General features: G+C 49.8%; 65 protein-coding genes and 6 pseudogenes (2 of these 71 only partly in view). 17 read left to right on the plus strand and 54 right to left on the minus strand.

Annotation, left to right across the window (positions count from 1 at the left end; translation table 11 throughout):
* From NL510_RS12505 to pspA, 5 genes and pseudogenes are all read right to left on the minus strand, one after another.
* A protein-coding gene (locus NL510_RS12505) for a sugar phosphorylase (RefSeq protein WP_253377175.1) crosses the window boundary here: on the minus strand, positions 1–967 show its 5' portion. Its footprint begins 731 nt before the window's first position; 967 of the gene's 1,698 nt are visible here — the first part of the coding sequence; its start codon is at positions 965–967; its stop codon lies beyond the left edge, outside the window.
* Positions 968–1,163: 196 nt separating this feature from the next.
* Positions 1,164–1,385, minus strand: coding sequence for a phage shock protein PspD (pspD, locus tag NL510_RS12510; protein ID WP_253377183.1), 222 nt, complete (start codon positions 1,383–1,385; stop codon positions 1,164–1,166).
* 12 nt (positions 1,386–1,397) lie between these two features.
* On the minus strand, positions 1,398–1,757 hold the full coding sequence (pspC, locus tag NL510_RS12515) for an envelope stress response membrane protein PspC (protein WP_253377185.1): 360 nt from the start codon (positions 1,755–1,757) through the stop codon (positions 1,398–1,400).
* On the minus strand, positions 1,757–1,981 hold the full coding sequence (gene pspB, locus NL510_RS12520; protein WP_253377187.1) for an envelope stress response membrane protein PspB: 225 nt from the start codon (positions 1,979–1,981) through the stop codon (positions 1,757–1,759). The genes pspC and pspB overlap by 1 nt, the downstream gene beginning before the upstream one ends.
* A gap of 51 nt (positions 1,982–2,032) precedes the next feature.
* Positions 2,033–2,702, minus strand: a pseudogene (pspA, locus tag NL510_RS12525) (phage shock protein PspA).
* A gap of 166 nt (positions 2,703–2,868) precedes the next feature.
* Here pspA and pspF point away from each other — a divergent pair.
* The 5 genes and pseudogenes from pspF (at position 2,869) to NL510_RS12550 (ending at position 7,792) form a co-directional block, all read left to right on the plus strand.
* Complete coding sequence (gene pspF / locus NL510_RS12530) at positions 2,869–3,846, plus strand: phage shock protein operon transcriptional activator (protein ID WP_253377189.1); 978 nt, start codon at positions 2,869–2,871, stop codon at positions 3,844–3,846.
* A 232-nt stretch (positions 3,847–4,078) separates the two neighbouring features.
* Positions 4,079–4,308, plus strand: a pseudogene (locus NL510_RS12535) (hypothetical protein); the annotation flags it as partial.
* A gap of 5 nt (positions 4,309–4,313) precedes the next feature.
* Positions 4,314–5,954, plus strand: coding sequence for an ABC transporter substrate-binding protein SapA (gene sapA / locus NL510_RS12540; RefSeq protein ID WP_253377191.1), 1,641 nt, complete (start codon positions 4,314–4,316; stop codon positions 5,952–5,954).
* Complete coding sequence (gene sapB / locus NL510_RS12545; RefSeq protein WP_253377193.1) at positions 5,951–6,916, plus strand: putrescine export ABC transporter permease SapB; 966 nt, start codon at positions 5,951–5,953, stop codon at positions 6,914–6,916. The genes sapA and sapB overlap by 4 nt, the downstream gene beginning before the upstream one ends.
* 201 nt (positions 6,917–7,117) lie before the next feature.
* Entirely contained in the window at positions 7,118–7,792 is a 675-nt protein-coding gene (locus NL510_RS12550; RefSeq protein WP_196372409.1) for an SOS response-associated peptidase, read from the plus strand.
* Positions 7,793–7,842: 50 nt separating this feature from the next.
* Here NL510_RS12550 and cspF read toward each other — a convergent pair whose 3' ends face one another.
* Positions 7,843–8,055 carry a cold shock-like protein CspF gene (gene cspF, locus NL510_RS12555; protein ID WP_072058474.1) on the minus strand — a complete coding sequence of 71 codons (213 nt, stop codon included), beginning with the start codon at positions 8,053–8,055 and terminating at the stop codon, positions 7,843–7,845.
* A 283-nt stretch (positions 8,056–8,338) separates the two neighbouring features.
* Here cspF and NL510_RS12560 point away from each other — a divergent pair, with 283 nt between their 5' ends.
* Entirely contained in the window at positions 8,339–8,557 is a 219-nt protein-coding gene (locus tag NL510_RS12560; protein ID WP_047352218.1) for a cold shock domain-containing protein, read from the plus strand.
* Between the two features lie 245 nt (positions 8,558–8,802).
* Here NL510_RS12560 and NL510_RS22890 read toward each other — a convergent pair whose 3' ends face one another.
* Positions 8,803–9,081, minus strand: coding sequence for a YnfU family zinc-binding protein (locus NL510_RS22890; RefSeq protein ID WP_309487068.1), 279 nt, complete (start codon positions 9,079–9,081; stop codon positions 8,803–8,805).
* A 35-nt stretch (positions 9,082–9,116) separates the two neighbouring features.
* Here NL510_RS22890 and NL510_RS12570 point away from each other — a divergent pair, with 35 nt between their 5' ends.
* The 3 genes from NL510_RS12570 (at position 9,117) to NL510_RS22895 (ending at position 10,342) form a co-directional block, all read left to right on the plus strand.
* On the plus strand, positions 9,117–9,344 hold the full coding sequence (locus NL510_RS12570) for a hypothetical protein (RefSeq protein ID WP_071993718.1): 228 nt from the start codon (positions 9,117–9,119) through the stop codon (positions 9,342–9,344).
* Between the two features lie 193 nt (positions 9,345–9,537).
* Positions 9,538–9,888 carry a hypothetical protein gene (locus tag NL510_RS12575; RefSeq protein WP_118282397.1) on the plus strand — a complete coding sequence of 117 codons (351 nt, stop codon included), beginning with the start codon at positions 9,538–9,540 and terminating at the stop codon, positions 9,886–9,888.
* 358 nt (positions 9,889–10,246) lie between these two features.
* On the plus strand, positions 10,247–10,342 hold the full coding sequence (locus tag NL510_RS22895) for a YnaM/YnfT family protein (protein WP_366518962.1): 96 nt from the start codon (positions 10,247–10,249) through the stop codon (positions 10,340–10,342).
* Between the two features lie 13 nt (positions 10,343–10,355).
* Here NL510_RS22895 and NL510_RS12580 read toward each other — a convergent pair whose 3' ends face one another.
* Complete coding sequence (locus NL510_RS12580; protein ID WP_020689228.1) at positions 10,356–10,922, minus strand: recombinase family protein; 567 nt, start codon at positions 10,920–10,922, stop codon at positions 10,356–10,358.
* A gap of 226 nt (positions 10,923–11,148) precedes the next feature.
* Here NL510_RS12580 and NL510_RS12585 point away from each other — a divergent pair, with 226 nt between their 5' ends.
* Positions 11,149–11,838, plus strand: a complete 690-nt coding sequence (locus NL510_RS12585) for a tail fiber domain-containing protein (protein ID WP_148790983.1) — start codon at positions 11,149–11,151, stop codon at positions 11,836–11,838.
* 128 nt (positions 11,839–11,966) lie between these two features.
* Here the strand turns inward: NL510_RS12585 and arsC are convergent, their stop codons facing one another.
* From arsC to NL510_RS12600, 3 genes are read right to left on the minus strand one after another with little or no spacing between them, the layout of a single operon-like run.
* Positions 11,967–12,392 (minus strand): glutaredoxin-dependent arsenate reductase, encoded by a 426-nt coding sequence (gene arsC / locus NL510_RS12590; RefSeq protein ID WP_196372410.1) that lies wholly within the window; start codon positions 12,390–12,392, stop codon positions 11,967–11,969.
* Positions 12,393–12,404: 12 nt separating this feature from the next.
* On the minus strand, positions 12,405–13,694 hold the full coding sequence (locus tag NL510_RS12595) for an arsenic transporter (RefSeq protein WP_024193425.1): 1,290 nt from the start codon (positions 13,692–13,694) through the stop codon (positions 12,405–12,407).
* Between the two features lie 42 nt (positions 13,695–13,736).
* A complete protein-coding gene (locus tag NL510_RS12600) occupies positions 13,737–14,057 on the minus strand; it encodes a transcriptional regulator (protein ID WP_001618779.1) in 321 nt (106 codons plus the stop codon).
* Between the two features lie 85 nt (positions 14,058–14,142).
* Between NL510_RS12600 and arsH the strand changes: the two genes are divergently transcribed.
* Positions 14,143–14,841: an arsenical resistance protein ArsH gene (gene arsH, locus NL510_RS12605; protein WP_001618780.1), complete on the plus strand. Its 699-nt coding sequence runs from the start codon at positions 14,143–14,145 to the stop codon at positions 14,839–14,841.
* Positions 14,842–14,958: 117 nt separating this feature from the next.
* Here arsH and NL510_RS12610 read toward each other — a convergent pair whose 3' ends face one another.
* Positions 14,959–16,107, minus strand: coding sequence for a pyocin knob domain-containing S74 family peptidase (locus tag NL510_RS12610; protein ID WP_230863176.1), 1,149 nt, complete (start codon positions 16,105–16,107; stop codon positions 14,959–14,961).
* A 126-nt stretch (positions 16,108–16,233) separates the two neighbouring features.
* Here NL510_RS12610 and NL510_RS12615 point away from each other — a divergent pair, with 126 nt between their 5' ends.
* On the plus strand, positions 16,234–16,596 hold the full coding sequence (locus NL510_RS12615; RefSeq protein ID WP_043951644.1) for a hypothetical protein: 363 nt from the start codon (positions 16,234–16,236) through the stop codon (positions 16,594–16,596).
* Here the strand turns inward: NL510_RS12615 and NL510_RS12620 are convergent.
* The 7 genes from NL510_RS12620 to NL510_RS12650 form a co-directional block, all read right to left on the minus strand.
* Positions 16,561–17,202, minus strand: coding sequence for a DUF8377 family phage-derived protein (locus tag NL510_RS12620; protein ID WP_014832152.1), 642 nt, complete (start codon positions 17,200–17,202; stop codon positions 16,561–16,563). The genes NL510_RS12615 and NL510_RS12620 overlap by 36 nt on opposite strands.
* 293 nt (positions 17,203–17,495) lie before the next feature.
* Positions 17,496–21,032, minus strand: coding sequence for a TipJ family phage tail tip protein (locus NL510_RS12625; RefSeq protein ID WP_196372411.1), 3,537 nt, complete (start codon positions 21,030–21,032; stop codon positions 17,496–17,498).
* Positions 21,033–21,085: 53 nt separating this feature from the next.
* Entirely contained in the window at positions 21,086–21,787 is a 702-nt protein-coding gene (locus NL510_RS12630) for a YnfC family lipoprotein (RefSeq protein ID WP_436299134.1), read from the minus strand.
* A gap of 68 nt (positions 21,788–21,855) precedes the next feature.
* A complete protein-coding gene (locus tag NL510_RS12635) occupies positions 21,856–22,485 on the minus strand; it encodes a tail assembly protein (protein WP_196372413.1) in 630 nt (209 codons plus the stop codon).
* A gap of 32 nt (positions 22,486–22,517) precedes the next feature.
* Positions 22,518–23,228 (minus strand): C40 family peptidase, encoded by a 711-nt coding sequence (locus tag NL510_RS12640; RefSeq protein WP_196372414.1) that lies wholly within the window; start codon positions 23,226–23,228, stop codon positions 22,518–22,520.
* Between the two features lies 1 nt (position 23,229).
* Positions 23,230–23,985: a phage minor tail protein L gene (locus NL510_RS12645; protein WP_196372415.1), complete on the minus strand. Its 756-nt coding sequence runs from the start codon at positions 23,983–23,985 to the stop codon at positions 23,230–23,232.
* Positions 23,982–24,329: a phage tail protein gene (locus NL510_RS12650; protein WP_196372416.1), complete on the minus strand. Its 348-nt coding sequence runs from the start codon at positions 24,327–24,329 to the stop codon at positions 23,982–23,984. Before NL510_RS12650 ends, NL510_RS12645 begins: the two co-directional genes overlap by 4 nt.
* Before the next feature lie 697 nt (positions 24,330–25,026).
* On the opposite strand from NL510_RS12650, the gene NL510_RS12655 reads away from it, so the two are divergent.
* The gene (locus NL510_RS12655; protein WP_194516221.1) at positions 25,027–25,278 is read left to right on the plus strand and encodes a hypothetical protein; all 252 of its coding nucleotides are present in this window, start codon (positions 25,027–25,029) and stop codon (positions 25,276–25,278) included.
* A gap of 72 nt (positions 25,279–25,350) precedes the next feature.
* Here NL510_RS12655 and NL510_RS12660 read toward each other — a convergent pair whose 3' ends face one another.
* The 15 genes and pseudogenes from NL510_RS12660 to NL510_RS12730 form a co-directional block, all read right to left on the minus strand.
* Positions 25,351–28,278: a phage tail tape measure protein gene (locus NL510_RS12660; RefSeq protein ID WP_196372417.1), complete on the minus strand. Its 2,928-nt coding sequence runs from the start codon at positions 28,276–28,278 to the stop codon at positions 25,351–25,353.
* Positions 28,275–28,610, minus strand: a complete 336-nt coding sequence (locus tag NL510_RS12665) for a DUF1799 domain-containing protein (protein WP_253384886.1) — start codon at positions 28,608–28,610, stop codon at positions 28,275–28,277. Before NL510_RS12665 ends, NL510_RS12660 begins: the two co-directional genes overlap by 4 nt.
* Positions 28,593–28,898 (minus strand): annotated as a pseudogene (locus NL510_RS12670) (phage tail assembly chaperone); the annotation flags it as partial. The pseudogene NL510_RS12670 and the gene NL510_RS12665, both read right to left, overlap by 18 nt.
* A 64-nt stretch (positions 28,899–28,962) precedes the next feature.
* Positions 28,963–29,634, minus strand: a complete 672-nt coding sequence (locus tag NL510_RS12675) for a phage tail protein (protein WP_196372418.1) — start codon at positions 29,632–29,634, stop codon at positions 28,963–28,965.
* 69 nt (positions 29,635–29,703) lie between these two features.
* Positions 29,704–30,114, minus strand: a complete 411-nt coding sequence (locus NL510_RS12680) for a DUF4128 domain-containing protein (RefSeq protein WP_196372419.1) — start codon at positions 30,112–30,114, stop codon at positions 29,704–29,706.
* On the minus strand, positions 30,111–30,695 hold the full coding sequence (locus tag NL510_RS12685; protein WP_165746654.1) for a hypothetical protein: 585 nt from the start codon (positions 30,693–30,695) through the stop codon (positions 30,111–30,113). Before NL510_RS12685 ends, NL510_RS12680 begins: the two co-directional genes overlap by 4 nt.
* A gap of 1 nt (position 30,696) precedes the next feature.
* Positions 30,697–31,047: a hypothetical protein gene (locus NL510_RS12690; protein WP_196372420.1), complete on the minus strand. Its 351-nt coding sequence runs from the start codon at positions 31,045–31,047 to the stop codon at positions 30,697–30,699.
* A gap of 1 nt (position 31,048) precedes the next feature.
* The gene (locus tag NL510_RS12695; protein WP_196372421.1) at positions 31,049–31,531 is read right to left on the minus strand and encodes a DnaT-like ssDNA-binding protein; all 483 of its coding nucleotides are present in this window, start codon (positions 31,529–31,531) and stop codon (positions 31,049–31,051) included.
* A gap of 36 nt (positions 31,532–31,567) precedes the next feature.
* On the minus strand, positions 31,568–31,867 hold the full coding sequence (locus NL510_RS12700; RefSeq protein ID WP_196373398.1) for an Ig-like domain-containing protein: 300 nt from the start codon (positions 31,865–31,867) through the stop codon (positions 31,568–31,570).
* Complete coding sequence (locus NL510_RS12705; protein WP_029882052.1) at positions 31,849–32,802, minus strand: major capsid protein; 954 nt, start codon at positions 32,800–32,802, stop codon at positions 31,849–31,851. Before NL510_RS12705 ends, NL510_RS12700 begins: the two co-directional genes overlap by 19 nt.
* An 11-nt stretch (positions 32,803–32,813) precedes the next feature.
* Entirely contained in the window at positions 32,814–33,584 is a 771-nt protein-coding gene (locus NL510_RS12710; RefSeq protein WP_022651278.1) for a hypothetical protein, read from the minus strand.
* Positions 33,585–33,664: 80 nt separating this feature from the next.
* The gene (locus tag NL510_RS12715) at positions 33,665–34,762 is read right to left on the minus strand and encodes a phage minor head protein (RefSeq protein WP_196372422.1); all 1,098 of its coding nucleotides are present in this window, start codon (positions 34,760–34,762) and stop codon (positions 33,665–33,667) included.
* Between the two features lies 1 nt (position 34,763).
* Complete coding sequence (locus NL510_RS12720; RefSeq protein ID WP_253377205.1) at positions 34,764–36,152, minus strand: DUF4055 domain-containing protein; 1,389 nt, start codon at positions 36,150–36,152, stop codon at positions 34,764–34,766.
* Position 36,153: 1 nt separating this feature from the next.
* Complete coding sequence (locus tag NL510_RS12725) at positions 36,154–37,461, minus strand: terminase large subunit domain-containing protein (RefSeq protein ID WP_253377207.1); 1,308 nt, start codon at positions 37,459–37,461, stop codon at positions 36,154–36,156.
* Positions 37,439–38,419, minus strand: coding sequence for a terminase small subunit (locus NL510_RS12730; RefSeq protein WP_253377210.1), 981 nt, complete (start codon positions 38,417–38,419; stop codon positions 37,439–37,441). The genes NL510_RS12725 and NL510_RS12730 overlap by 23 nt, the downstream gene beginning before the upstream one ends.
* A 78-nt stretch (positions 38,420–38,497) precedes the next feature.
* On the opposite strand from NL510_RS12730, the gene NL510_RS12735 reads away from it, so the two are divergent.
* Positions 38,498–38,872: a hypothetical protein gene (locus tag NL510_RS12735; RefSeq protein ID WP_252060792.1), complete on the plus strand. Its 375-nt coding sequence runs from the start codon at positions 38,498–38,500 to the stop codon at positions 38,870–38,872.
* An 88-nt stretch (positions 38,873–38,960) separates the two neighbouring features.
* Here NL510_RS12735 and NL510_RS12740 read toward each other — a convergent pair whose 3' ends face one another.
* The 11 genes from NL510_RS12740 to NL510_RS12790 form a co-directional block, all read right to left on the minus strand.
* Complete coding sequence (locus NL510_RS12740; RefSeq protein WP_252060790.1) at positions 38,961–39,392, minus strand: hypothetical protein; 432 nt, start codon at positions 39,390–39,392, stop codon at positions 38,961–38,963.
* A gap of 582 nt (positions 39,393–39,974) precedes the next feature.
* A complete protein-coding gene (locus NL510_RS12745) occupies positions 39,975–40,178 on the minus strand; it encodes a hypothetical protein (RefSeq protein WP_252060788.1) in 204 nt (67 codons plus the stop codon).
* Between the two features lie 227 nt (positions 40,179–40,405).
* A complete protein-coding gene (locus NL510_RS12750) occupies positions 40,406–40,867 on the minus strand; it encodes a lysis protein (protein WP_252060786.1) in 462 nt (153 codons plus the stop codon).
* Positions 40,864–41,358, minus strand: coding sequence for a lysozyme (locus tag NL510_RS12755; protein ID WP_253377212.1), 495 nt, complete (start codon positions 41,356–41,358; stop codon positions 40,864–40,866). Before NL510_RS12755 ends, NL510_RS12750 begins: the two co-directional genes overlap by 4 nt.
* Positions 41,336–41,560: a class II holin family protein gene (locus NL510_RS12760; protein ID WP_050861217.1), complete on the minus strand. Its 225-nt coding sequence runs from the start codon at positions 41,558–41,560 to the stop codon at positions 41,336–41,338. The genes NL510_RS12755 and NL510_RS12760 overlap by 23 nt, the downstream gene beginning before the upstream one ends.
* A gap of 559 nt (positions 41,561–42,119) precedes the next feature.
* Positions 42,120–42,311 carry a hypothetical protein gene (locus tag NL510_RS12765; protein ID WP_095449211.1) on the minus strand — a complete coding sequence of 64 codons (192 nt, stop codon included), beginning with the start codon at positions 42,309–42,311 and terminating at the stop codon, positions 42,120–42,122.
* Positions 42,312–42,506: 195 nt separating this feature from the next.
* A complete protein-coding gene (locus tag NL510_RS12770; protein ID WP_253377214.1) occupies positions 42,507–43,322 on the minus strand; it encodes an antitermination protein in 816 nt (271 codons plus the stop codon).
* Positions 43,319–43,681 carry a crossover junction endodeoxyribonuclease RusA gene (gene rusA / locus NL510_RS12775; RefSeq protein ID WP_050861245.1) on the minus strand — a complete coding sequence of 121 codons (363 nt, stop codon included), beginning with the start codon at positions 43,679–43,681 and terminating at the stop codon, positions 43,319–43,321. Before rusA ends, NL510_RS12770 begins: the two co-directional genes overlap by 4 nt.
* A gap of 2 nt (positions 43,682–43,683) precedes the next feature.
* A complete protein-coding gene (locus tag NL510_RS12780) occupies positions 43,684–43,890 on the minus strand; it encodes a hypothetical protein (protein WP_253377216.1) in 207 nt (68 codons plus the stop codon).
* A complete protein-coding gene (locus NL510_RS12785) occupies positions 43,890–44,489 on the minus strand; it encodes a DUF1367 family protein (protein WP_253377219.1) in 600 nt (199 codons plus the stop codon). Before NL510_RS12785 ends, NL510_RS12780 begins: the two co-directional genes overlap by 1 nt.
* A 404-nt stretch (positions 44,490–44,893) precedes the next feature.
* Positions 44,894–45,127 (minus strand): DinI-like family protein, encoded by a 234-nt coding sequence (locus NL510_RS12790; protein WP_253377222.1) that lies wholly within the window; start codon positions 45,125–45,127, stop codon positions 44,894–44,896.
* 209 nt (positions 45,128–45,336) lie between these two features.
* Here NL510_RS12790 and NL510_RS12795 point away from each other — a divergent pair, with 209 nt between their 5' ends.
* The 3 genes from NL510_RS12795 to NL510_RS12805 all read left to right on the plus strand — a co-directional run bounded on the left by NL510_RS12795 (position 45,337) and on the right by NL510_RS12805 (position 48,350).
* Entirely contained in the window at positions 45,337–46,275 is a 939-nt protein-coding gene (locus NL510_RS12795) for a DNA methyltransferase (protein ID WP_253377224.1), read from the plus strand.
* 157 nt (positions 46,276–46,432) lie between these two features.
* The gene (locus NL510_RS12800) at positions 46,433–47,476 is read left to right on the plus strand and encodes a ParA family protein (protein WP_253377226.1); all 1,044 of its coding nucleotides are present in this window, start codon (positions 46,433–46,435) and stop codon (positions 47,474–47,476) included.
* A 4-nt stretch (positions 47,477–47,480) separates the two neighbouring features.
* Entirely contained in the window at positions 47,481–48,350 is an 870-nt protein-coding gene (locus NL510_RS12805) for an SIR2 family NAD-dependent protein deacylase (RefSeq protein ID WP_253377234.1), read from the plus strand.
* A gap of 227 nt (positions 48,351–48,577) precedes the next feature.
* On the opposite strand, the pseudogene NL510_RS12810 reads toward NL510_RS12805, so the two are convergent.
* From NL510_RS12810 to NL510_RS12850, 9 genes and pseudogenes are all read right to left on the minus strand, one after another.
* Positions 48,578–49,057 (minus strand): annotated as a pseudogene (locus NL510_RS12810) (DNA cytosine methyltransferase); the annotation flags it as partial.
* Between the two features lie 983 nt (positions 49,058–50,040).
* Positions 50,041–50,313, minus strand: a complete 273-nt coding sequence (locus NL510_RS12815; RefSeq protein WP_253377236.1) for a hypothetical protein — start codon at positions 50,311–50,313, stop codon at positions 50,041–50,043.
* The gene (locus tag NL510_RS12820; RefSeq protein WP_253377238.1) at positions 50,310–50,558 is read right to left on the minus strand and encodes a DNA polymerase III subunit theta; all 249 of its coding nucleotides are present in this window, start codon (positions 50,556–50,558) and stop codon (positions 50,310–50,312) included. The genes NL510_RS12815 and NL510_RS12820 overlap by 4 nt, the downstream gene beginning before the upstream one ends.
* Positions 50,555–50,953: a hypothetical protein gene (locus NL510_RS12825; protein ID WP_017693516.1), complete on the minus strand. Its 399-nt coding sequence runs from the start codon at positions 50,951–50,953 to the stop codon at positions 50,555–50,557. The genes NL510_RS12820 and NL510_RS12825 overlap by 4 nt, the downstream gene beginning before the upstream one ends.
* Before the next feature lie 199 nt (positions 50,954–51,152).
* A pseudogene (locus NL510_RS12830) lies at positions 51,153–51,612 on the minus strand (SAM-dependent methyltransferase).
* A 37-nt stretch (positions 51,613–51,649) separates the two neighbouring features.
* Positions 51,650–51,991, minus strand: a pseudogene (locus NL510_RS12835) (hypothetical protein); the annotation flags it as partial.
* A gap of 194 nt (positions 51,992–52,185) precedes the next feature.
* A complete protein-coding gene (locus NL510_RS12840) occupies positions 52,186–52,446 on the minus strand; it encodes a DUF977 family protein (RefSeq protein ID WP_253377240.1) in 261 nt (86 codons plus the stop codon).
* A gap of 3 nt (positions 52,447–52,449) precedes the next feature.
* Positions 52,450–53,124 (minus strand): DUF1627 domain-containing protein, encoded by a 675-nt coding sequence (locus tag NL510_RS12845; protein WP_253377241.1) that lies wholly within the window; start codon positions 53,122–53,124, stop codon positions 52,450–52,452.
* An 11-nt stretch (positions 53,125–53,135) separates the two neighbouring features.
* Positions 53,136–53,722, minus strand: partial view of a replication protein P gene (locus tag NL510_RS12850; protein WP_253377243.1) — the 3' portion only. The gene runs 112 nt beyond the window's last position; 587 of the gene's 699 nt are visible here — the last part of the coding sequence; the start codon falls outside the window, past its right edge; it ends in the stop codon at positions 53,136–53,138.

A 53,722-nucleotide genomic window follows, 5' to 3' on the forward strand; every position in this document is an offset into this window, starting at 1 on the left:
CCGCCCACTGACAAAGCGCGCGGACATCCTGGCGATGAACCGCATGCAGAACCAGCGGAGGCAACGAGAACTGATATACCATCTGGGCTTCGTTTTCCCCGTCACCGAAGTAGGCGATATTGTCGTTATGCGGGACATTTGTCTCGGTGATGATAACCGTGCCCGGCGCCACCGCGTCTGCAATGGCCCGAAAGAGCTGAATAAGCAGGTGCGTTTGCTTAAGGTGAATACAGCGTGTTCCCGGGATCTTCCACATAAAACCCACCGCATCGAGGCGGATATAATTTGCCCCCTCAATGAGATAGTGAAGCAGCACGTCGACCATCGCAATCAGCACCTGTGGAGAGGCAAAATTAAGGTCGACCTGGTCTTCACTGAAGGTGGTCCAAAGGTGGCGGATACTGCCATCATCAAGCGTAAAAGGCGTAAGGAGCGGTAATGCGCGGGGACGCGTAACTGCGGATAAATCAGTTTCAGGATCGACAGAAATAAAGAAATCTTCATACCCTGGCTTTTGCGCCAGATAATGCGCAAACCACTCGCTTTTTGCAGACATGTGGTTGCAAACAAAATCAAACATCAGACTGGCCGACTGCTTTAATTCGGCGACATCTTGCCACCCTCCGGTATCCGGCGCGACCTGGTGATAATCAATAACGGAAAATCCGTCATCGGATGACCACGGATAAAAAGGCAAAAGATGGACGTGAGAAAAAGAATCAGAGAGCCAGTGGTTATATACACGCGTGAAAACGGGCAGCGCCTTCTCCCCTCTTGCGATAAACTGATCGGCATAGGTTATCAGGACAATATCGTTTTCATCCCAACCCGGCTTACGTTTTTCAGTAATAAACTCGGCGGCCAGGCTCACTTTTTCTGACAGCATTTTCAGATGCTCGTCAGAAAACTTTGTTCCATAAATAAGACTGATTAATTTTTTAATTTTAGCGTTCACGTTGTTTTCCATGGTAGCGGTCCCACGAAGGGCAATCTACTCCCATGAAATATATCTGTCAACGGACCTGGAGGCAGAAAACACGATCGCCAAGCCGCTCAGCGCATTATTGTGAGCTGGTGCAAAGAAAGAATGAAAAAGAGAGAAGCGCTGAAGATGAGAGGCCAGCCTTTTTCGCAAAGAGAAAGGCTGGCGTTATAGGGGAATATCAGGAAAAGTAGCGTCGTGAAACACGTTTGGCCAGTTTTTGCAGCAGCGGCTCCAGGGCCACGGCCAGCACCATTCTAACAGGCTTGCGGGCAACAAATTTTATCGCCCAGCCTGCAACACCTGCCGGGCCGACACGTAATGCCGCCAGCAGGACCAGTTTACCTGCGATTTTCAGGCCGGGTTTTACCTTCTGACCGGCCTGTTGCCAGTTTCGATTCATGAATGTTCTCTCTTAAAGCTGACGAAAACGGCTTCGCAGCGTAAAGGTATCAGATGTGATGTAACGTTCCATCTCGCGTAACCGTTTCTCACCGGCGATGAGCTGATCGTCCACGTTATTGAGAATGTCATTGCTGGTTGGCGCGCCTTCTGCAGCCAGTTCGCCATCCGGCATGGGATCGAGCACAAATGACAATATGATGTACGCCACCAGCGTAATAAATGCCAGACCGAAGAAAATCGATAATACCGTGACCACACGCACAAGTTTCACCGGTACGTCGAGATAGTTCGCCAGCCCGGCGCATACGCCGCGAACCATCCCCTGCTGAGGGATCCGCCACAGTTTTTTGTTCAAATTGAGTCGAGCCATTAGCGGTCCCTCCAGTTTGGATGTTCCGCATCCAGGATGGCTTCCAGCGCCTGAATACGTTCGCGCATCTTATTCGCCTGATCGGACAACTGCGTCAGACGCTGCTGTTCACTCTGGGAAAGGTCGCCGCGAGACGAGCGGTTGCTGTAATGCAGCCATAGCCAAATCGGCAGAACGAACAGCACGAAAATGGTCAGGGGAATAGCCAGAAAAAGCGCGCTCATGTGTACTCCTTGTCTTCTGATGCGTGCGGCACTCAGGTGCCGCGTAAATTATTATTGATTATCCTGCTTCATTTTGGCTTTCAGCGCGGCGAGCTGCTCGCTGATTTCGTCGTCGGCTTTCAGATCGGCGAACTGCTGATCCAGCGTTTTCTGCTTACCGATGCTGTGGCTCTCTGCTTCCGCTTCCATATGATCGATGCGGCGCTCAAATGATTCGAAGCGCGCCATTGCCTCATCCAGTTTACCGCTGTCCAGTTGACGGCGTACATCCCGGGACGAGCTCGCAGCCTGATGGCGCAGGGCCAACGCCTGCTGGCGGGCACGGGTTTCGCTGAGTTTATTCTCAAGCTCGCCAATCTCTTTTTTCATGCGAGACAGCGTTTCATCAACCAGCGTGACCTCATGCTCCAGGGTGCTAATGATGTCGCTAAGCTTTTGTTTTTCAATCAGCGCGGCACGCGCCAGGTCTTCTTTATCTTTACGCAGCGCCAGCTCGGCTTTTTTCCTGCCATTCCGTCAGTTGAGCGGTCGCCTGCTCAATGCGGCGCGTTAACTGTTTTTTCTCCGCCAGCGCACGGGCGGAGGTAGAACGTACTTCAACCAGCGTATCTTCCATTTCCTGAATCATCAGGCGCACTAGCTTCTGTGGATCTTCCGCTTTCTCAAGCAGCGTGTTGATATTGGCGTTAACGATGTCGGCAAAACGAGAAAAAATACCCATAATTCAATCCTCTTGATTCTGTTATCGGGCGATGCCCTGCTAAAGAGATAATACAAATCCCGTGCCAACTTTTTATCTTATTGATTATAAAAGAAGAGGTTGATTTTTGCTCACCACATATCTATTCTTACCTGGTGAATATCGCTAAGGAGTGGTTAATTTAATCATGACGGGATACAAAGACAATTTACTTGGCGAAGCGAATAGCTTTCTGGAAGTGCTTGAACAGGTTTCTCGCCTCGCCCCGCTCGATAAACCGGTACTGATCATCGGCGAACGCGGTACGGGTAAGGAACTTATTGCCAACCGTCTGCACTACCTTTCCGGACGCTGGGACGGCCCGTTTATTTCGCTCAACTGCGCGGCGTTGAACGAAAACCTGCTCGACACCGAACTATTTGGTCATGAAGCTGGCGCCTTTACCGGGGCGCATAAACGTCACCCGGGTCGTTTCGAGCGTGCTGACGGTGGAACCCTGTTTCTGGATGAGCTGGCCACTGCCCCGATGCTGGTGCAGGAAAAGCTACTACGGGTGATCGAGTATGGCGAGCTGGAACGCGTCGGCGGCAACCAGCCTTTACAGGTTAACGTTCGTCTGGTCTGCGCCACCAATGCCAACCTGCCGGAGAGGGTAGCGGAAGACAGATTTCGTGCAGACCTGCTCGACCGTCTGGCCTTTGATGTCGTGCAGTTGCCGTCGCTTCGTGAGCGGCGCAGCGATATCATGTTGCTGGCAAACCAGTTTGCCATACAGATGTGCCGTGAACTTGGCCTGCCGTTGTTTCCCGGGTTTAGCGATTTCGCTCAGGAAACACTGCTTGCCTATTCGTGGCCGGGTAATATTCGTGAACTGAAAAACGTCGTCGAGCGTTCAGTTTATCGTCACGGCAGCAGTGAAACGCCGTTAGACAATATTATTGTCGATCCCTTTCAGCGTCATCCGCAGCGGGCCGCGCCGTTGCCAGCACCGAACGAGACGCCTTCTCTTCCCCTCGATCTGCGTCAGTTCCAGCACGATCAGGAGCATACCTTGCTTGAGAAGAGCCTGGCGCAGGCGAAATATAACCAGAAGCGCGCGGCTGAACTGCTGGGGCTGACCTACCATCAGTTAAGGGCATTGCTCAAAAAGCATCAAATGCGCTGACATTATTAGCACGTACCCGCAGAGATTTTTACGAAGCCATTAAGTTCAGGTACTGGGTTATGATGCCAAAGCGCAGTAGCGACAATAACAATATCTTCCTTAGATGCATTTTCCAATCCAGCATTACACATGCGGTAGAAAGCAGCATTTCGCGCCACGAGAGCCTGGATATTGCGCTGATCAACACAGGTCCTTACGCTGTGCGTAATAGTATCGTTCAGGCCTTTTGTTTCTGTCTACCGGAGCGAATCCTTCGTTTATAGCGAGTCAGATGGGGCATGAAAATGCTAAGATAGTTTATAAGGTATATTCAAAGTGGTTGCAGAAAGGAACGTGGATCAGGTCGTGATGCGAAATGACCTATTGCAGACGTTACTGCCCCAATATGCCCTCAGGCTTAAACGGCGCTGGATAATGTCGTTTAAAATTAGTAAGATAGCCACTTCATATACATTACCTTAAACACTATGCGTCTGGTTTTATCATCCCTTTTAGCACTCGGTTTGTTCAGCAGCATGGTCTTTGCCGCGCCCGGGCAAACTGCGCTCCCTGATATTCGCGATAGCGGCTTCGTCTATTGTGTCAGCGGCCAGGTCGACACATTTAACCCGCAAAAAGCCGGTAGCGGGCTGATAGTTGATACACTCGCCGCCCAGCTTTATGACCGTCTGCTTGATGTCGACCCCTATACCTATCGCCTGGTCCCTGAGCTGGCAGAAAGCTGGGAAGTGCTGGATAACGGCGCAACCTACCGCTTCCGCCTTCGCGATGATGTCGCATTCCAGCATACTCCGTGGTTTACCCCGACGCGTAAACTGAACGCCGATGACGTGGTCTTTACCTTCCAGCGCATCTTTAACCGCAACCACCCGTGGCATAACGTCAACGGGAGCAATTTCCCGTATTTCGACAGTCTGCAGTTTGCCGACACCGTCAAAAGCGTGCGTAAGCTCGATAGCAGAACGGTTGAGTTTAGTCTGGCGCGCCCGGACGCCTCTTTCCTCTGGCATCTTGCAACACACTACGCATCGGTAATGTCTGCGGAATATGCGGCTCAGTTAACCCAACAGGACCATCAGGAGCGGCTCGACCGCCAGCCTGTCGGTACCGGGCCGTTCCAGTTGGCCGAATACCGCTCCGGGCAATATATTCGCCTGCAGCGTCACGAGCACTTCTGGCGCGGAAGGCCGCTCATGCCGCAGGTGGTGGTTGACCTCGGTTCCGGTGGAACGGGACGGCTGTCTAAACTGCTAACGGGCGAATGCGATGTGCTCGCCTGGCCTGCGGCAAGCCAGCTCAGCATTCTGCGTGACGACCCGCGCCTGCGCCTGACGCTTCGCCCCGGTATGAACATCGCTTATCTGGCGTTTAATACCGATAAGCCGCCGTTGAATAACCCCGCGGTGCGCCATGCTCTGGCGTTGGCGATCAACAACCAGCGCCTGATGCAGTCGATCTATTACGGTACGGCTGAAACCGCCGCCTCGATTTTGCCGCGTGCCTCCTGGGCGTATGACGGTGAAGCTAAAATTACCGAATATAACCCGGCGAAAGCGCGCGAGCAGCTAAAAGCCCTGGGCGTTGAAAACCTGACGCTGCAGCTCTGGGTGCCGACCAGCTCTCAGGCGTGGAACCCCAGTCCGTTGAAAACCGCCGAGCTGTTACAGGCGGATATGGCACAGGTGGGCGTCAACGTGATCATTGTACCGGTTGAGGGCCGTTTCCAGGAGGCGCGACTGATGGATATGAATCATGATTTAACCCTGGCAGGCTGGGCAACCGACAGTAATGATCCGGACAGTTTTTTCCGTCCGCTACTCAGCTGCGCGGCTATAAACTCACAAACCAACTATGCCCACTGGTGTAACCATGAGTTTGACGCCGTGCTGCAACGCGCGCTCGCGTCTCAACAGCTTGCCTCGCGCATAGATGCCTATGATGAAGCGCAAAATATTCTCGCCCGGGAACTGCCGGTGCTGCCGCTGGCCTCTTCCCTGCGCCTTCAGGCCTATCGTTATGATATTAAAGGGCTGGTACTAAGCCCGTTTGGTAACGCCTCCTTCGCGGGCGTCTCGCGAGAAACAGAATCCGGGGTGAAAAAACCATGATTATTTTTACCTTGCGTCGCATTCTGCTCCTGCTGGTGACGCTCTTTTTCCTGGCCTTTGTCAGCTTTAGCCTGAGCTACTTTACTCCGCACGCTCCGCTGCTGGGGTCTTCACTGTGGGATGCCTGGCGTTTCTGGTTTATCGGTCTGCTGCACTGGGATTTCGGCGTGTCCAGCATTAACGGACAATTGATTTCGGAACAGTTGAAAGAGGTCTTCCCGGCGACAATGGAGCTGTGCATTCTGGCCTTTGGATTTGCCCTGCTGGTAGGGATCCCGGTCGGCATGCTGGCGGGAATTTATCGCAACAAATGGCAGGATAAACTGATCAGCGCCCTCGCCCTGCTCGGTTTCTCAATCCCGGTGTTTTGGCTGGCGCTGCTGCTGACGTTGTTCTTCTCGCTGACGCTCGGCTGGCTGCCTGTTTCCGGACGTTTCGACCTGCTCTACGCGGTGAAAACGGTCAGCGGATTTGCCATTATTGACGCATGGCTTTCGGATTCCGTCTGGCGCCACGAGATGATTGTCAGCGCCTTGCGGCATATGGTTTTACCCGTGCTGACGCTGGCGGTTGCCCCCACCACTGAAGTCATTCGCCTGATGCGGATCAGCACTATTGATGTCTTTGAACAGAACTACGTCAAGGCGGCTGCCACGCGCGGATTGTCTCGCCTTACCATTTTACGTCGTCATGTGCTGCACAATGCGCTGCCACCGGTTATTCCGCGTCTTGGCCTGCAGTTTTCCACCATGCTAACGCTGGCGATGATCACCGAGATGGTCTTTAGCTGGCCCGGTTTGGGACGCTGGATGATTAACGCCATTCGCCAACAGGATTATGCGGCTATTTCCGCCGGCGTAATGGTGATTGGTTCACTGGTCATTGCTGTTAACGTTCTTTCCGATATTTTGGGTGCTATGGCTAACCCGTTGAAGCATAAGGAATGGTATGCCTTACGATAGTGGCTATAGGACTGCATGTATTTTCATTTAAAATCAATGCGATAGTTAATAAATCCGCTATCGATTTTGAGTTTTAATACGCAAATTTGTACACATTGTTTTTTTGCTCCAACAGTCTCAATCGAAACATGGGCTGTTGGAGCTACGATTCCGCCCCTCTTCGTTTCTTCTATACTTTCAGTTTGACGACTGGAGGTAATCATGTGCGGACGTTTTGCACAAGCTCAAACCCGTGAAGAGTATCTGGCTTACCTGTCCGACAGAGCTGATCGTGACATTGCCTATGACCCTGAACCTATTGGTCGGTACAACGTGGCTCCCGGTACTAAAGTCCTGCTGTTGAGCGAACGAGACGAGCAGTTGCACCTCGATCCTGTTTTCTGGGGTTACGCGCCCGGGTGGTGGGATAAACCGCCACTGATTAATGCGCGTGTCGAAACCGCGGCAACCAGCAGGATGTTTAAGCCCCTCTGGCAGCATGGCCGTGCGATCTGCTTCGCCGATGGATGGTTCGAATGGAAAAAGGAAGGTGACAAGAAACAGCCCTACTTTATTCACCGGGCAGATGGCCAGCCCATTTTCATGGCGGCGATCGGCAGTACACCATTCGAGCGCGGCGATGATGCAGAAGGCTTTCTGATAGTAACGTCTGCAGCTGACAAAGGACTGGTCGACATTCACGACCGACGGCCACTGGTTCTGTCGCCGGAAGCGGCCCGGGAATGGACGCGCCAGGATATAGGCAGGAAAGAAGCGGAAGAGATTGCATCTGACGGCTCTGTGCCAGCTGAGATGTTTACCTGGCATGCAGTGACCCGTGAAGTGGGAAATGTAAAAAATCAGGGGAGAAAATTGATAGAACAAATAGATATATGATCTGATGTACTTTTGATGTGCACTTATATCTGATCCAGCATTATCTTATTTTAAGAAAGAAATATATTTGCAGCCATAGGACCACTAAGCCCATTTATACGATAGAATTCAACGCGAACACCAGGCTTTAACGTTTGGCTTTCGCTATTGCTTAATGCGGAAACATGTAAAAAAACATCTTTTCTGCCATCTGATGGGATGATTAACCCCTTTCCACTCTTGAAGTCAAAACTTTTGACGATTCCTGTCATTTTACGAGACAACTATTTTCCTATTTATAATAAAGATTTGACTATACAGGACCAGTTAGAAATAGCTATTCTTATTTTAACGGCCTTCTGGAAGGCTAAAATAAAATTTGCTTATTCATTCAACACGTGCCTTAATGGTTTGGCTGATTCGTTGAGATGATGAATCTAAATTTTCAAAAGCTACCCTCATAACCAGGTGTTATCTCTGATATCACCTCCTCTTGAGTCTATACGTGTACCATCATATATTTCTTTTCATGAGCTTGTTAGTTTGAAATTTTCAAACAGAGGTTATATGTCATCTAAAATAATCGGTCTTGTTAAGTGGTTTAACGACGATAAGGGATTTGGCTTTATCTCCCCACTCGATGGAAGTAAAGACGTTCTTGTTCACACTTCTTCTCTGCAGGGAGAAAAATTTAATACTCTCTTTGAAGGACAAAAAGTCAAATTCGCTATCATAGCTGGCACTAAAGGGCCAACCGCTGCCAATGTAACGCTCTGCGATAGATGATTTTTAAATGGATTACTTAAGCCAGCATGATTTTATCAGAGGCCAATGATTAGTCGGTACGCACATCATTACAACAGGCCAGCATATTTACTTACCATGAAGTTTGCTGACCGATGTGATGAAATGCAGGTCTGCTGCATGAACAGTCTAAAAGCAGAAGCTAACTGCTTATAAAACATTAAAGTGCGTAAGAGGTTAGGCAGCCTCCAAAAGCATCACTTCTTATTTATTGTATTACTGTTTTTTTAGAATCGCTGAGAAGATTTGAACAAAGCGCTGCAGTATGGGCACAACAACTGAGCCCCCTTTTGTACACGATTGTAACTATGTTCGGAATCTTTTGAGCAGATTGGACAAGGGCATTTTACTAAATAATTTCGGCGGGATTGAGTGTTTTTACGTGCAGTCATAGACTTCTCCAGTTCAAATGGACCGCTACAGTACACGTAAAGGCGGCATAATGCTTGTTTTAATTTCGAGAGAGGTGACATAACGTGAATAAGCCAAACCCTTTCGAACAGCATCGAATCTCAAAAAGCTCTCAAATACAGTTGGATATATGAAAAAAGTAATCATTTTCTTTAATGGTAAACCAAGTAAAGTTATCACTGTACTAAAAGGCGTGACGTCAATACGCGAAGAATATCCTAATGGAGAAGAGGTAAACCTTCAGATCATGTCAGCCGGTTTTCCCTCTTTAACAGGTGACCATGAAGTTGTCTATGTTGCATCAGATCGAGAACTTACTTCTCAGGAAATACTAGATGCAGCCCAGAAGTATCTTTAATATCCCAGATACACAGGCAATACCAGTGTAAAAATCATAATTACAATAGCATTGTTCATTATTACCGCCTGCTAAACGCAGGCTTTTTTTTAAGATTGCATACGATAGAATCCGTTAAATCAAAAAAACAAGTAATATTGTATATTTAACCAACACACCGCTTCATTCGGCTAATCATGCACACGAGACCCTTATGCAAATCATAAGTTACAAGGTATTAATAATTATTGAAACGAATGAGTTTGATCAAAAACCCCCTGTTCTAATTTTAAAATTCTTACATGACCGCGAATACTCAGATAAGTCTGAAAGAGGAGTTAAATTTCCAGTAAACACATACATTGGGTTGGAAAACCAAGCAGTCTTAGAGTGGGAGTCTGAAAAAGATGGTGCAGACAAGTTAAAACAAAGACTTTATGGTAAACTTAATAGAATCAGGAAATTAGAGAAAAAACCCACTACGGTTTTTTTAATGATTTCCCCTAAAGAAAAGACGCTTTCCTTTGTATCCAGATTCAAAGAGAAAAAATCACATCTACAGTGATTTAGCATAAAAAAACAGACAAGATATTGAATATGTGATGTTTTTATAGCTTATGTATTTGTCATAACTTTCTCTTGCTTCTAATTATATCTTTATGTCAATCTCTTGATAAGAGCAGCCTGCCAGTATACTTAAACTCGTTCGCAAGAATAGTTTTTTAGCGTTCATTCAGTCACTTCGCAGATGATTGGTTCTGATTTATCACATTAGGGTTACCAACCATAACTCGCATTGCATTCGATGGATTTCGGAACTGAATCCCCTTCCATCTCCTTTCCGTCACATTTTTTAATGTTCGGAACGTTCGAAGATTCCTGCTGTCCAAAATATACTCTAATCAGAAAAGGTACTCATGGAAATGCTTATCACCTTTACTATCGTAGCTTTAGCTCTGGCTTTAATGACATTCAGTTTGGTAAAAATAGGAATCAGTGTATCTAACAATCCTGATTAACTGTAATATGTAGTCAAGTCTCAGTAACAGCCTTATTCACTGGGAATTTCTTATAAAGAGTGCATAATGCTACATCATAAATGATCGCCACCTTCTTTCTGTCGACGCCTTTCTCAATCAGTCGCCCTGCCTGTGCCCATTGCTCTTCTGTCAGCTTCGGGCGCCTGCCACCAATTCGCCCTTTCTCACGAGCTGCGGCTAACCCAGCGCGGGTGCGCTCCACAATTAACTCCCTCTCCATCTCGGCCAGAGCTGACATGATATGAAAGATAAACCGCCCCATTGGGCTGGAAGTGTCGATGCTGTCCGTAAGACTTTTGAAGTGGATGCCACGCTGCCGTAGTTCGTCGACCAGCAATACCAGGTTCCTCATGCTTCGCCCAAGGCGATCAAGCTTCCACACAACCAGCGTATCTCCCTCTTTCAGCGTCTTAAGAAGCTTTTTCAGCGCTGGCCTGTTAGCCACTGTTCCGCTCATTTTTTCTTCGAAAATTTGTTCACATCCTGCGCGTTCGAGCGCTTGCCGCTGAAGATCCGTATTTTGGTCATTTGTTGACACCCTTACATAGCCAATTTGCATATTTTTCACCCAATTATTTCTGCAAAAAAATCAGGTGAAGTTATCGGCCAGGCCGCTCAAGAGCAATCTATAAAACGTCGGTTTAGGAGACAGCGTCACAGCCAACTTCGGAAGCCTCGAAATTGGAGCGAAAAATGCCTCTTCTGCAAGCTTCGTTGATTTCCATTTTCTTGGCACTAATGACTATGACGCGCGCATCCTGTGTGGTGGTAATTCGAATGGAGGGATGGGGAAAGGTGATTTCACTTTCTATGCTGGAAAATACACTTTTATCGGTGACAGTTTTGAGTTTCGAAATCCTATCACCTGCCAGAACAGCATAACTGCTTCAGGGAGCATTAGCGCAGGCGGCTCACTAAGAGCCGTAACGTCATCAAACGTATGGGCCTCCAGCGATACACAGAACGCTCACGTGTGGTTTTACGGTGCGGGAGGTATTGAATCACGAGGGGTAATCTATGCGCCCAGGGAAGGTACCATCCGGCTCAGGCCTGATAATAATGATAATGGTGGAGCAAATGGCTATAGCTTCTCTTTCGGAGCTGATGGCAGGTTTACCTGTATTTCTGTGAACCAGACTTCGGATGAGCGAGTGAAGTTCGACAAAGAGCCCGTCAGTAACGCTCTGGAGAAGATTTGTTCCCTGACGGGTTATACATTCGGCATCCAACTGACTGAATCGGAATCGGTGCACAGCGCAGGCATCATAGCTCAGGATTTGGAAAAAGTGTTGCCCGTTGCTGTAAGTTCTGGCGGGACCGGCACTACACCGACCGGAGAAGAGATTAACGATCTAAAAACCGTGGACTACAGTGCGATGAGCGCCTTGTATGTTGAGGCCATGAAGGAGCTGGCCAACCGGGTAAAAAGTATAGAGAGTGAGTTTGCCGAACTCAAAGCCCGATCCGCGATATAGTGTATTAGCTCAGACTTGACCTGACAGATTTATCTGGCAGCACACTATCAAATCTGACAGTCTGTTTTGAGCGAAAAGCAGACGCCCGCATAGCTTACACAGGCGTCCGATATTTTGAAGTGGGTAGATTAATTAACCCTCTTCCCCGTTTCGTCAATGACCTTCTCGCCATCCTCTTTGGTAAACGCTCCTTTCTGGCCTTCCGGTAGAATATTGAGCACTATTTCTGAAGGACGGCAAAGACGAGTGCCAAGCGGCGTAACTACAATCGGCCGATTAATCAGGATCGGATGTTGAAGCATGAAATCAATCAACTGCTCATCACTAAATTTCTCTTCACCAAGACCCAGATGTTCATAAGGCTCAACATTCTTACGCAGTAATGCACGCACCGTAATTTCCATATCTGAAATAAGTTTAATCAGCTCATCACGGGTCGGGGGAGTATCGAGATAATAAATTATTGTCGGTTCGTTGCCGCTGTTGCGGATCATCTCCAGTGTGTTGCGTGAGGTGCCACAGGCCGGGTTGTGATAGATGGTTATGTTGCTCATATCAGTTTCTCATTACAAAGTGACAGAGAGTCGCCACGCCAGCGCGGCTAGTGTGACAAACAGCACCGGTACAGTCATGACAACGCCGGTACGGAAGTAATATCCCCAGGTGATAGTAATATTTTTCTGGGCAAGCACATGCAGCCACAGCAGTGTTGCCAGACTGCCAATCGGGGTGATTTTCGGGCCTAAATCGCAGCCAATCACATTGGCATAAATCATTGCCTCTTTGACGACGCCGGTCGCCGTAGTCCCGTCAATCGACAGCGCGCCAATCAGTACCGTCGGCATATTGTTCATCACCGATGAGAGAAATGCCGTCAGGAAGCCAGTGCCGAACGTCGCTGCCCATAACCCCTTGTCTGCCAGCAGATTCAGAATGCCAGACAGGTACTCCGTGAGCCCTGCATTGCGCAGGCCATAGACCACGAGGTACATGCCCAGCGAGAAAATAACTATCTGCCATGGCGCACCGCGCAGGACTTTCCCGGTGTTGATGGAATGGCCTCTTTTCGCCACCACAAACAGCACTGCTGCGCCAGCCGCCGCTATCGCACTGACCGGGATCCCCTGCGGCTCCAGAACAAAGAAACCCACAAGCAGCAATAACAGGACAATCCAGCCCGCCCTGAAGGTTGCCGGATCCTTGATCGCACTTACAGGCGTCTTCAGCAGCGAAACGTCATACGTTGCCGGAATATCCCTGCGGAAGAAGAGATGCAGCATGATCAGCGTGGCCGCAATCGCTGCCGCATCCACGGGGATCATAACGGAGGCGTACTGCGTAAAGCCCAGACCGAAGAAGTCCGCCGAGACGATATTAACCAGGTTAGAAACAATGAGCGGCAGGCTGGCCGTATCTGCAATAAACCCTGCAGCCATGACAAAGGCCAGTGTCGTGCCCTGGCTGAACCCCAGTGCGAGCAGCATCGCAATCACAATCGGCGTCAGGATCAGCGCGGCACCGTCATTGGCAAACAACGCAGCAACAGCGGCACCGAGCAAGACTATCCAGGTGAAAAGCAGGCGGCCACGTCCGTTACCCCAGCGGGAGACGTGCAGTGCGGCCCATTCAAAGAAGCCGGACTCATCGAGCAGCAGGCTGATGATGATGACCGCAATAAATGCCGCTGTCGCGTTCCAGACGATATTCCAGACAACGGGAATATCAGCGATATGGATGACACCGGTTCCAAGCGCCAGCACTGCCCCGATACTCGCGCTCCAGCCAATACTCAGGCCTCTGGGTTGCCAGATCACCAGTACCAGCGTCAGTAAAAATATACTCCCTGCCAAAAGCATCTCAGACCCCATATATATGATTATGTAAATATGTTTACTGTCTCAGCAGGAGGTACAGGCTGATTTGTTCAGCCATTCACGTACATCCTCGCGCAGACACTGCCAGGTCGTCGTGATTGTCTCTGCTGCCCACGCCGGTATATGGGGTGACAGACGATAGTGGATCCATTTGCCTTCCCGACGGTCAAGAACCAGTTCAGCCTCGCGAAGGATAGCCATATGTCGCGAAATTTTGGGCTGTGATTGGGAGGTGGTCGCGCAGATATCGCAGACGCATAGTTCACCGGATTCCCGGAGAAGCATGACGATGGCGAGCCGTGTTTCATCCGACAGGATTTTGAAAAGCTGAACAGGTTGTAGCATTTATCACTCCATTCCCTTTAGAATATACATATGGTAAACCATATGTATTGACTTTGAAATCATCTGTTCTCTCTGGAGGAGAAAAATGGAACAATTTCCTGCCCTGAACACCGAATGCTTTGATCTACACATCGCTGAACGCCTGCACCTGCAGGAGCCGCCACGGATTCTAATCCTGTATGGCTCAGTAAGAGAGCGTTCGTACAGCCGCTTTGCCGCGGAAGAAGCTGGTCGCCTGCTGACGGCGATGGGCGCGGAGGTAAAACTCTTTAACCCCTCCGGTTTACCCCTGCCGGATGATGCTCCGGACACGCATCCTAAAGTCACCGAGCTACGCGGTCTGGTCAGATGGTGTGACGGGATGGTGTGGAGTTCTCCGGAACGGCACGGGGCTATGAGCGCAGTTATGAAGGCACAGATCGACTGGATACCCTTAAGTGAAGGTGCGGTTCGCCCTTCGCAGGGCAAAACTCTTGCGGTAATGCAGGTATGTGGCGGCTCGCAGTCTTTTAATGCCGTGAACCAGATGCGTATTCTTGGACGCTGGATGAGGATGTTCACTATCCCTAATCAGTCATCAGTAGCCAAAGCCTGGCAGGAATTCGATGAGAACGGGCGAATGAAACCTTCGTCCTGGTATGACCGTATCGTCGATGTCGCTGAGGAACTGTTTAAAATTACGCTGTTGCTCAAGGGGCAAGCCGGTTACCTTGCCGATCGCTACAGTGAACGAAAAGAGAGCCATCAAGAGCTTTCATCCCGCGTCAATCAGGACAAAATTTAACGTCCTTTCTTATTGAGCACAAAAACGTCCGCTTTTGGCACAGAGCGGACTGTCAGCTTAGGTTAAGCCCTGTGCAGCAACAGTACCAGATCAAGTTCGTACTAATACAGATACAGCTTACTGAACTGAAACCTTAGTGGCGCCCTGTTCTTCCAATACCCTGACACGGATTGTCAGGGCCTTGATTGCAGCCAGCGCATCGAGCAACATTGGCGTCTGATCAAGATGCAGTATGCCGCCTATTTCTTTAACGTATTCGGGATCAATCGTTTCAATCTGCTGGGATATCACCCCGCGTCGTGGGGTCTGCGTTTCATCATCCTTAAAAGTGAAGTGCTTGAACTCCATCCGGCAGATGTTCAGCAGCGCCTCTTCCAGATCGAGGTCATCGCCGATGTTTTTCATAGCTCTGTCAGATATCGCTGAAGTCGTGATCTCCTTCCAGGGACTCCATACATCGGTGTTATACCCCCTGAAAAAAAATCTACCCGCATCGGTTTTGCTGGCGTATGGCAAGCAAAATTGTGTCATGGCAACACCAGCAATACGGACGTAATTTTGGACATAACCATACCAACTTGATATCGGCCCAGAGGTAGATTTAGCCATGTCTATGAGCAAACGAAAGGTTCCTGGCTCTGTCAGACTGTCGAAGTTTGTTCCATCAGGGGCAACAGCCGTGTCTGTTTTAAAGGCTCTGGCATCACCAGTTGGCAATCCAAAAGCCCCTACCTGTAAGACGTTCCCTGAGCTCATTCCGACGTCCTTTGTTGCTGATGTTCCTAAACCGAGGTTTGTGCGAACATCTGCAGCGTTCGTTGCACCAGTCCCGCCCTGGTCAATCGGGAGAGCACCGTTGGTCCCTTTCTGTGCCAGCTTACCGATGCCGGGGATAGTCACGGGGGTGCCATTGATGGTAACTGTGATGCTCTGGTTTGCTGAGGTGGTGGCGAACGTCTCCCACGCGCCAATGTTCTCGTCGTACTCTTTGATGAGCTGCGACATGGCCTGTGCCAGGCCGTCGACTGAGATAATGTCCGACACAAGAATTCCATACTTCTGACCGCTCAGCGCCGGGGAAGCAGCTGGCGTAACTGTCATTGACGTGGCGCTGTTAACGGATGAAATCTGGAACAGCTGCACCGGGTTAGACATCACGATAATCGTCTGGCCAGCGCGAACCTGGCTGGCGGGTGCAGTCCAGTTTGTGCCGGTGCCGGTTGCGGTATTTCCGTTAATGGCGATGGTGCCGGTGTTATAAAGCATGAACTACCTCACGATAATAACGATCGTTTGAAACGATCAATAATGTAAAATTGATCGTTTATAGCAATCTGACTATTTTTTTAACTTAAATAAAATGGATATTCCCGCTCTTACAGGAATGTAGAAATGAAACGATTATTTGCTGCAGCTCTTTTGCTGCTGGCTGGCTGTGCCGATAAACACACAGATTATACATTTAAAATGGATTATCCTGTGGAGGCTGCGCGTCTTTCTCTCGGTGGCGATATTCATGTAAGTATCGACTGTGCCACGAGGGAAATGAAGGTTATTTCAGACAGCAGCAATGGAATATTCAGCCGCCATGTTAATAAACGTCTGAGTAATATTTGCTATAAAAAAACCGATAAACTCGATGTCATTTATCGCTTCAATGCTGCGAAGGGAGTCAGGCAAGATATGATTGCCACGCAATATCCACGTGTCCCGCCTGTTTCAAATACCGACAAACTGAGCGACAGGGATTCTTAATCCTCGCCCCTGCATCGTCTGGCTCCAGCTGCGCTGATTTTTAGAAATATACCTCCCCTGCAGCTGTGAGCCCGTCCACTTCAGCACTATCCCTGAATAACCGACCACCTCCCCGTCATCGCTGAGATTTCCAGGGCAGTTGTTTACCAGAATCCACGGGTTAAAACTGAGGCTCACCGATAGTGTGTTGTTCTGCAGGTCATAGTTCGTCGGCACATCAAAGAACCCGACAACGCGGGGCATTTTTGAGGCTGAAGCCGCGCTCCAGATGAGATATCCGGCACTGTCGAAGACATCCAGATACCCGCTTTGTATTCCAATGTTACGCGCAGTGCGGATCATGCTCCCCGCATTATCTTCAAGCAGGTCTGCACCAGGCATCCCGTATCTGTTTGCGCCAAGCTGCAGCCACCTTAATCTCCCGTCATTCCAGAATGACTGCGGAGTGAATCCCAGGGTACTGCCATTCCCAAATGGGCTGTCTATCTGGTAAAAACCTTTGTTGTTCACTGCGCCGAGCATACGCTGATCATAAAAAAGGGTGGACCTGTTTTGCGAGTCCACCAGTAATTTTCCATCGCTGTTGTAAACTTCGAATCCGCTCATTGAAAGTTATACACCTCCACATTGAGAGTGATCGCAGGACTACCGGTAGACGGCAAATAGTAAGCAGTAAAGCCGCCATTATATGCGCGGCAGTGATATTCATTGACCGTGACACCAGTCGATACAATTGAAATAAATGAACCATCCTGGGTTATCCCGGCGAAGGAAACATTTTTCGACGTTTCCCCCCGCAGCGAATGTTACCGAGGTGCTTCCGATATATCGGATGGCATAATCACTTAAATCAACCGCTATCCGCCCTGCACTGTCCCAGCATTGCAACCCCTGTGGCATTACCATAACCCCATTCTGACACGCAGCACATTATTGCTGTCATAGATACGAATGAGAGTGCTGGTTATCAGCATCCTCCCGCCCCCGGCCACGCCGTTAATTTCGAACGTCCCTCCCTTATCAAGCTTCCAGCCTGCAGAACCAGCCACATAGTTATTCGACTGGATATAGTTGCCGATTTTGGCGTTCTCAATGGTGCCGTCCTGGATGAAGCTGGCCCGGATGAATGTCTGCCCGTTCTGGATCACGAACGGCAAAGCCACGCTATTTCCGGCTGCCGTGGTGACGGCGAAGCGGTCAGCCAGGAAGATAACCTGCGACTGCATGCCGGATGGCGTATTCTCCACGCCGATACCCATCCCCGCGGCGTAATACTGCCCGTTGCTGGAGACACCAACCTTGATGTTGTACATCGCGCTGAGGTCGCCATTAACGTTGGCTATCGCCTGAGCGTTAGTGGTGATGGCGGAGGTATGCCCGTTCACGGTCGCCGTAATGCCGTTTATCTGCGTGGCCGTAGCCTGCTGATAGTCGGAGAACGTCTGATTCAGGCTGTTGATGGATGCCTTGTTGCCGTTAACGTCCGTCTGCAGGCTCAGCAGCGAGCGCGCCGTTGCCTCCCTGTCGTTGACAATCACTTCATCAATGCGGTCCAGATTCGCGCTGTTGCCGGCGACCGATGCAGAAAGGGTTTTACGCGTGGCCACCCGAGCGAGGTTGGCCTGGATTATCGCAATTGCAGAGTTCTTCACCCCGCCCGTCATGCCGTCCATAGACACGCTGATGCTGTCGATTCGCTGGCCCAGCGCGGTATCAGCCGTCGCCACGGTCTGCTCAAGCTCTAAAAGAGAGGACGACACATCACCGACTGTGCTCGAAAGCTCATTAACGCTGGTCTGAACCTGCCCGATTTCCTGCGCGTTTTTGGCGATTTCCTGCGCCTGCAGCTCAAGTTCATCGTTGGCCTGTTTGATGTCGTCAGCCATACCAGCAATTTTTTCGTTGGTATCAACGGCATTCTCGATCAGGTCCTTGAAGGTATCCGAGTCTTTAATTTCCTCCAGGATCACATCGGTGATGTCGGACACGTCGATGCTGGCCTGACCGCGCACCCATTCTGTGTAACCTGATTCGTTGCCGCTGCGGTCCACCAGTTGCGCCCGATACCAGAAAATCTGCCCAGCCTTAAGGCCCATCTGCTGATATTTGCGCTGTGGGTAAGGTACATCGGCCAGCAGCATCGCATCGTCTTCGGTACCGGTCAGGCTGTAATGAATTTCCGTCTTCAGCGTGTCGTCGGTATTCGCCGGGAATCCCCAGTTCAGCTCGATACCGAACACCACATTTTCAGAAGCGATGAAGCCAACCGGCTTCGGTGGATTGCCCACTTTACCGGTCAGCGTTTTCTCTTCTGAATAGCCCCATCCGGACGAGATTTCTGCGGCATTGATTGCGCGTACGCGCACCAGGTAGCGCCCGGCATAAATCCCGGGGACGTCGAATGACGTGGTGGAGCTGCGCGGCACGTTAACCCAGTTCCCGTCGTTTCGGCGCCATTGCGCTTCATAGGCGATAGCGTTCAGCGCCTGGTCCCAGCTCACGCGCATCGTTTCGACGCTGATATTTTGCTGCACCACAGAAAACGAGCTGATCAAGATGTTCGCAGGCGGCGACTGGTTGCCCGGCGGGATCACGCTCACCGGCCGCTGGTCAATGATTGCTCCGGTATCAATGCGATCGAATTTATCCGGATCGTGATTTGCACCGACGATTCTGAACGTGCCGTCGTTATTATCAGTTACCGTAATAACGCGATACTGCTGTGCGTAGAGCTCATCAGACTCAATGACCCATACGGCCTCAGCCACAGGCGTTTCACTGTAAGCGGTCGTAACGGTCACTTTATTGCCCGTTATCGACTGAATGGTGCGTGACTGTGAAACACCCGATGGAAGATTGACAATCATCCTGTCGGCTGCCGAAGCATCCGGCGCCCTGTCCAGCGTCAGCACGCGACCATTCACCGCAGAGATACGGCCGCCCAGGTCGCGCCCGGAGAGATTTCTGTCCGCTACAGCGATTACATAACCAGGCTGCGGAATGTTGCCATCTTCCCCTACATTGAAAGTAACAACGCGATCTTTGTTGTTGGTGAGGATCCCCCATCGCCCTTTGCGATTCGCTTCTGACTGACGGGTACAGCCGATCGCAGTTATCTCAAGTTGATTAAACCCATAACGCGCAACCAGCGCCTGCTCAAAAACAGGCTCCATCGCATCAGAATAAGCGTTATCAGGATCAGACCAGGACACCAGCGCATTGGTGTAACGGTTCTTTGTGGTGCTGCTGGAATAGGTAAAGCGCCCATCAATAACGTTCGCATGCGTGTATGTAAAATCTACATCTCTCGGCATGTCCGCCAGCGCCACAATCTGGTCGTCGCCCCAGTAGGTCATCCCACGGAATATGGCAGCAAAATCACGCAGGACCGTATAAGCGTCGTTGCGTTCCTGAATGTAGACGTTGCAGGTATAACGTGGTTCGGTACCACTTCCGCCTTTGCCATCCGGTACCATTTGATCGCAATACTGCGCAACCTGGTAGAGCGTCCATTTATCTATGTTGGCCGTTGTAAGACGATCCCCAAGTCCGAAACGGTCGCTAACCACCAGGTCGTAGAAAATCCATGCAGGGTTATCGGTCCAGGCCCATTTAAATGTCCCAGCCCACGTACCGCTATAAGTGCGGGTTTCGGGGTCGTAAGTATCCGGTACGCGGATAACGCGGCCGCGGGGCTCGCAGGCGATCTGCGGGATAGAGCCGTTAAACTGGCTGGAATCGAATTCGATATAAAGCAGCGCTGTGTTTGGATAGCGTAATTTGGCGTCAATTACCTCGGTGAAGCTCTGCAGCATCATCGTGTCGCCGATTTTCGCGCTGTTGGCATCAGACGTAATCTTACGGAGTCGGATTGTCCAGGTGCTGCCAGCCTGAGGTAAATCAATACGGTGGCTGCGCTCGTAACCTGACGTCGTTTTGCCTGTCACGCTGGTATTGAGTACTGTCTGCCATGTGCCGCCGTCCGTCTGCAGGTCAATCGCATAATTAACCGAGTAACCGACCAGATCGCCGTCGTCCTCCTGCTTGAAAAGCGAAGGCCATTTCAGGCGCAGGCGAACAGCTGAAAGCTGCGTATTGGTAAACGTGCGCGTCCATGCTGTAGCGCTCGATACCTCAGTTCCCACATTGATTTCGTTTTCGGTACCGGGTATGCCCTGAATATATTTTTGCGCCTGAGTTCCCGCGCGAAATTCCCACGTAACGCCGCTGAAGTTTTGAGAGCCGTCAGCATTCTCCAGAGCCGTTCCGTCAAGGTAGATATCTTTCGCCGTCAGCTGCCCTGCAAATTCCCCCTCTCCTAGTGCAACGAGGATTTTTGCCTTTGCTACAGATTGCAGATCATCAGGCTGTTCGGTAGGGGTTCGGGAACTTGAGCTGCCGCCCTTGCGGCCTTTAATAGCGGTTGCTAAAGCCATATTGCGCCCATAAAAAAAGCCACCCAGAGGTGGCTTATTGTAATGTGTTTAATCTAGTAGAATTCAACTTTCGTATTCGCTGCCATTAATACTGGCTTCGGCACAGGATTCCCTGCGCTCTGCATTGTTACTTTACATATTTCAGGAACAAGCTTTTCGCTATAATGACAAGTATTCGTTGCTGTATAACCTTCCGAGTAAACTGATGTGTTTATAATTTTATAATCAAGAGGCTTCCTGTCTTTATCAACATAAGATATTTCGTTTTTAGATAGGATCTTTCCAGAACCATAAAACTCAGAACGTATCAAATTAGAATCATCATCATAAAAATGCTCAGATATTTTCTTACCCAAAAAATAGGTGTCTTTAATTAAACCATTCGAGTAAAGATCATATCGCAACTCGTCACCATTTTCATTTTTACTCAAAATATTACATTTTTCATCGATCTGTATAGAGAAAGGCTTACCATCTCTCTGACCAACAAGACTTCCGTTGCTATTTTTTAAATTGGTTTTATGACTAGAAGAAACGTTATCAAGATCTAAGCTTTCAACACACCCATTCTTATCCAGTCTGATGGCAATTTTATAAGTGACTTTCCCATTTTCTTCAATATCAGTATCTAAGGATTTGACAGCTCCTTTAACTGGATTGAAATCAAATATAGTAGATAAATTATAGAGGAGAGGTATGTAATGGTTCTCAGCCAAAGCCATGCCTGAAAATAAGGAAGTACAAAGGAAAAGAATAGATGTTTTTTTTCATTTAGAATCTAAGCTCAAGTCACCCCATATTAAGTATGCCCATTACAGCATGCTTACTGCTGATCTTCAACATAGATACCGGCGGAGATGATCGCGCCACCTATACGGCGCCGGCCGTACAAGAGTGGCACCGGGTTGCCCTGGGCTGTCGTGTTTGTTACTCCACCAAAGGCGTAGCTGGCTTGGTTATCCGCAGATTGCTTACTGGCGAGCCCGGTTGTCTGTGGAGAAAGCATCTGGACTACGCCGCCGATCGCCATTGATGCCCCAATCCCCGCCACAGCGCCCCATCCACCAGCGAAAGCGGTACCACCAATCCCGATCGCGGCCCCTCCCGTAACGAACGCAGCAACAGCGACAAGGGCAGCCCCGAGGATTGTCTGAAACACCCCGGCTCGCTTACTGCCGATGATCACCGGCGCGATGCGGATTTCCTCTGTGCTCCTGTCCATACTGAGCTCATCGTTTAAGAGGTTACGCTTACCGCTGAAAACAGCGTAGGTTAGGCCGCGCTGCTTGCTGGTATTCAAAAAACGCTCAAAGCCTGGCACGATAACGCACAATGCGCGGATGGCCTCTTTTGGTGAGGCTACTGATAAACGATATTCACGCCCGAAGGTGGCGCCTAGCACGCCGTACAATCGAATTGTGCGGACCGGCTCAACATTGAGTAATGCAGCCATTTTTCCCCCATAAAAACTGTCACAGGCGGTTCTCAGAAACAGTCTTTAAAGCGCAGTATTTTCATTGTGCGCTCACGCCAGTAACCGCCATAAGGTACGCGCTGGCTCAGATGCCCATAAAGGTGATGCAGTAGCATGTTGCCTTCCAGCAGAATCCCCGCATGATTCCACTTATCAGCCTGAACCTGCATGATCACCAAATCGCCAGGTTTTGGCGGCCCGTCGAATTCACGGAATCCGCACTCATACCAGCAATCCTGATAGAAGTTGTCCGGGTAGTCGTTTTCCCACCAGGGATAATCGACCCGGTAATCGTGAAGCTCTATCCCGTGCGTTTGCCGGTAATAGCTCATCACCAGACCCCAGCAGTCGAAGTGACCAAGCACAAACGGGCGCTCCAGAAGCGGCAGTTCTCCACGCGGCTGGATGGTTCGTAAATCCCCCTCCGGCCAGCTCACGATATGCCAGGGTAAAAGGGTTGCATCGCATTGCGCTTTATCCAGCTCGCTCGGTTGCGTCGTGGCATCCGGGTGACTGTGAGCGATGGCGATCACCTTCCCCCAGTCTTCTGCAGCTGCATAGTCTTCGGTGCAAAGTACAAAATTGTCCTCCGGCGCAGCGGCAAGATTCCGGCACGGGAAATAACGTTCAACACGGCTTTTCTGCGCCACCACGCCGCAACACTCGCGAGGATACTCAGCTGCAGCATGAGCCATAATCGCATCGATGGTTTTCTGACGCATATCAACTCCTGATCAAAGACGTGCCAGGGAACCCACCGAACGGCAGTTCGTTGCCGTCTCCATGCCGGAGCTTACAGGCCGTGAGCGTGCCGTTGCATTCGTCCAGAGAGGGGTCACTCACCGGGTTGTTGTTTTTATCGAAATAGCGGGTTCCGGCATAGTCGCAGCCGTCGCCGGTACGATATTTATTCCGGATACACCAGGTACACAGAGAATGAAGTTGACGTGTAGGGATCATCTTTCCCTGTAACGACATCGGGCTATCGAGTACGAATTCGATACTTTCGCCCGGAATTTCGCTGCTTTTGCTATCAATGTAAAAAACTCGTTTTCTGACCTGTTGCGGATCAGCTGTTGCGTTACCTGCAGGGAAGTTTTTCGCATCGAGATAGTGCGAATAGGTGTCATGGATAGTGACTTTCGCCTGTAGCATATCGTCATAGGCAAGGCACAGCGCTGTAATCTTGCTATCGATATCTGCAACCGTGAGCGTTGGCTGGGCACTGTTGCCGTCTGTGGAGGCTTCTAGCCCTTCAATTTGATACGGCCAGGCGGCATATTCTTCCCCCTGCCACCAGATGCTTTTCGCCTTCAGCTTTGACTCATCACCACCAGCGGCGGCGATTTCTTCTTCCGTGTGCGGGAGGTTGTACGCGTGAAATCGCAGTACATCATCCACGCCGAACTTAGAGCCATCAACTTCGATAAGCCGGACTTTGTTTCCGGGCTCAAGGCTTTGATAGTCTGCTGTGATCATGGTGCGTACGCCTGTTTGAATGTTGCGGAAATGGTTATGACTTTGCTGGATAAGGGCTGTGACTTGATTGATTCGGCCTCGATACGATACAGCCCTGTTTCGCCAACTGGAGATGTCCAGATGAATGATTTGGTGACGTGAGAACGAAAGAACTTCAAGGCCTGAAGCATGTCCGCTTTTTTCCCCGTGAGTGTTACAGGCCAAGACTGCTTTTCAGGATTAATGCCTTCCCCGGCGATCTGCTCATAGCCGTCGCCAAAGGTTGCAGAGCGGGTTTTAAGGCTGAACGACCCTTCCATTCCCGTCTGTATCTGTGTTCGCCAGGTGAATGTTTCGATTGCCATGTTTCCTCCGGGCATAAAAAAACCCGCCGAAGCGGGTCAATTGCTTATCAAAAATGATGTGGTCTTAATGGGAATAACGTTGAAGTGCTGTCTGGCCATAAAATCAATAAGGTAACATCGCGCGGATTTCAATGTGCCATTCGTTGACAGCGGGGATATCCCTTAAGAGCCAGAATCCTACGACAATTAAAAAGAAGCTCGCTCCAAACTCAAAGATAATGCTGAACCAGTATTCAAAGGGCCTGGCATCCTTGTGAATGTACTCCTTTCGACTCGTTCCTTTGAATGTTTTGGTATAGATTCCCTTCCGCAGGTAGCCGAAAGATTGAGCCAATGTTATAGGACCAATTAAAAAAACAAGCACATACGGTAAACCAATATGAAAATCCCATCGCCCTTCATCCATTCATTGCATTAACACTATTATCGCATAGAAAAAATGCTATATACCTCCGATTGAAGGGTTAGTTATCACAAAGAACAATAGTGGGATTCGTTTAATATTAATCTATTAAAATGTTGTCGACGAACCGCGCGTTTTTGTGATTATATAATGGAACTCAAAAAAGCCGAAGCGGTCACACCTTCACATATCTGGCTAAATGCGGGTTATGAAAAGAAATCTGTCTCAGGCAGTTAAAAACACCCCACCATAAATTTAGGTTAGAGCAACCCTACATTCGCGATTGAAGTTCCTATGAACAAGCTGACGACACTATATATTAAAGCTCGGGCCGGGCTGTCTCCATATGAAAAGACACCTGAAGCATCATTGATTAAAATGGCTAAGAAATGTGGCCGCAATGAGATAGCCGCCATTAACATCAGGCTCAAACAGTTCCGCTCTGAACTTGCGGTGGTTGAAGAGTGGGACGGTGATGAGCAGGATTTGATATGGGCTGCAATTGACGAGCACTGTAAGTTATTACAACTGATCACCGACAAATAGCCCACCTGTGTGGGCTGTTAGTAGTGCTAATCGTTAGAGCCCTGGAACGGTGTTTCGAAGGATTGATTAAGCTCATCGCGTTCCTTTTATTGCATTCCATAAAGGCGTCCCCGGCCGCTGTGCCTGCTCAGATATTACATTAACTATTGCCGGCTTGAGCTGTTTGATGATATCCACATTATTTGCTGGAGCCGTTCTTGTCGTTGATTGCTCACGTCCCTGAATCACAATACCACCAACATTTACATTTATAGCGGAACTACCTCCCTGCATCCCAAACATCGGAGCAGTGCCAACATAACCGCCGTTGGCATACCCTTGAGCGCTCCGCATAAGCGTGTAGAGATTACCGACACCCAGCGCACTGGTAGCCTTCTTGGTGAATACGAATTCTCCGCCATGAACCACACCTTTTGGCTGATATTTTCCTCCATCCCCGGTATAGCCAACAGCGCCGCCATTAGCGTACTCAGGAATAAAGCCGCCAGACCATGCCTGTATTCCAAAGAAATTACCTATTGCCGTTCCACCAAAGGCTGACTTCATTCCATTAACCAGAGCCAGTTGGGTCAGCATCTGGGCGATGCCCTTGAGGAAGGTAGACAGGAAATCTGAGAAGTTAGATTTACCTGTTGTGAAGAAATCAGTCAGGGTGCTGGCCATACCAGCGAATGCATTGCTGGTAACCGTCTGCACCTGGGAGTACACATCGGTCGCGCTATCTTCGAAATCAGCCCAGCCCTTTTTCGCGCCAGTCAGCCAGTCTCCACGTAACCTGTCCTCTGCCTCATAGTAATCATTCGCCGCTTTGAGCTGCTTCTGATAACCCTCGTCGTCAAGCGAACCGCCAGCATTCTTCCAGCCAGCGGCAAGCTGACTCTTTGCCAGCTCACGTTGTGCCTGACGGTCACTCATCCCTGCACCGTTCACTAATGCAGCCTGCTTCTCTGCCATCTGCGTGACGTATTTCTGCGAGGTATCCATTCGCTTGTTCAGCTGTTCCTGTGCGGTAATCTGATCACCTAACAGGGCTTTCTGCCGTGCCAACTGAAGCACCTGGTCTTTACTCGCCAGCAGGGATTGTTCCTGCTTTGTCAGTGAACGTGAACGCGAGGCCTCCTCCAGCACCTGAAATTTCGCTTCAGTCGTCCACAGATCTTTGCGCTGCTGGCTGATAGTGTCGTTCAGCCCTTTATGCTGCTGCAGCGCGCGTAACTGTGCCTGAAGCGCCAGCAATTCGGCCTGGGCAGCATCCGTGCTGCGATCTCCAGCCGATAAAGTGCCCTGCTTTCCGGTTTTGGTCTTTTTGCCAAAAGCAGCGACTCCTTCCCGATCCTTCTGGGTGGTTGCGGTACTTATCTTTCTGGTCGTATCGAGGTATTTACCTGCACTGATATCAGCCGCATCCCAGTCTTTTTTCAGCTGAGAAACGCTGTCACCATATGCGCCGGCCATTTGTTCGTTGTAGTCCTGCCATCCCTGCAAAGTATCTGTTTTCGCCCAGTCGGGAACGAGATTAATCGCGGCAGCGATAGAGGAAGAAATAATCTGGTTCAGCTTCTGGAAAACGATCGCAACGCTGTAATAAATTGCGTTGAATTCCTTCAGTGTGTTTGATGCCAGTTCAGCTACCCATTGACCGATACTCTGCATGGCCTCAGACGCCCAGCCCTTGATATCCAGCCACAGGCGACCAAACGGCGTCAGCGAGTCGTAAGCCTGCTCCCCACGTTTTGCCATCGTATCGCCAAACAGGTCCATAGCCTGCGTAACGGCCGCGGTCTGGTCCTTTTGCTTGATCAGATCGTCAACATGCTTAAGTTGTGAAACGGTCAGGAAATTATATTGTTCGTTGAGACTCTGCAGCGCTTTAACAGGGTCTTTTTCGATGTCCTTATAGGCTTTGGCGATGTCCTGCGCCGAAACTATACCGGTTTGAACCGCCAGCGCCGTGGAGCCCGCTGCTTTTTCAAGTTGCTGCTGTGTCAGCGATCCCATGCCAACCAGCTCAGTCATCAGACTCCGAACGGTTCCTACATTAGCGCCAGTAGAGGCAGCAATAGACTGGGAGGAAGCCATGATCTGAAGCGCTGACGTGCCAGCAATGTTGCCAGTTCTGATAATGGCCTTGTTGATTTCGTCGTAGGCGGTGAAGTAGTCCGAACCCGCTTTGGCCGCAATCAGTACAGCACCGGCCAGGCCGCCAATTGCCACTCGTGCAGGGGTCACCATCGACAACATCGCTTTCAGCGCATTGCCTACACCGCCAAACGAGTCACGGAGCTGACCGCCCTGCTGAATAGCAACCATATAAACCGGCATACCGGAAGCCAGTGAAGTCACAATGTCGGTCATTTGCATCGGGAGATAACGGATCGCGTTGCGGTATTGCCCCGCGCTGATAGCCCCAGACTTCCACGCTTCCTCCTGCTCTTTCAGCTTTGCGATCATTGGTGCAGCACGATCGGATACGCCGAGCTGGGCAGCTTTTAGCTCTAACAGTTCTGCGCGTGTTTTTCCGATTGCTGTAACCTGCTCCTCCAGCGAATCGATAAAGGTTTTACCCGCTGCAGCTGCACGCTGCGCTGCCTGAGCCTGCTCAATGCGAGCCCGCCCCTCTGCGGTTTCAGACTCCATTACCTGTGCCAGTTTTGCACGAGTAGTCTCAAGCACGCTGTTGTAACGAGTAAAATCCTCGTCTCCCACCAGCCCTTTACCGCGAAATTTCGCCAGGCTCTCCTGGATAGTGTCCAGTTCATCCAGCGCCTTGTTTACCGGGCTGATTTTATTCAGCAGGTTCTGCAGTTCCTGACGCTGCTGCTTCAGGCTTTCGCTGTTTTTCTTCTGGTTATCGATACCGGTGCGGAACGTGCTGTTCAGGTCATCCGCTTTACCTGCCGCGGCGGACGCGGTCTCCTGAAAGCGATCCAGTGCCTGGTTACCACGCTCCAGCTCACTGGTATTTACGCGCAGGGAAATCGTGGCGATATCGTTACTCATTCCGCCCTCTCTTTATGCATAACTTTTAGTGCGGCGCTCTCCATGATTCGGATGTCCGAAAGCGCGGTTGCCTCGTCCTCGACGTGGTGCAGACGCATTACCCAGGGCAGCACGTTATAATCAAGCCCTGATGCGCCTCCCATGCCCGTGCGCCACTGCGTACTAACAGCCTGAAACACCAGGAATGACGGCCAAACATCTGGCCAGACGTCGATGTATTGATCGTCGTAGTCATCCGGCGTAAGCCCGTAAGGCGCCAGGTCTGCCGCTGTGGGTTCAGGCGTATAGAATGCAGAGGCAACCGCTATCAGTTTTTTTTCGCGCTGCCCCATCAGCTCGCGGTAGTAGGTTTCCGGAATGGCCTTCATTGCCGCTGGATAGTTTTCCAGCAGTACCGACAGATTCTCCGCGTTGAACGCATCGGGAAGTGCCCAACCAGAAATGATTTCCATTAGAAAATCAGTGGCGGTTTTGCCTTCGAGTCTTTCCAGGTCAGCCAGTTCTTTAAGCGGCTTGTGATTAAACGTGAACGTCAGCACGCCATCCTCATCCCCGGCACGGGGAATCGAGACATTGGCCTTAAAAGTAGGTTTGGGCTGAAGAGTGAATTTGGTCGCCATTGATACCTCTTACGAAAAAAATGCCTCCGCAAAGGGAGGCAAAGATAGTGAAAGTTCTGACGGGTCAGGCGGCAGCGTCGGTCAACTTATAGAACGTCATCGCAGGTGACTGCAGGTTCAGCACCACGCTCACTGTCTCTACCTCGTTAACCGCTGTGGTCGGCGTGTCATCAAAGGATACCGTGGCCGCCCAGTACCGGTTCTCCTTCGCCTTCGGCACGTACATGTACGCCGCCACAGTCTCTTCGTCTTCGTCCAGTTGGCGCAGCAACGGATATACCGGGAGAGTTGAGTCGTGAGCGATCGAGTAGGCCTGCGAGACTGCGGATTTATAGGTGTTCAGGTTGCGCTGGCGATCATCGCTGAGGAACTGAATCTGCGTGGTGTTCTGATCACCACCAGATTTCGATACCTCAGTGATTTGTGGCAGCTCGGTCCATTCTTCAATTTTGCGAATAGAGCCGGAACCGCCGCCCGCCGCGTATTTGTTTTTGTTGGTGGTGTTGATGTTGCGAAGAGTGACAGCGCTTTCTGCAATCGCATCAATTTTTGCAATGACGTTATCAACACCGGACCAGTTGCAGCTCACATGGACAATATCACCCACCTTGAGTGCGTCAGCTTCACTCACGGTGATCACCATGTTTTCGGCGTTCGTCGCCCCGGTGAAAGCAATGGCTGGGCCATAGCCCGATGCAAGATAGACATGAGCGCCGTTAGGCAGTGCAAAGCCCATAATGGTTACTCCTTTAGAAACGGGAAAACCGGCTCAAGGCCGGTCAGTTGTGGGAAATCACAGAGGGAATCAGCTGGTAATGTCTGTCCGATAATTCAGGCTGACAGGAACGGAGTAGGACACTGGTGTATGGACGCCGCGGAATATGCCAGGCGCGCTGCTAATCCAGCAGGTAAAGTCTTTGCCTGCAATTTCCAGCCCCTCGGGGAACAATTCCGCAACTCTGCCCGCCAGGCCCACGACGGAGGTACGGCCGGAGCCGGCTGGCGCCACGACATTAATCTGGTACACGCCAGAATAAGTCCGGCAGCGCAAGCCGAGATCGATTGTTCGCGGCGTAACGGGCATATCGTGAACGGCCAGGTACATCTCGTTAGCAGGAGGTGTAAACGGCACGTTCTCCCATGCAACCGAAATGCCCTCAGCATCAGCCCAGGTACCCAGTCTGGCGGCCAGTGCAGATGCAATATCAGGAATCACTTAGTCACCTCCCTGACAGCTTCCTCAAAGAAGCGTTGAAACTCAGCTGCAGTTATGCGGACCATGCCGCCCGGCGCCTGTGTGGAATGCCCCATTTCAAGCGGGTAGGCATAGGGTACGTTGTTGCAGAAATAAATGGCCTTCATCCCGACTTTGAAGAGCGACAGCGTGTAGTTCCCGGCCGCTTTTGTCAGATCACCCGTCTTATCAACCCGACCTGTCTCGTCAGTCGTTGGCGCATCAAAGGACACCTGCCAGTTACCGCGAAAGCGTCCGCCCGTATACCCCGGCGGTGCTTTGATATCTATCCCATCCACCACCCGGGCTTTTTTCTTCAGTCGCCCGGTTTTGGTCAGGTTATCGGGATTGGCGCGCTGCGCCTCGTTGTGGTCGTAAACAGCGCGATTATAGGAAACGGCTGTCTGATTAACTTCCCACAACTCCGGGTTGCCCACTGGAGACATCACCACCAGCTGGTTAAGAATTTTGATTCCGACGGCGCGCACCACTGCTTCCTGATTCGTTTTCGCCTTGTTAACGAAAGCCGTGATTTCAGCCAGGAAAGCCGCGTTCTCGCCCATGCTAAGCTCTCAGTTGCGCTTTGTAGCAGAGCACCAGCACGGCAGGTTTTGCCGGGTTCGGTTTGACAACACGGTAGGCTGTGCCGTCAATATCAACCACATCACCGATTTTAATTTCCTGCTCTGCCGTAAAAACGATCTGCACGTCGCCGTTAACGATGACCGTTCCATCAATTTCGCCTGGCGCGTATTCGGTCTTCACGCCCACAGCAGTAAAACGGACCGCTTCAGTTTTATGCTCAACGCCGCCGATAACCGTTACTGAGCCTTTACGGGTGACGTTGTACGTCGCGCCGTTCTGCCTGAGCATGCGGGTCGCTCTGGCCTGCATACGTTGGTAATCAATCGCCATATCAGGCCCTCTCTGCAAATGCATTAATGGCGTAACCACGACCACCAGCGAGGTCGCCCAGCAGCGCCATCACGGCAGGATAGGACGGCGTGAAGACTTCACCATCTGCGACCGCATAGGTCATGGTTACAGCACCTTCCACACGTTCAGTTTTCACAGCGGCTTCGCGCACGCTGGAGAGTAAATCGCCCTCGATTGCCTCTACCGCCAGCATGCACTGCGCGGTTACAACCTGCCGTGGAACTTCATCCGGCGGGAAATCATGTTCATCCAGAACGACATTCACGCGTGGCCAGGCCAGAGCCTGTCTCGGGTCAGTTTTTGAGCCAACCCACTCCAGCCCCTCCAGGTAATCCATTGCCTTAATCAGCAAAGGTGTGAGCTTGTCAGGCAGTTCAATGCCGCGTATTTCCGCAAATGAGGCAAGATCCTCTTCACTGGCGTAGCTGTTGGCATCAGGAGAGGTGATATCGGTATTGATCATCGAATCATCCTGTTTATGGGGCTTTCGCCCCATTCGTTATTCTCCGGCAGGCGCAGTGAAGGTGATCTCATCCGTGGTTTTCGCCACTCCTTCAACCGTGCCGGTTACCTTGAAGGTGCCAGCAACGTCTGATGTGAGTTTCACCGTTGCACCACCAGCAGAGCCTGTTTGAGAACTGGCCGTGCTAAGCGTGCCACCTGTGGACGTCCACGCTACGGTTTTACCGGATACACCGGAGCCATTCAGCGTGTACTTCAGAGAAACAGTTACCGCGTCTGTGCTGTCAGCAGTTGCGGAGGTTTTATCCGCTGACAGCGTTACTCCCCCACTGCGGATTCCAGTTTAATCAGCACGCCTGCCGTAGATTTGTTGCTGGTGAAGTGTTTCTTCCAGTTGCCCGCAGTGCCGATGGCGGTCAGGTCAGGGTTATCACCTTTGGCGGTATCCCAGCTGTAGCCCAACAGGTCAACGTTCACCACGCCTTCAGCACGATAGCCAACCGCAAGGTTTTCCTGATCGTTGATATCGTAGGAACGGAAGCCCGGCGCCTGAGATTCGGTGACGGTAACCGCTCCGGCCACCAGCCCAAGGATCGCATCAGCGTCCATGGTGTCAGTAACCAGCACAGGTTTACCCAGGGTGCCCGGCTGCCCGCCGTAAACCACCACGCCCGCTTCTTCATAGATTTTGTTGGCGATCGCCTCATCCACGATGTCGAAGTAGGTAGCGGAGTGCATAACGAAGAGCACAACACGGTTAAACTTGTCGCCGTACTTACGCAGACCGCGCGTCAGGGTCTTCTTACCGTCAGTTTCAATGTCGGCTGTTACGACCATGTCGGCGTTGGCGCCAATAGCAGCCGTCAGCGCCTTCAGACCGTATTTCACGTAGCCTTCCAGCGTCGCGTCAGCCACATCAGTGCCGATCACTTCGGAGAACTCGTCAACCGAGCGGCCGCGGCGTTTGAACGCTTCTTCAGTCGTTTCGTATGGACCGTATTTCCACGGCGCTTTGACGGAAACTGCTTCGCCGGCGCCAATCTTCTTACCCGTCACTTTTTCGGTGGAGTTAACGTCACGCGATTCGATAGAGCCGCCAACCTTGTAGAAGGCACGCTTGCGGAAGTCGCCTTCAATCAGCTCGTTATCCAGCAGGATCGCGCCGTTGGAGGACGCGTTGAAAATAGCCAGGTTGTCCTGGCGGCGCTCGAGGAAAGCGGTCTGCGCCAGGTCATCATAAATAATCAGGTCACTATTAACAGTGGTAGGCATGGGTTAATCCCTTATTTCGGAAGTTTGAGGAAGGCCTGCTGGCCATGCTTGCGGATGTAGTCCGCTTTGTCGCTGGCGCTCATTTCGGAACGTTTCAGGCTGCCACCGCCGTTTGGTTTGTGTCCACCCGCGCCGGTGCCTTCTGCGCGTGGGAACAGATGCGGAGCCGTCTCCTTTAGAGACTCCGCCCACTCAAGTGGGCTTAGTGGAGTTTTGCCGTCTTTACCGAACAGAACATCGCCATTTGCATCAACTGCTACGGCCTCGCCTTCGTCGTTGAGCTGGAATGTGCCTTTGGCACGCAGAATCAGATCGTCGGATGCTTCCGGCAGCGCGCCAGCTTTTGAGGCTGCTGCACGGATTGCATCGCCCAGAACCCGGTCCCGGAATTTGTTGGAGAACGCTTCGGCTTTGTCGGCGCGTTCATTTGCGGCTTTAATCTGCTTATCAACGTCAGCACGCAGACGCTCGGTGCGCTTATCGAGCACCTCATCAATTTTTCCGGCGGCGATAAGCTTTGCCTCTTCGTCGTCGGAAAAACGCTGGAGGATCCCGCGCACTGCGTCAGGATCGATACCATCAAAGCGAGACAGGGTTTCTTTTTGCTGCTTGATGGTGCCCAGCAGCTCAGAGTTTTTTGATTTCAGGCCAGTGACTTCGCTGGTCACACGCTCATCAATCAGCTTCTGTATTTCTGGCGTGATTTCGATACCACCGCCACCGCTGCCCTCTCCGCCGCTTTCTGGTGCGTAAAATTTCAAGAGCATGTTTCGAATTAACATAATTTCCCCTTGGGATTTTGCCGGGCCTCGCCCATAAAAAAGCCCCGGCGGATGCCAGGGCGTGAAGAAAGTAATGGTTGTTAGTAGTCAGTACCTGAGAGCTGTTTCAGACGTTCCAGGCTGATCCATTCGCCTTTGTCAGTGAACATATCCTCCAGGTCGATTTCACCCGCGCGGAACAAACGGCCACGCTCGGCACCCAGAACCTGATCCTGCCGTTGAGCTGGCTGACGCGCGAGCCATTCCAGATACGAAGTTTTCCCCGGTACCTGTCCATCCATGCTGGCACGACTTCCCTCGTCCATCTCATCGATATCGATGCCAAGTTCGCGCCAGGATTTAAGGATTAGGGTTTCAGTAGAACGGCAGCAGAAATGAATTTTCCCTGGTCCCTGCAGGTAAGGCACCTTATGCCCGACCGGTTTGTTATCCAGGGTGTAGCGCAGCAGGTCACGAATAATGCAGTCATGACTTGTTTTATTGTCCAGCGTAGACAGCCACTGTTTGCCTTTCACGATATCGCTGTTGGCACTGGTGAAGCTGTTGCGTGCTGTGGCAGCCAGATGATTCACGGCTGTTTTAGCGATGCTGGCGGCGTTTGCCCTGCTCATCTGCAGCGCGCCGTCGCGATAATCTTTACTGGCGTGGCCGCGAACACTGCGCGCGATTGTTTCTACCGTGTCGCCGGCAAGATACCCCCTGCGGACGGCGTTCACGATCCGCGCCAGCCTGTCCGATTCCAGATTATCCGCCCACTCACTCAGCAGCCGCCCCTGAAAGGGTTGCGCCATCGCTGCGGCATACACCATATCGGCGGTGATGCCCTGCAGCGGATAGTGAGACAGAACCTGTGATGGCAGAAGGGAATCGAACAGGCTCAGCTGATAACTGGCTTCGTTCTTTGCCAGCGCCACCAGCTCACCCTCGAGCCCTGCCTGCATGGTAGCTACGGCCTGATGATTAAGTTCGCGTACGCTGCCCAGTAAACTCTGCAGACGGCTAACGGTGAAGCTCTCAGGAGGCAATCTGTCCAGCGCATCCAGTAGACGTGCCGACAGGTCAGCATCCGTCTCGTTAAGCAACTTCACCATCCGGTTTGCCACGCCGGTGGCGTAGCGGCTTAACCAGATGGAATGTGCGATTGATTCATCGCGCAAGCTTTCGTTTACTGTTGCCATATCAGCCACCGGTCAATGTGGGGGCTTGGTTGCGAAGTGCATCAATCACTTCGTCCGGGCTGTCTGCCGGGTCGATAAGGTCAAGCTTCTGCAGTGCGCGAATCATATCGCTGTCGCGCAGCGCACCGGACTGCCAGGCATTGACGATTGCCGTCACCATGCCCGACTCGGCAACCTTCGCAATGAATTCCTGGTTGATCGTGTAGCTCGTCGATTCGCCCTTGATGCCGAGATATTTCGCACACCAGGCAAGCGCCAGCGTGTAGGCCTCAGAAACGTTTGAAACGCAGATACCGAGCACGGATGTTGAGGATGTTTGCTCACCGCTCGCCTGGGTAGCAGTCTTCGCCGTGGCGTTCTGCTCAATCAATCGGGCGCCCAGCTGCACCATGTAATCGCGTTTGCTGTCCATGGCCTCTTTAGCCAGCATGTTCGGCTGCGCCTGGGCATAGCCAAACGAGCCCTCCTTGGGAAGTAAAAGCGGTGATCGGGAACCAATTTTCACGCCCGTCTTCTCGAGGTGATCGCGCCAGCCGGTATCAAGTCCAGTCATATACGGCTGCACCTGGCCACAGAACCACACGCTGTCTTCATAGTCAGCGCTGTTTCGGTAATGACCATGGTTTATCTCCACCAGCGCGGCCAGCGGTGAATCATCGATAGTGGGATCGTTGTTCTGAGCACCGACAAAGGTGAACGGGATTTCGTCCCAGTAGTCCTGCCCTTTGGGCTTAGGACGGTATTCACTGTCAACGGTGTATGTTCCGCTAGCTGTGCCACCTGCCCGGCGCCACACACGACAGATAAACTTCCCTTCGTGCAGCGCCAGCTCGCGGTACTGGATTTCATCCTTGTAAGCGTAACCATCCGGCTCTTCTACGCATTCGCGCAGGACCACAAGCACCAACTGATCGCGTCCGTTAATTCGCTTTGTTCGCCAGTTGATAATGTTCTCTGCCGGATAGCGGAGGATGATCGCCTCATCGGATGCTTCTGCGTAGTCAACATAAAGCCCCTCTCGTGCCACCTCCAGCACGTTCTCGGTCACCAGTTGCGACTGCTGATAGATGCTGGTACCGGCCCCGTCAGCATTGTCCAACAGGTATTTCAGCTTTTCAGGACCGTTAAATGTGGGGTCCTTTCGATACGCTATCCCAAGCATGCCGATCTTCGTATTGCCGGCAATGGCGTAGAACACAGCGCGGCTCAGATAGTCCTCATTACGCTTTTTATTGCGTAATGATTTATCGGTTGGATCGAGATACGGCAGATACTTGTTACCCGCCGCCTTTACGGCCTCGGCCCCTTTGCAAAAGTCCCTGTATTTCCGCCAGGCAGCAGAAGCCGCCCGGTGTTCTGGTCGAACACAGGTGATGTCGTCGTTTGCCATATCAGAAAGTAGTGTCCATGGTGATTGAGTATGCCGGTTTCACGATCGGGTAATCCTTCACGATGAAGTACCCACCAGCATCATTGGGGTGATCGTTATCTGCTGATTTATCCGGTTCGCCATTGGCCGCCCAGATTTGCTGCTCGAGGCTCTCGGTATAAACCGGGCAGTTCTGAACGTTTACCAGATAGCGGCGCTCGCCGTTAGCGTTGCAGAACATGGCGTTCATCGAGTTAATGCGGTCTTTAACCGGCGGGTTGGCATCATCAACGATGACGCTGAATCCGGCATCGTTGAGCTGGGCGATATCGGTCTTGCTGGCGTTCTGAGATTTGCGGGAGTCGCCTGACGCATCCGGATAGATGTAAATCTCCCGGCTTTTAACATAGCGACCATCCTCATATCGCCAGAACTCTTCCTGAATGCGCTTAATCATCGCCGGAGTATCGTAGACCTTAACCAGCTCACGCACCGCACGCGGTAAGCCGTTACGCTTTACGTGAACAATCGCGGCCATTTTCCCCACGTTGAAGTCCATACCGATAAACAGCGGATCCCCATCCTGAATCTCGTCAGAACAGTTATTCAGCTTACGGTTGAACGTATGGTAAATGGTCCCGCTGTTGAGGTTGGTGAACTTCCCTCGCAGATAGGCCTGAATCAGTTCGTCAGGGTATGAGCTCAGAAGCGATGGAATGTAGTCAGGCGGCAGGTTCTTCGCGTTGTCGAACGTGCTGGCCTGAATCAGTCCATACAATGCGGCAAGCTCTGGTTTTTCACGCACCGCCTTCACGAACTGCTGGTAGACGAACTTGAAGCCCTCCGGCGTTGTCGTTACATCGATGCCGTTACGCAGCCCATCAACTTTGTAGCGCATACGGGCTATGATTTTTCGCCACGCCTGCTGCGCTTTGGCTGCCGCCATGACATCCAGCTCATCCACCATCGCGTTACCAATTTTGAAACCGACTATTGAGCCGGGCTTCTCCATTGAGCGGCAGATGGTTGTCCCGCGGTACCGTCGCCCCTCGTAGAAGTGAACCTCTTTGTTCCCCTCGTTGATTTTGACATTCAAGCCCCAGTCAAAGGCCACCTCTTCAATCGTCGGGTAGAAAATGTCACGGATCTGCGGGTACGTCGGCGCGAAATAACCCTGGTTAATCTTCGGGTGTTCCCACATCCCCTTACAGATGCCGCCACAACCCACCCAAGTCTTACCGGAACCGAACCCGGCAACATAGGCCTTGAATTTGTGCTGCATCGCGAGGAAGCGCGCCTGAGGAATGTTAAGTGTCGGGCTGATCCCCATCGTCTGCCCTCGCATCCACTACGTTGATATTGATTGCAACTGGGGTTGGTTCATCGTCCTCACCCTCACCGGCCAGCTCTTTACGGAGTTTTTCAACCTCCAGCTGCCGGCGTTCGATTTCAATCTGCTGCAGGCGCTGCGCGAACTCACTATCAGCCAGGCCAAGGCGCTTCATTACCGCCTCGAACATGCGCTCACGGCTGATAGCAGTGATTTCAACGCCATTCTTGCCGACCTTCACACCTGAATAGGCGATCCTGGAAGCAGCCGGGAGTTTGCGCGTATCAGGGAAGTAAGGCTGGCCAATGCCGTCACCATTACAGCGCGGGCATTCTGGGTTAGGCTCTCTGTTGTGGTCGTAGCCGTAACCACCGGAATCTTCGGGTTCACGTCTGTCACGCTCAACGGCCTCGAGTCTTTTCTCTTCGAACTCCACGGCATCACGCCACTGATACTGGTGACCAAAGCCCCAGCAGTAACGACACGCACCACGGCGATACTGCGAAAGCTGATTTGCATCGAAGGTGGCGAGCTGCCACATCTGCGCGAGGACTTCATCGGCACTGCCAAGCGTGCGCACAATGGACGCTTTTTGCTGCTGCGCAATGGCCTGGGCAACGTTAGGATTCGTTATGAGCTGGCGACCGTAGTTTGGGTCACTATAACCAGCACGTGCAGCGGCAGCGGTGGCGTTGTTGTCCCTCAGGTATTCCGCGACAAATAAGCGCTGCTGAGCGGTAAGTCCATCATCATCCACCAGCTCTTCTGCGCTTTTATCTTTCTGCGCAGTGCGCATTTTTTTGCGCTCAGTTTTTTGCGCAGAGGTTTTTTTGATATATCGACGGGCGGTAGCGTAATTAAGTCCCTGCGCCTCACACCATTCCTTCGGTGATACGCCGGTTGTGGCATGTTCGGACAGGAACCGTTGCTGAAGCTCACCCCAGTCCGGTTTTGCCATAATTTTCTGATCTGTATTAAGGTGATAACTTGAAAAATGGATTGAAATGGCTACCCATTTATTCAATGAGATTAACTGATGAACTTACCTGCTTTACATTACCTAGTTGAGAATGCAACGGACCTCTTAATCGATAGTGCTAATCAAACACACCGCTCACCAGATGCTGTAGTAGGTATAGCAAGACAAGTGGATGCAGAACAAACAATTAACAATTTATCAGAAGCTCAGCTCTATAATTTTAACATTGCAATTCTGCCTTTAATTCATAATGTTACCTGCGATGGCTATATGACTCCTTTGGATGAAGAGCCTATTGATTGCTCGAACACGATTGATGATCGCGACTTGCTTGAATGCTATGAAAATAATTCATTTCTATGTCCTTCTTGCACAGATCAAGTTAACGATTTTCATGCGCACAGAGAGAATTGGTTTAGACGTAACCCTTAACTCGTGAATTCATTCGCTTTAATTTTTGCCATCACCTTGTATAAGTTAGCGTGATGGCAAAAAAAACCGCCCGAAGGCGGTTTTATTTTCAAAATTGTTTTGCTTTATTAGCTACTCGCCAACGGTTGAGTTCGTCATAAGGAACCCACTCCGTAGCCACAATATCGTTTACGCCTTGACAAGATTTACTAACTGCCTCAGCAGTTACGAGGCTAGGCCAAAGCATCCAAACGACTGTGTTGGCACCGAAAAAAGAAGGTATTTTTGATGTGCGACTGATAGTTACACCATTAACCTTAAAAGGCTCAGGTTTTTTGATGCTTTTAGCAAAGACATCACCTAATGCGCTGCTAACATGGCCACTATCCAAATGTTGGATGTTGGGAACAATAACCAAAATGTCACAATTTTTAGCCACAGCAAGTTGGTGCGACATCGCAAGACCTTTTTGTACAGCAAGATTGCGATTCTGGCTAGAATCCTGTCCATTAACAACGGAGTGTGTGATAAAACATGGCATATGAAATTCCTTGTATATTATTGAATTAACAGGATACTCATTTAGGCCAAGTTAGCAAAGCTTAGTAAGTCATTGTTGCGATGGACCTCAATTAAATTTTTGCCTAATTTTCTTAATTAACTTAATCTCCATCATATCGATTTTGCGCTGCCTCAGTACCGACATTAGATTGATATTCAAATCTGGACTGGCCTCGTTGGTCAGCGATCGCTGGCTGTTGTGTATCATTGTCAGGCCCGCTAGCAGCGGAATCTCGAAAAGCACACTTAAAAAGTCCTCTTATTCAAGCTAAACACAGCAACCTAAGCCCGAGCGAAACGCTGTTCTAACCGCCCCGACCGCGAGCAGCACAAATCCTATAACCAGCTCAGGCTGACGTCGTAACATCCTGCCTGTGAGGGTTTCGACTGCTTTGGTGATTAGGATTATTTGATAGATATCGGACCTTGATAATCTCTTTATCCTATTATGGGGATAACTTATTGATTACCCGGATTGGTTGATAATACATGCTTTGCTTTATAAAAAAGCCACCAGAAGGTGGCCCTTAAGAAAGCAATAAAATTTAACTTAAGACAACAATTATTTATCTAGTGCTGCTTGAATCGCATCTGCCAATGCTTCAACCTTTTTCGTTACATGCTCTAAATCGTACCCTGACTTCACACCGGAAATCGCAGTTGCGGATGAAACCGTAGCCTTGGAAATTTCAAGTGCAGCCTGGACAGCCAGTAACCGTTTTCTATCTTTTTCAGCAGGTCCGTTTCCGAAATATCCTTCTAACATATCAACTCCTTATCTGTTCTCCATACGGTATGTATGGCATAGATAATTTGAGGCAATTTCATACCAGTTTCAACATCATTATCGTAAACTGTAAGGGGATTTCTGATGCGACAACAATCTTCCAGTTTATTCAGTTCGGTCTATGCACTCTGCCTGAAGTGGCTCTGCGCCTCTACTGATAACTTTGACGTTATGAAGTGGATGAAAAGGCCGCTATTGATAGGTCGTTATTCCAAACATTGCTCTTTGATGTAGTCCTGCAAGTAGCCAATCTGCTTCGTCACTGTGACGATTCGTTCTCTGAGGGTGAAATAATCCCGTTCAGCGGAGTCAGTAAGTCGGGGGCTGTAAGCATCGCCCAGGCCGCTGGTGCCGGCCGTTCCGTTCGCGGGACATCTTGCGTTGACGTGCAGCCCACACTTACCAGAGTTAACGCAACGCTGCAGATCTTCAAGCTGAGATTTCGCATCAGCTAATTCCTTCGTGTATTTGGCATCCAGCGCAGCGACATCTCGCTGGCGAGTCTGCATGTCTTTGATGGTGGCGTTCGCCAGGGTCAGTTGTTCGGTAGCTTTATCGCGCTGGTCTTTGTAGGTGATGGCGTTGTCGCGGTAGTGGTTAATCGCCCAGGCCATGGAAACCAGCAGGCAGATAACGACAGCGCAGATGATTGCTGTTAAACGGCTCATTTCTGACCCCACTCGCAAACTTCACGCTCAATCTCGCGCCGAGTGATAAGCCCCTTCCACTGCTTTCCACCGGCATACGTCCAGCGCTGCAGTTCTTTGCATGTACCCGGAACGTCGCCGGAATTTAATTTTTTCAGCAGCGTCGATCTGCTAAACGCTCCAGCTCCTACGTTGTAGGTGAAAGAGTAAAGTGCGGCACGGGTAGGCTCAGGGATGCGAACCTTGATCAGCGGGTCGATGGCGTTTGCCACCTTTCGCAGATCTGCCTTCAGTAGGTTGTCACACTCTTTGTCGCTGTAGCGGTGGCCGCGGCGAATATCGGCACCGGTGTGTCCATCGCAAACAGTCCAGACGCCGACCACATCCTGATAGGCGTAATAACGTCGCCCTTCCAGCCCATCCGCATTGCCCAGCATAACAGCAGCAATTGTGATTGCTCCGGATCCGCCAACTATGGCACCAACCAGCTTATTTCTGAGTGTCGTATTCATCTCGGCTCCTGCTGCGGCGGTTGTCTTCGCGAATCTTAAAATAGAGATTCGTTAGGTACGTGAGTACGGCGACAATGATGCCCACCAGCACGCCAATAGCATTCCACTGCTCGGGACTGTAGGCATTCAACACGCCGTTGAGGATGCTACCGGCTGAAGCGCCATATGCAGCACCGGTGGTTAGTTTGTCCATGCGATACATACTCTCACCTCGCTTTGAGCGGGTGCTTTTCAAAGGAATTTGAAAGACCATCAGACTAAATATCTAAGGGGTATTTGAACGTGATTAACTGTGGCCTGAATTAAATATCCGGGTAGAGTCCGGGAAGATTGGCGGTGTGAGGATCAAGAGGCCTAGTCAGAACATCCCAAGCCATAAGCTAGCTAAACACGTTGTTTTTGTGTAAAAAGATGACATCAATCATCAGGTCTTCATCGTGAAATACATTCGGCTAATTTTAAAGCTCATAACAGCATCATTTTATGTGTTTCTGGTTGTTTTTGGCTCTGGATTTGTAGGATCGAGTACAGCCAATGCAATTAACCTTGAAACACTTAACCTAAATTACTCATTAATCGCTAAGGACTCGGCGGTATACGCAATCTGCGCAACTGGTGCGACATTGGTTGTTCCACCTGCCCTATATTTAATCCAGCATTATGTCTGGCCAGTGTTAAAGTTTATCGGTTTGAAGATTCGCTACTTCTTTCATGGATACTAAAAGCCTCGCACAGTAACGAGGCTTCACTTATTTTTCCTGTTACAGCTTTGGCTCTTCAATACGTTCGCTTAGCACTTCGACCTCTCCATTGTTGGCGAGATTATCTCCACGAGTCACATACCATGCGCCGTAGATAGTTTCACCCGACTCTAAATCGTCAATTTTTTCGTGCACGTAGTAAGCGATCTGCCTGCTGCCATTGTACTGGATCCAGTAATAGCCTTCTCTCATCATTCCCCCCTCCTCTTCGATATAGAGATTATAAGAGGCAATGAATATTGATGATTTTAGAAATACTTAAATCGCCATTAAGCAAAAAGCCCCACGGGGTTAACCGCAGGGCTTTAAACGAAGGCAATAACCCATCGTTAGAGCAAAATTACCACAGATTCGGGAAAAGTAAATAGCTCACGATAAAGTAACGCCCTATTTTGTTATCTGCTTCAGCTGCGCATCTGCCCAGGCCTCTTCGATGTCAAACTTGGTGATTAGCTGATCGTAAAATGGTTTAACAGACTTCTTCCATGTATCGAGACTGATTGCTTTCGTTATCTGGCACACCGCGGCGTATGCCTCGGTCGATGGGATTCGTTCATATCCACGGCCACTGCAGCGTTTGCAATCAGCCAGAACCGGAACGCCCTGCTTTTCAGTGAGCTCCTGATTCACTGCTTTACCGCGCCCGTGGCAGTCTTTGCAGGCGCAACTGACAACTTTTTTCCCCTTGCAGGTCGAACAAAGTACCTTAGCGACTTCTTTCACCTGGCGCTTAACCTCGAAATCACTCGGAGATTGCTTAAGGTCTTTTGCCCACTGTGGAAGCTTCATGGTGTAGTGGGATTTCATCGTGAAAACATCACCCTCAATGAATCCCTGACCCGAGCAGCAATCACACTGTTTCACGCTGGCGGCGCTGCGGGAATAGTCCTCGAACGCGAAGGTTGCCAGCTGGTGCATCACCAGTGGTTTAATCTCTGCATCAAGCTTCCGTAATGCCGCAACCCGATCGCACTTGGTCTGCGCATACTGAGCCAGCAACTCAATCGCCCTCTCCCGGTCATTGTTGCTGATACCCATCTTCCCGAGAAAAGCGCTGTAACCCATGGCGGCCCGTTCCTGCGTCATGCCCATCGCAGCCATAATATCCGAACCAGTTAATGCATCTGATGCCGTAGCACGAGGAGAGTCGCTAATCATGGTCGATTTGGCGAAGTGATATTTGAGGGTATTTTCAAGATTCATGCGATCTCCAGCTCGGTGATGGTGAGTTCTAATTTCCCGCCCTTAACGACAGGCATTTTCACAACGCGATAATCAACAACCTGGCAGTCATCCAGCCAGAATCCCGCCTTGGTTAAAGCGTCGAAAGCAGCTTTCTGCAGGTTATCCAGATCGCGGCGCCGGCGGTCGGGCATGTGACATTCAATTCGGATTTTGAGTGGTGCCGCCGTTCGGATATTTAGCCGGCCGCTTCGAATGATACTGGCCACGGCATAGCGGTACGCGACGCCATCAGCGCTAATGTGCGTACGCCCACGGTTGTGCCGGTAATACCGATTATTGCTCGGCGGCCAGGGCAAAGTGATTTGATATATCTTCACGTTTACCCCCACATCCGGCTGCGCCAGCGGCTATCCGGGCGCGCTGGTGTTTTTGAGGTAGGAAGGAAAGCACTGACAGTCCATGTCACGTAATCTGGGTTAAGGCTACGCTCAACTCGTACCCCGCGGGCCTTATAACGCTTAACCAGTTCGTCGGCCTGTTCGGTGCTGCAGTCGGTATGATGGAACCAGGTCTTCTTCATCCCCATCACCCCGCAAAGCCAAGCAGCTGCGCGGCAACATTTTCTGCCTCTTCACGACTGCGGAATGAACGGGAGAGGACCCAGCGCCAGAGGACATCGAGCGCAGCTTTATAGAGTTGCTGAAACTCGAGCTCGTCCATGTTGGCGAATGAAATGCTGCGATGATGCTTTTTGAGTGTGCCGTCAGGTAGCTGAATGGCATCAAAATGCCCTGCCTCGACAATCACCCATGAGCGGTAAGCATCGAAGGATTTGCACAGGCTAATGCCATTCGTGACGCGCCGGTAAGCAACCTGCTCAAGATACTGCTCAGCAGCATCGATCAGCGCGCCCTCATTCCCGCCATAAGAAGCCAGGAATTTGGCGTAGCCGGTAATCAGCTTCCGCTCGTTGCTAGAAATAGCCCCGCCGGTCGGCTCCCAGTATTCGAAGCCCAGATTCAGCAGAGCGAAGAAGCGGCGGTGAAACGCAGGATTGCGTACCTGTTTGAAGTCGGCCACCAACACGGCGCCGAGCTTTATTTTTGATTGCAGCAAATCGCTGGTCTCCGGCGTAGCCGGGATCAGGATCCCTGAGGACTGTTTAATGAGTTGTAACTGCGCCATGGTGTTCACTCCGTGGCGCATCGATGTCAGGTTGCTGGTTGTTCAGGCCAGCTCAAGAATTATGATTGCGTACGTAGTGACAAGTCAATTTTTAGAAGCCATTTCCCTTACAACTTCCATTATGGTTTCCTTTGACCAGTATCGATCGTCCCTGCTTAGTTTTCTGTGAGTTAAGGAACCATCGTTGGTGGAAATTATATACCGCTCTTCCGCTCTCATACTGAAGGTAAGCAGCTCTTTTCCTTTCCCATCGGTTATAGTCACTCGTAAATCTGACTGAGCTACACCCCCCACGTAATCCCCCTGAGCGACATACAGACGCGATTAGAAATTGTCGGCAGCAGCATCAAAGGGATTCGCAAATTGCGGTATTTTGAAAATGTGCGCCACCCCTGTGTACAACCTTAAGAGAACCAGTCGTCTGCACTTTCCCAAGTATCCTGAAGAATCCCCTCGAACGTCTTTTTTGCTTCCTTCTCGCCGCCGTAAACACTTAACCCATCCGAACCTGTAAGCCGGATAACAAGGCTGCAATCTTCGAACTGATTCTGGAGCCGTTTTAGTAGCTCATTTTCCAACGCCGGTACTGCGCCATTAGGAAGTTTTTTATTACGATCAATGGTTAATTCAACTTTCATAGTGGCTTCCTTTCATTTACTGTGTTTTTATACAGTATACCTCCATGAAAAAATGGTCAACGCCTTAAGAGCACAAAATGCCAATACCATTAGGTAATCAACCTAGTTTCTAGTGTTAAAAATGAGGTCAACACAACTTTATAGACTGATAAAACAATTGTATCATTGCCCCTTAACATACTCGAACTATTGCATGCCCTGAGAATCTAATGACAAAAGCTGAAATCCCATTGAAGACTGAGCGACTACATACTGTAGCCCCGTATATTGGGAAAATGCGACCAGAAATTGCTGGTTGGGCTATCGAGACCGTGTCTAAGCCTGGCGACTTAGTTTACGACCCATTCTGTGGTTCGGGTACTGTCCTTCTTGAGGCATGGTTGAAAGGAAGAGATGCTGTAGGGACTGATCTCAATCCGTACGCATGCTTGATTTCACGGGCAAAATTGAATCCCTATATGCCTCATGATGTGGATAATGTTCATGAAAAATTAGATTATTACGCTACTTTAGTAGCGAAAATAAAACCCACAGTAACGCTTGATGAAATTCCTGAATGGGTAAGGGAATTTTACAACCCAGAAACGCTAGTTGATTTATTAGCGTGGGTGAAAGTTTTGAAATCATGTAACGATGATTTTGGACTCGCTTGTTTACTTTCTCTTGCTCATCATCAACGCCCAGGATTTCTCTCATATCCTTCAAGTCATACTGTGCCTTATCTTCGAACAAAGAAGTTTCCGCCATCTGAGTTTCCTGAACTTTATGAGTACAGGCCAGTACTCCCCCGACTCGAAAAGAAAATACTCAGGGTATATAACTCATTACCATCGCTTGACTTTTCTTTGAGCCGAAATATTTATCAGCAGAGCGCATCATCAATTGAAACTGAGCGTAAGGTTGATGCTATCATTACTAGCCCACCATATATGGGGCAGCTTGACTATGCTCGCGATAATAGATTAAGACTTTATTTAATGGGTGTGGAAAATTGGTCAGCATTGAATAAAGAAATATCACCTAGTGCTACGAGGTTTGTGGAAGAGTTCAGTGCATGCTTAAACTCATGGCGTAAAAATCTACGTCATGGTGGCAAGCTTGCTATTTTCGTAGGCACGACGACAAACACCACAAAAAAAACGACTTGATGATCTTGTTATTGACTTAATAAATAATGAGTGGCCCGATTATGAGCTAACCGACACTATATCAAGCGAAATCCCTGAATCTCGCCGAGCAAGAAAAAATTGCAAAGGAAGTGTTGCTGAGTCTCTATTAATCTTTGAATATAAATAAGGAAAAAAAGTGAAATCAGTAGCGATGTTCAACAATAAGGGGGGGGTAGGAAAAACAACTTTAACCTGTAACCTCGCCTCTTTTATAGCAATGAATTTTAATAAAAAGGTATTGGTGGTCGATTGCGATCCACAGTGCAACTCAACACAACTGATAATGGGTGTTGAAAATTCAGCAGAGCTGTATCTAGACCCAAACCCTACTATAAGCACCATTAAAGATGTGCTACAACCAATAGAGGATGGTGATTCAACAATAAATACTGAATTAACCTTTCTCAAATCAAGTGATAATCGTTTTGGAGTTGACTTATTACCCGGACATCCTTATTTTGCAATCATTGAAGACAGATTAGGTGTTGCCTGGGGGCAACTCAGGGGGAGAGACAGACAAGGTTTTAGACAAACAAACTGGAATACATTGTTATGTAATTTTTTAGAAGATAAATATGATTTAGTTATGTTTGACTTAGGTCCAAGCTTGGGTTCGATAAATAGATCTGTACTCATGGGATGTCAACATTTCCTCACTCCCCTTGGCTCTGATGTGTTTAGTATTATTGGCGTAAAAAATATCTCTTCGTGGTTGAATAACTGGATTGATGATTACAATCACTCTTGGTCGGCATTAACTCCAGAGGAGAGAAGTGTTCTTCAAGATCGATTCTCTGTTCTTCCCGAACCTCGCATTAAAAAGGGCTTTATTGGCTATACAGTTCAATTATATATAACTAAGTCTTATGGGCAAGAACGTCGTGCAACTAAAGCCTATGAGGCTATTATTGGTGATGTTGATAATGAGATCAGAACATCATTAATTGATTTTTACTCTGATAGCCTAATTGCATCCCCTCAAAATTCTAAGTTGGGCGATATTCAACACTTATATAGTTTGGTTCCTCTCGCACAAAAGCAATCTGTTCCTATTCATGCACTAACGAGCACGGATGGCCTTGTTGGTTCGCAGTTTTCAGCAGTTCGAGAATTCTCAAATAAAATACGCCCCATTGCTGAAAATTTACTTAAAAACCTTGGCATGTCCGTTCAGGAGTAAAATAATGATAAATTGGCCAGACTCTTTAGTCGATGAATTAGCCTCTCGTAGATGTGTTATTTTCATTGGATCAGGGGCATCTGCTTCAGCTAAAAAGCGGAATGGTGAAAATGACATATCACCTCCAACCTGGGCAGGCTTACTTAAATTATTATTAGAACGATCTCCTGAGGATGCTATTGGATCAAAAGTAAATGCAGAATCACTCCTTGAAAAACAAAATTATCTCGATTGTGCTGAAATTGTTAGAACAACCTGCCTGCCTAGGGCGGAATACAATCGCTGCATTACTCAAACATTTTCGGGATATGAATCTACTGGGGTACATAAAGCTGTTGAAATTTTAGACCAAAAAGTTGTAATTACTACCAATTTTGATACTTTATATGAGAGTTTATGTCGTCAAGGTCAAGGTAGAGATGGATACTCAGTTATTCGATATTATGACGATGGACTAGTTGCAAGAATGCGCTCTCCAACAAGATTAATAATCAAAGCGCATGGGTGTATAAGTGAGCCCGAAAAAACAATTTTAACAAAGTCTGATTTTTTTAATGCTCGAAGTAAATACTTCGGTTTCTTTGAAGCATTAGAAAGTATTTTTTTAACGCATACAATTTTATTTATTGGGTATAGCGTTAATGACCCTGAAATACAATTAATCTTAGAGAATAACATTATTACTTACCCAAGTGCTAACCCGCACTACGCCACAATGTCTAGTGGTTCTCACCCATCAATCTTGGCTGCATTCAAAAACACCAATAACATAGATGTCTTAGAATACAACCCAGAAAATGATCACGTAGAACTTTTAGACAGCTTAAATAACTTATGTGATTTAGTAGAAGAAAGAAGATCGATACATACATAAGATAATTGGGGTTTTAGTTTACATCTAACAATGTCGTAATATCGGATATCCAATGTTACAGCATTGTTAGATCTTTAAAATCAAAAAATCACCCCATACAAATCTCTGTACCACAGTTAGCAATATGGATAAAACAAATTTATAAATACGTTTTCTCCGCATTCTATTCGCAATAAACGCCAGTCAATGAATGATTTCTAGTATACCCTGCTCTTGGCAGGGTGTGATTAAGCTGTGATGAACTTGTTTTGACAAAGTTCAGGGAGATTTGCTCTCACCAGCGCTTCAGCGAACGGCGGTGGAACCGCATTACCGCAGCGGGCTACCTGCTTATCCTTTGCGTACTTCACGCCGCGGTAGTCTCTGTCGCTGATGTACCATTCAGGGAAGCCCTGCGCCCGGTATAGCTCATGTGGCTGCAGCATGCACATGCCAATATCTACGATGCGGTACACCACGCTTTCGATGGTCACCTGCCCAGTGCTGTCCGGGCAGCAATATTCGCGCAGGAACTCAAGCGCCAGCTGCGCACGCTGCTCATCGTACCCGTCCATGGCAAGCAGGGTTTTCACTTCTTCTGCGTGCCCCCCCTGCAGCAACTGTCGCCATTGGCTGGGGTTGCGCTGCCCTTTCGAGCAGGTTAGATGAAACTTCTTTAGATGAAATGTGATCGCTACGTGGTGATTGCCGAAGGAGATTCTGTTGGCTAATTATCAAGAGACTTTCATAGAGAGTAAAAACTTTGTATTACGTGACTCTAAGGTCTTTGGAAAAAAATGTTAATCATATGTTACGCGCAGCCTATGAAACAAACACCAATAGTTGACGACTCTTATGCAGATTGCGCGATATCATGGTGCGAGATTCTGACCTATCACTGAAGAAATCGACACTCGATCAAATTTTGAATTTTTTTTCTTAATTATTGACATATCTTCTAGGCCTTATGGTACGAGGACTTAGCCTTTTTTACCCTTTCACAACCTCAATTTAACGTCAAAATCAACTCTTGTGCTGAAAAGAATCCTTACTAGAATACTCATCATATAGCGAAAAGATTTTTTGCAAGCCCTATATGTAGTATTTAAACATTTAAATTTTTACGGCCAGCCAGAAATGAAAAAACCCGGCTGATTAGACCGGGTTCTTCAATCGGTAACTGGAGGTGCGAACTTCACTTACCGTGCCAAATGTATCTGGCGACTGAAGTTAGCTTAAACAAATGAACTGAATTCTTCAAGCGAGGGGACGGAACCAGAACACTTTTGGACACTATAGAGAACCTTGAAGTTTGAAATACAAGTAAATTTTTTTGCCCGGGTTTTTGGTGATTCTTGAACCCCACCCCAACCCAAAATCGTGCTGAATGTGTCTGGCGACTACTGATACAGCAACTGCAAAGGCAAGCCCAGTGGTGTTTGCGGCGAGGCGCGATGAACAAAGAGGAAACTGCATGGCATTGCTCCTGCTGTTTTTAAAACTCGCGCACCCGGTGGCGGCCATCATTACGGCCCTGCTGGGATACCTCAAAGACCACTAACCCTAAGCCCAGGAGGCTATTATGGTTGCATTGCTGTTAAAAATCGTACCCCCGATGTTCGTGATCATTAACGCGATCATCGAGTACGTAAACCAGCGCTCTTAAGCCTGGTTTTGAAAAGGCCCGGAGTAGTGGGCCTTATTAACTTCGTTACAGCAGCTCATCTGGGATTGGCTTCACACCTGAGCTTTCAATGAACTGGATTATCTCCTGCCCAGTTGTGCTACGACCAATTGCTACCGCATACACATGCCCGTTATGCGTAAAATGGTCAACCTCAAAGGTTTTGAGGGGAGTGCCTTGGCTTCCATTGCCAACAGCCTGAACGGTAACTTCTCCTACAAGCAACTTTTGTTTGGGATAATCGTCCATCTTGATCTCCCCATCGAGACCGCGACCAATGAATAGATATTCAACTTTCACCTACCATCCTCCTGCTTCTGATAAACCGGATCGCTACCTTTCGGTAAAGTTATCGACTTCTCGCGATAAAACTTCAGGCGTTCAAGGAAGTAATCCCTCAGATGCTCTGGCTGTTCGCGCATAACCACCTCGGCGACAACCGGCATGTTCAGGCGCTCTTTGTACGCCACGCCGGAGGCTGCCAGGTCAACGTTAACCTTGTCGCTCTCTTCTTGGCTTTTGGCTGCAATCTTGTACTCGCTCATAGATAGTCACCAAGATAGTCTCCAAATGCATTAATGAAGGACGAGAAAACTATTAGTATCACCCCCCAAAAAATGTTGATTGAAACCTTCCTACCCTCTTCAGTTGTTACTCTCGTCTTTCCTTCATCATCAAGGCTACCAAAACTAAATGCCTCACTTTGAGATAGGTAAATCCCATCAGCAAAAAGAGGAGAGAGCGTTAGTAATGTACCAATCATTATTCCAATTGCCCCAAATCTTGGCAGGATGCTCCACTGAGAATAATGCTCCGAAAGGTATAACCCTAATGCCATGACTACTATCCAAGATCCAATCATAAAAATGCGATTAGCTAGCCATTTTATATAGGGGTCAAAAGGATGTAAGTCATGTTTGCTTCTACGTATGTTGCTCATAATCCCTCCGCTTTTATGGATGGATTATATCACTCTGTTTACTTTGGCGGTGCATCCATCATTATGCGCTCCATGCGGCGACCACATGCTAGGCGAACCCGGCGAGCTACCTTCTTAATCGCCATGGCTGGCTTGCCTACTAATTTGCATAAAATCAGATTCGGCAGCATTACAGTGATTACGTAGCGGTTGAAGGTCACTACTTCACCTCCTGCTGCGGTGCAATTGAATCCTTCACAAAGATGATCCAGTGGGTTTTATCGTTCTTCCCGGTGCGCTGACCAATAGCTGGCTTCTCGTCTGTCAGCGCCAATATCTGGCTCACAGGGATCTGAGTTTCATTCCATTTGAAAATGAGAACACCGTGTGGCCGCAATACACGGAACGCTTCTTTGAAACCGGCGCGCAGGTCAGAACGCCAAGTCTTTTTGTTCAATCGCCCGTATTTTTTACCCATCCACGCCGTTTGACCGACACGCTCAAGGTGAGGAGGATCGAATACCACCACCGGGAACGAGGCATCAGCAAATGGCAGGTCACGGAAATCAGCAATAAGGTCTGGTCGAATGACCAGACGACGGCCATCGCACAGCTTATGCTCTTCGCTCCGGATATCAGTGAATAACGTGCGCGTATCGCGTTTTGTTGAACCAGAACATGCGGGAACCGCAGCACATGTCTAAAACAACATGCACAGTCTTTCCAGGCCTCCAGCTCGTTCTCAATCTCTTCATCAATTTCGTCATTGGAGGCATCTGTGTTCAGATAATCGCGTGCATCTTTAAGGTACTGCTCCCGGCTTTCGTCGTACCAGGCGGATAACTCCGGAGACCAACCAATATCGGTACCACAAAAATCAACCCGGGCGTTTCTCTCTGCCATACGCTGCACCATGCAATCGGCTGTTGTCAGTGCCGCTTCACGGATATAACCGCGCAGGTCACGCTTACGCCACCATGGGTTTATCTTCGAATCGCAAACGCCCTTGAACTCAACTTCCCAGCGACGGATGCAACGGGAATTCAGTGTTTTGCTCATGCTGCACCGCCTTCGATTGGTTTAATGCTGCTCAGAATCAGGCGGCGCGATGTCAACGGCGCGCCACATCTGAGGCCATCTGCTTTGCGATAGGTTTCATTCCGCCCGACGCACAGGTTGCCGCTGTTTCACGCAGTTGCACTTTTTCTCTCCGTCTTTGGTGATCACCGTTCCGGTATGGGTTTTAATCTTGCTCATGCTGCCGCCTTACTATTCGAAAAACGTTTCAGGTCAAAATCGATGGTTGCGCGCTGGTCGCGGAAAATACCGCAGCGACCATGACGAACCAAGCCACCCTGCTCTATCGCGGTGCGGAGATATTTCTCAGCGGTTGTACGATGCAGGTCGAACATCGCAACGACATCTTTCGTTGTGATGCGTCCGTGCTCTTTCACCAGCTCGATAATTCGGTTGATAATCCTGGTGCGCTCATCATGCGTTTTTGGTCTTGGCATCGGTTACTTACTCCCTGTCAACTGCTGCACGAGAAGTTTATTACGGCCAATCACACGCACTGCTTTGCGCAATTCTTCCAGCTTCACCAGTTTGTTTTTGGTACGACGGATCTCGCGGGAAATAACACTAACAGTCGGAACGTATTGGCCAGCGCTGTAACCTTCAGTGAACGATGGGATTTCGCCGATAATCATCTCAATAGACTTGAACTTTTCAGCCTCTGGCTCTGGCCCATGCTCAGCGGGTTCGTCGTCAACAGGAAGAGACCAGGTTACGCCTTTCCCCTGCCCGTTTTTAACGACTAAGCCCTGGCGCTCAAAGGTCAGCATCACAGAGACCATACCGCGGGCATTTCGGTTAACAGCTGCAGCCAACGCTGCTGTGGTCATTGCCCCGTTATCGCTAAGCTGCTGACGTACGACATCGGGATCAACGGGTACAGGCGCTTCACCTTTCAGACGCCGCGCCGGATGAACAGGTGCCTTTGGCGTTGACTGCTGAGACTGACCTTTCACGGTACCGAGGAACCAGCCGCCGTCTCCAAAATCGCATAACCCCTGATCACGCTGCTCACGTAACATGGTGAGCGCATCAACCGGGTCGATTTCAAGACGGGCAGCAACTTCGCGGTATGTCGCCCGGCCCATTTTTTCCAATACCTGAATTACGGTTTCCATGTGATTTCCTCTCATATCAATCCAGCGTCTTTTCGCTGTTTGTATTTCGCCATCAGCATTTGTGCCGGAGTTGGCCCTCGATCCTGAACAGGCGCGGAAAGTGCACGTCGGATAGGTGGAACCGGCTTACCGGACAGCGCTCGCTTTTCCCATTCATGCAGAATGTCGCCAGCGGCTCGGATAAGTTCGTTCTCGCTGAGTTGCCCCTCGGTACCGCGGCGGCGAAGTTCCAGGCAAACGTAGTAATACAGCGGGTTTTTATCCCTCCAGGGGAACTGCTCACTCGTGGGATAGCGAAAAACAAGTTTCCGCCAGCGCCAGTATTCATACATGACATCGTCAACGGTAATACCCAGTACGCCATTTCCTTCCCGACACCATGCGACGAACTGGCCCGGTGAGGGCAGAAACGGGCGTTCCTGACGACGCGCTATGCGAAGCCCGGCGTTTACCTGTTCCATGGTGGTGATCCCATTTTCATGAAAAGCCAGAAGCCACTGACGGCGCAGTTCATCGTATTCTGCCTGGTCGCTGAAGGTATGTACGCTGGCCGGGAATGCTGCACGCAAGGCGCTAAACAGTGCGTTGAAGATTTCAG

It is taken from the genome of unidentified bacterial endosymbiont (assembly GCF_918797525.1).
Lineage (GTDB): Bacteria > Pseudomonadota > Gammaproteobacteria > Enterobacterales > Enterobacteriaceae > Enterobacter.

Bases quoted from the DNA above. Each gene is read 5' to 3' on its own strand.
- pspD (WP_253377183.1), bottom strand. From the start codon at position 1,385: ATGAATCGAAACTGGCAACAGGCCGGTCAGAAGGTAAAACCCGGCCTG.
- pspC (WP_253377185.1), bottom strand. From the start codon at position 1,757: ATGGCTCGACTCAATTTGAACAAAAAACTGTGGCGGATCCCTCAGCAG.
- pspB (WP_253377187.1), bottom strand. From the start codon at position 1,981: ATGAGCGCGCTTTTTCTGGCTATTCCCCTGACCATTTTCGTGCTGTTC.
- pspF (WP_253377189.1), top strand. From the start codon at position 2,869: ATGACGGGATACAAAGACAATTTACTTGGCGAAGCGAATAGCTTTCTG.
- sapA (WP_253377191.1), top strand. From the start codon at position 4,314: ATGCGTCTGGTTTTATCATCCCTTTTAGCACTCGGTTTGTTCAGCAGC.
- sapB (WP_253377193.1), top strand. From the start codon at position 5,951: ATGATTATTTTTACCTTGCGTCGCATTCTGCTCCTGCTGGTGACGCTC.
- NL510_RS12550 (WP_196372409.1), top strand. From the start codon at position 7,118: ATGTGCGGACGTTTTGCACAAGCTCAAACCCGTGAAGAGTATCTGGCT.
- NL510_RS12560 (WP_047352218.1), top strand. From the start codon at position 8,339: ATGTCATCTAAAATAATCGGTCTTGTTAAGTGGTTTAACGACGATAAG.
- NL510_RS22890 (WP_309487068.1), bottom strand. From the start codon at position 9,081: ATGCTGTTCGAAAGGGTTTGGCTTATTCACGTTATGTCACCTCTCTCG.
- NL510_RS12570 (WP_071993718.1), top strand. From the start codon at position 9,117: ATGAAAAAAGTAATCATTTTCTTTAATGGTAAACCAAGTAAAGTTATC.
- NL510_RS12575 (WP_118282397.1), top strand. From the start codon at position 9,538: ATGCAAATCATAAGTTACAAGGTATTAATAATTATTGAAACGAATGAG.
- NL510_RS22895 (WP_366518962.1), top strand. From the start codon at position 10,247: ATGCTTATCACCTTTACTATCGTAGCTTTAGCTCTGGCTTTAATGACA.
- NL510_RS12580 (WP_020689228.1), bottom strand. From the start codon at position 10,922: ATGCAAATTGGCTATGTAAGGGTGTCAACAAATGACCAAAATACGGAT.
- NL510_RS12585 (WP_148790983.1), top strand. From the start codon at position 11,149: ATGGGGAAAGGTGATTTCACTTTCTATGCTGGAAAATACACTTTTATC.
- arsC (WP_196372410.1), bottom strand. From the start codon at position 12,392: ATGAGCAACATAACCATCTATCACAACCCGGCCTGTGGCACCTCACGC.
- NL510_RS12595 (WP_024193425.1), bottom strand. From the start codon at position 13,694: ATGCTTTTGGCAGGGAGTATATTTTTACTGACGCTGGTACTGGTGATC.
- NL510_RS12600 (WP_001618779.1), bottom strand. From the start codon at position 14,057: ATGCTACAACCTGTTCAGCTTTTCAAAATCCTGTCGGATGAAACACGG.
- arsH (WP_001618780.1), top strand. From the start codon at position 14,143: ATGGAACAATTTCCTGCCCTGAACACCGAATGCTTTGATCTACACATC.
- NL510_RS12610 (WP_230863176.1), bottom strand. From the start codon at position 16,107: ATGCTTTATAACACCGGCACCATCGCCATTAACGGAAATACCGCAACC.
- NL510_RS12615 (WP_043951644.1), top strand. From the start codon at position 16,234: ATGAAACGATTATTTGCTGCAGCTCTTTTGCTGCTGGCTGGCTGTGCC.
- NL510_RS12620 (WP_014832152.1), bottom strand. From the start codon at position 17,202: ATGAGCGGATTCGAAGTTTACAACAGCGATGGAAAATTACTGGTGGAC.
- NL510_RS12625 (WP_196372411.1), bottom strand. From the start codon at position 21,032: ATGGCTTTAGCAACCGCTATTAAAGGCCGCAAGGGCGGCAGCTCAAGT.
- NL510_RS12635 (WP_196372413.1), bottom strand. From the start codon at position 22,485: ATGGCTGCATTACTCAATGTTGAGCCGGTCCGCACAATTCGATTGTAC.
- NL510_RS12640 (WP_196372414.1), bottom strand. From the start codon at position 23,228: ATGCGTCAGAAAACCATCGATGCGATTATGGCTCATGCTGCAGCTGAG.
- NL510_RS12645 (WP_196372415.1), bottom strand. From the start codon at position 23,985: ATGATCACAGCAGACTATCAAAGCCTTGAGCCCGGAAACAAAGTCCGG.
- NL510_RS12650 (WP_196372416.1), bottom strand. From the start codon at position 24,329: ATGGCAATCGAAACATTCACCTGGCGAACACAGATACAGACGGGAATG.
- NL510_RS12655 (WP_194516221.1), top strand. From the start codon at position 25,027: ATGAACAAGCTGACGACACTATATATTAAAGCTCGGGCCGGGCTGTCT.
- NL510_RS12660 (WP_196372417.1), bottom strand. From the start codon at position 28,278: ATGAGTAACGATATCGCCACGATTTCCCTGCGCGTAAATACCAGTGAG.
- NL510_RS12665 (WP_253384886.1), bottom strand. From the start codon at position 28,610: ATGGGGCAGCGCGAAAAAAAACTGATAGCGGTTGCCTCTGCATTCTAT.
- NL510_RS12675 (WP_196372418.1), bottom strand. From the start codon at position 29,634: ATGGGCTTTGCACTGCCTAACGGCGCTCATGTCTATCTTGCATCGGGC.
- NL510_RS12685 (WP_165746654.1), bottom strand. From the start codon at position 30,695: ATGGGCGAGAACGCGGCTTTCCTGGCTGAAATCACGGCTTTCGTTAAC.
- NL510_RS12690 (WP_196372420.1), bottom strand. From the start codon at position 31,047: ATGGCGATTGATTACCAACGTATGCAGGCCAGAGCGACCCGCATGCTC.
- NL510_RS12695 (WP_196372421.1), bottom strand. From the start codon at position 31,531: ATGATCAATACCGATATCACCTCTCCTGATGCCAACAGCTACGCCAGT.
- NL510_RS12705 (WP_029882052.1), bottom strand. From the start codon at position 32,802: ATGCCTACCACTGTTAATAGTGACCTGATTATTTATGATGACCTGGCG.
- NL510_RS12710 (WP_022651278.1), bottom strand. From the start codon at position 33,584: ATGTTAATTCGAAACATGCTCTTGAAATTTTACGCACCAGAAAGCGGC.
- NL510_RS12715 (WP_196372422.1), bottom strand. From the start codon at position 34,762: ATGGCAACAGTAAACGAAAGCTTGCGCGATGAATCAATCGCACATTCC.
- NL510_RS12720 (WP_253377205.1), bottom strand. From the start codon at position 36,152: ATGGCAAACGACGACATCACCTGTGTTCGACCAGAACACCGGGCGGCT.
- NL510_RS12725 (WP_253377207.1), bottom strand. From the start codon at position 37,461: ATGGGGATCAGCCCGACACTTAACATTCCTCAGGCGCGCTTCCTCGCG.
- NL510_RS12730 (WP_253377210.1), bottom strand. From the start codon at position 38,419: ATGGCAAAACCGGACTGGGGTGAGCTTCAGCAACGGTTCCTGTCCGAA.
- NL510_RS12735 (WP_252060792.1), top strand. From the start codon at position 38,498: ATGAACTTACCTGCTTTACATTACCTAGTTGAGAATGCAACGGACCTC.
- NL510_RS12740 (WP_252060790.1), bottom strand. From the start codon at position 39,392: ATGCCATGTTTTATCACACACTCCGTTGTTAATGGACAGGATTCTAGC.
- NL510_RS12745 (WP_252060788.1), bottom strand. From the start codon at position 40,178: ATGTTAGAAGGATATTTCGGAAACGGACCTGCTGAAAAAGATAGAAAA.
- NL510_RS12750 (WP_252060786.1), bottom strand. From the start codon at position 40,867: ATGAGCCGTTTAACAGCAATCATCTGCGCTGTCGTTATCTGCCTGCTG.
- NL510_RS12755 (WP_253377212.1), bottom strand. From the start codon at position 41,358: ATGAATACGACACTCAGAAATAAGCTGGTTGGTGCCATAGTTGGCGGA.
- NL510_RS12760 (WP_050861217.1), bottom strand. From the start codon at position 41,560: ATGTATCGCATGGACAAACTAACCACCGGTGCTGCATATGGCGCTTCA.
- NL510_RS12765 (WP_095449211.1), bottom strand. From the start codon at position 42,311: ATGAGAGAAGGCTATTACTGGATCCAGTACAATGGCAGCAGGCAGATC.
- NL510_RS12770 (WP_253377214.1), bottom strand. From the start codon at position 43,322: ATGAATCTTGAAAATACCCTCAAATATCACTTCGCCAAATCGACCATG.
- NL510_RS12780 (WP_253377216.1), bottom strand. From the start codon at position 43,890: ATGGGGATGAAGAAGACCTGGTTCCATCATACCGACTGCAGCACCGAA.
- NL510_RS12785 (WP_253377219.1), bottom strand. From the start codon at position 44,489: ATGGCGCAGTTACAACTCATTAAACAGTCCTCAGGGATCCTGATCCCG.
- NL510_RS12790 (WP_253377222.1), bottom strand. From the start codon at position 45,127: ATGAAAGTTGAATTAACCATTGATCGTAATAAAAAACTTCCTAATGGC.
- NL510_RS12795 (WP_253377224.1), top strand. From the start codon at position 45,337: ATGACAAAAGCTGAAATCCCATTGAAGACTGAGCGACTACATACTGTA.
- NL510_RS12805 (WP_253377234.1), top strand. From the start codon at position 47,481: ATGATAAATTGGCCAGACTCTTTAGTCGATGAATTAGCCTCTCGTAGA.
- NL510_RS12820 (WP_253377238.1), bottom strand. From the start codon at position 50,558: ATGAGCGAGTACAAGATTGCAGCCAAAAGCCAAGAAGAGAGCGACAAG.
- NL510_RS12825 (WP_017693516.1), bottom strand. From the start codon at position 50,953: ATGAGCAACATACGTAGAAGCAAACATGACTTACATCCTTTTGACCCC.
- NL510_RS12840 (WP_253377240.1), bottom strand. From the start codon at position 52,446: ATGCCAAGACCAAAAACGCATGATGAGCGCACCAGGATTATCAACCGA.
- NL510_RS12845 (WP_253377241.1), bottom strand. From the start codon at position 53,124: ATGGAAACCGTAATTCAGGTATTGGAAAAAATGGGCCGGGCGACATAC.